Consider the following 57,671-nt stretch of genomic DNA (forward strand, 5'->3'; position numbering starts at 1 on the left):
AGCGAAACCATCGCGAGATCGTGGGTTTCGTTCCACCGCAACGGATTCCATGTGCGTGAAGGGTGGGATGCCAGCTCACCCGGCCATCCCTACCAATCGGTGGGCGATCTTGGCGACCGTGTCCAGCTCCCCGGTGGCTACGGCGACCACCAGATCGAACCTTGCGTCCTCGGACGCAGAGATGGTGTAGCCGTTGTATGCGTAGAACAGCCGCATAGCGACCCAGCCGAGCGGCTTGTTGCCGTCAATAAGCGCGTGGTATTTGACTAGCGACTCCAATAGTGCGGCGGCCTTCTCGTGGATCGTCGGATAGGCATCCTGTCCAAATACCGAGGTCCGCGGGCGAGCGACCGCGGATTCGAGCAGCCCGTAGTCGCGGACCTGCGGTGAGTGCCCGGCATAGGCGGCGGCCGCGGCCAGCAGATCGTCGAGATCGAGGTATTCGACGCTCATGCATCGGCCAGCCGCCGCAGCAGCCCGGCATCCTCCTCAACGATCTGGGCCAGCAACGCGGCACGCCGTGCCTCGCGGTTATCGAGATACTGATCGACGGCTTTAAGGGCAACGGCCTGCATCGACAAGCCCTCGCGAGCAGCTGCCTCGCGAAGCCGTGCAGTCTGGTCGGCGGTCAGCCGCAATGTCATTGCCATACGAAGATGGTATCAAGTGATACCAAACGATACCATCGCTCTATCGGTGGATGTTGAATCCCTGAAGGATCCGGCAGCGCGGCCGAAATCGTCTGGCGCCCAAGCGAATGCACCAGAAATATCGCATCATCTATGAGGTATTGATGGGATGTTGACGCGGCCAATACCTGACCCGTGGTTTTTTGGTGGGCGAAGGGGGACTTGAACCCCCACGTCCCGAAGGACACTGGCACCTGAAGCCAGCGCGTCTGCCATTCCGCCACTCGCCCGGGGAACAACCGATGGACCATACCACTCTAATAGCCTTCTGCCCCAGCCCTGCCCGGCAGGGTGCGCGCACCGGCTGACCTGCCTCGTCGCGATTCTCAGGATTCTCATGGTGCCGCCGCATGAGGGTATCTCGATACCATGCACAAGTGATGCGACACGCGGGCGAGTCGTTTGCCTTGCGCGGCCGATACACCAACACAGCTGCGGGCGAGCGCTGATTCATGGGTAGCCACAAAGGGCTGGTTCAGCGGATCGAGCGCAAACTCGAGGCGACCGTCGGTGATGCGTTTGCCCGCATGTTCGGGGGACAGATAGTCCCGCAAGAGGTCGAGGCCCTATTGCGCCGCGAAGCCGAAGACGCCGTCCGGCCGCTTCAGGGAAATCGTTTTTTGGCCCCCAACGAATACATCATTACCCTCGGTATGCACGACTTCGAGAAGGTGAGCGGGGATCCCAATCTCACGCCGAGCGTTTTCGCTAGGTACTTGGCTGACTATATCTATGAACAGGGGTGGCAAACGTATGGTGAGGTGGTGGTTCGGTTCGAGCAGTCGCCGAACCTGCACACCGGCCAGTTCCGCGCCCGCGGTGCTGTCAACCCCGATATCGAGCCCCGCCCTACGCACAACGATGCCGCCCGGCCACAATCAAACCAGGCGTTCAGCGCAGAACCAGGAGTACCACCAATGACTGACAATTCGAGCTACCGCGGCGGTCAGGGGCAGGGGCGGCCCGGCGACGAGTATTACGACGAGCGTTACGCGCGTCCCCAAGACGACCCGCAGGGCGGCCAGGACCCGCAGGGCGGAGCCGACGCGCGAGGCGGATATCCGCCGGAGCAGGGTGGCGGCTACCCACCGCAGGGCGGCTACCTACCGCAAGGCGGCTACCCACCGCCTCGCCCGCCCGAGCAGGGCGGCTACCCCGAGCAGGGCGGCTACCAGGACCAGCGCGGCGGGTACCCCGAGCAGGGCGGTTACCAGGACCAGCGCGGTGGATACCCCGAACACGGCGGTTATCAGGACCAGCGCGGCTACCAGGACCAGGGTCGGGGCTACCCCGAGCAGGGCCAGCCCGGCTATCCGGACCAGGGGCAGCCCGGCTATCCACCGCCGTATGAGCAGCGCCCCCCGGCGCCCGGCGGTTACGGCGGCCCCGGCTACGACCAGGGCTACCGCCAGGGCGGTGGCTACGCCCCGCCGGGCGGGGGTCAGCCCGGCGGAGGTCAGCCCGGCGGCGCCCAACCCGGCTACGGCGGGTACGGCGACTACGGCCGCGGGCCGGCTCGCCCGGAAGAGGGCGGTTACGCGCCGCCCGCCGCCCCGGAACCACCGCGGGCGCCTTACCCCGACCAGGGCGGCGGCTACGACCAGGGCTACCAGCAAGGTGGCCCGGGATACGGCCAACAGGATTACGGCCAACAGGATTACGGTCAAGGCGACTACACGCAGTACGCCGAAAACATCCCGGCCGGGGGCTACGCCCCACCAGCCGGCGGATACGCCGAACCCGCCCCCCGCGACTATGACTACGGCCAGTCGGCGGACTACGGCCAGCCCGCCGACTACGGCCAGCCGTCCGCCGGCGGCTACGGGGGTTACGCCCCGGGCGGTTACGGGGCCGGCGGCACGTCGGTCACCCTGCAGCTCGACGACGGCAGCGGCCGGACCTACCAGCTTCGCGAGGGCTCCAACATCATCGGCCGCGGACAAGACGCCCAGTTCCGGTTGCCCGACACCGGTGTGTCGCGCCGTCACCTCGAAATCCGCTGGGACGGACAGGTCGCGCTGCTGATCGACCTCAACTCCACCAACGGCACTACCGTCAACAACTCGCCGGTGCAGGAGTGGCAATTGGCTGACGGCGACGTGATCCGTTTGGGCCACTCGGAGATCATCGTTCGCATCCACTGAACGCAGCGGGCTCAAAGCTGCCGTGCTTCGCCCCGCGCCGACCACCGCCCAAGTATCGTGACGTTGCCGATGTGCTAGGCGTCACCGATGCGAGGGGTGCGACGCCAGGACGGAAAGGACGCCAGATGCAGGGACTAGTACTGCAACTGACGCGTGCCGGATTTTTAATGTTGTTGTGGGTATTCATCTGGTCCGTGCTGCGGATCTTGCGGACTGACATTTACGCGCCGACCGGTGCTGTCATGGTGCGTCGCGGCCTGGCCTTGCGGGGCTCGCTGTTGCCCTCGCGGCAGCGCCGCCACGCCGCCCGCTATCTGGTGGTGACCGAAGGTTCACTGGCGGGCGCGCGCATCACGCTGAGCGGGCAGCCGGTGCTGATCGGACGCGCTGACGACTCGACCCTGGTGCTGACCGACGACTACGCTTCGACACGGCACGCCCGGCTCTCGCAGCGCGGCTCGGAATGGTACGTCGAGGATCTAGGATCGACCAACGGCACTTACCTTGACAGGGCGAAGGTGACGACTGCGGTACGAGTCCCAATAGGAACGCCGGTTCGGATCGGCAAAACGGCAATCGAGTTGCGCCCGTGACCCTGGTCCTGCGATATGCGGCCCGCAGCGATCGCGGCCTGGTACGCGCCAACAACGAAGACTCGGTCTACGCGGGCGCGCGACTGTTGGCCCTGGCCGACGGCATGGGCGGCCACGCCGCCGGCGAGGTGGCATCCCAACTGGTGATCGCCGCGCTGGCCCATCTCGACGACGACGAGCCGGGCGGCGACCTGCTGGCCAAGCTCGACGCGGCGGTGCGCGCCGGCAACTCGGCCATCGCGGCGCAGGTCGAGATGGAACCCGAGCTCGAGGGGATGGGCACCACGCTTACCGCAATCCTGTTCGACGGCAACAGGATTGGGCTGGTGCACATCGGGGACTCACGCGGCTACCTGCTGCGCGACGGCGAGCTGACGCAGATCACCAAGGACGACACGTTTGTCCAAACCCTGGTCGACGAGGGGCGGATCACGCGGGAAGAGGCGCACAGCCACCCGCAGCGATCGCTGATCATGCGGGCCCTGACCGGTCACGAGGTCGAGCCGACGTTGACCATGCGAGAGGCAAGAGCCGGGGACCGCTACCTGCTCTGCTCCGACGGGCTGTCCGATCCGGTCAGCGACGAAACCATCTTGGAGGCCCTGCAGATCCCCGACGTCGCCGAAAGTGCCTACCGCCTAATCGAATTGGCGTTGCGCGGCGGCGGGCCCGACAATGTGACCGTGGTGGTCGCCGACGTCGTCGACTACGACTACGGCCAGACCCAACCGATTCTCGCCGGTGCGGTGTCCGGCGAGGAAGATCAACTGACCCTGCCCAACACTTCGGCCGGGCGCGCTTCGGCGATCAGCCCTCGCAAAGAGGCGGCGAAACGCGTTGCGCCGCAAGAAGAGACGGCAAAACGACCGCGATGGCCGCGGCGCCGGATGTTCATCTTCGTGACGCTGATCGTGTTGCTGATACTCGCGGGCCTGGCCATCGTGCGGACCGTCATCCGGAGCAACTACTACGTCGCCGGTAACAACGGCATGGTGTCGATCGTGCGGGGAGTGCAAGGGTCGATCCTGGGCATGTCGCTGCACGAGCCCTATCTGGTGGGCTGTCTCAACGCGCGCAACGAGCTGTCGCTGATCGGCTACAGCCAGACCGGGGGGCACCTGGACTGCCGGTTGATGCGACTGCAGGACCTGCGTCCGGCCGAACGCGCACAGGTTCAGGCGGGGCTGCCGGGCGGCACCCTGGACGACGCCATCGGGCAGTTGCGGGAACTGTCGGCCAACTCCCTGCTGCCGCCCTGCCCGCCGCCCCGCGCCACCTCTCCGCCGGGCGCCCCGGCCACCAGCGGGACCACAGCCCCAAGCGCCACACCCACCACGACCATCGGCCCCTCAGCCAGCAGCCCGACCCCCACCAGCGCCCCCGCGAACACCCCGCCGGCAGCGCCCGCGACCACGTCGCCCCCGACCACTTCGCAGACGGTCACCGTACTGCCGCCACCCCCACCGCAGCCGGGCATCGACTGCCGGGCGGTCGCATGACCACTCAGGTCCAGCCGCCGGTCGCCGTCACCCCGCCGCTGCCCACCCGGCGCAACGCCGAACTGCTGCTGTTGTGCTTCGCCGCGGTGATCACCGTCGCCGCGCTGCTCATCGTCGAGGCCAACCAGCAACGCGGCCTGCGCTGGGACCTGACCGGTTACGGCCTGGTCTTCCTGGGCGTGTTCGGCGGCGCGCACCTGGCCGTCCGTCGCTTCGCGCCCTACACCGACCCGCTGCTGTTGCCAATAGTGGCGCTGCTCAACGGACTTGGCCTGGTGATGATCCACCGCCTCGACATCGTCAACAACGAGTTGAGCGGTCGCCGTCACCCCAGCGCGACCCAGCAGATGCTGTGGACCCTGGTGGGGGTGGCCGCGTTCGCGCTCGTCGTCACCTTCCTCAAGGACCACCGCCAGCTTGCGCGCTACGGCTACATCTGCGGATTCACCGGTCTGGTTTTCCTGGCGATTCCCGCGCTGCTGCCGTCGTGGCTGTCCGAGGAGAACGGCGCCAAGATCTGGATTCGCTTCCCGGGCTTCTCAATTCAGCCCGCTGAGTTTTCCAAGATCCTGCTGCTGATCTTCTTCTCCGCGGTGCTGATCGCCAAGCGCGGGCTGTTCACCAGCGTCGGCACGCATTTCATGGGCATGAACCTGCCGCGCGCACGGGATCTCGCGCCGCTGCTGGCGGCCTGGGTGATCTCCATCGGCGTGATGGTGTTCGAAAAGGACCTCGGCACTTCGCTGCTGCTCTACGCGTCGTTCCTGGTGGTGGTCTACCTTGCCACGCAGCGTTTCAGCTGGGTCGTCATCGGCCTGGTGCTGTTCGCGGTGGGAAGCGTTGTGGCGTATTTCATTTTCGAACACGTCCGGGTTCGTGTGCAGACGTGGTGGGATCCCTTCGCCGACCCCGACGGCCACGGCTATCAGATCGTGCAGTCGTTGTTCAGCTTTGCCACCGGCGGCATCTTCGGCACCGGCCTGGGCAACGGCCAACCCGACACCGTCCCGGCGGCGTCGACCGACTTCATCATCGCCGCCTTCGGCGAGGAACTTGGATTAGTGGGTCTGGCGGCCCTTTTGATGCTCTACACGATCGTCATCGTCCGCGGCCTGCGGACGGCGATCGCGACGCGTGAGAGCTTCGGCAAACTGTTGGCCGCGGGCCTGGCGTCGACGCTGGCGATCCAGCTGTTCATCGTCGTCGGCGGGGTGACCCAGCTCATCCCGCTGACCGGCTTGACCACCCCGTGGATGTCCTACGGCGGCTCGTCACTGCTGGCGAACTACGTGCTGCTGGCCATCCTGGCGCGCATCTCGCACAGCGCCCGCCGCCCGCTGCGCACCCGCGCACGCAACAAGGCGTCCATCGCGGCGGCCGGCACCGAGGTGATCGAGCGGGTATGAACGCCTCCCTACGCCGGATCTCGGTGACCGTGATGGCGTTGATCGTGCTGCTGCTGCTCAACGCCACGATGACGCAGGTCTTCGCGGCCGACGGGCTGCGCACCGATCCGCGCAACCAGCGAGTCCTGCTCGACGAGTACTCACGTCAGCGCGGCCAGATCATCGCGGGCGGCCAGCTGCTGGCCTATTCGGTGGCCACCGACAGCCACTACCGCTTCCTGCGGGTGTATCCCAACCCGGCCTCGTATGCACCCATCACCGGCTTCTACTCGCTGCGCTATTCCAGCTCCGGCCTGGAGCGCGCCGAGGACGCCCTGCTCAACGGGTCCGACGAGCGGCTGTTCGGGCGGCGGCTGGCCGACTTCTTCACCGGCCGCGATCCGCGCGGCGGCAACGTCGACACCACCATCAACGCCCGCGTCCAGCAGGCCGGCTGGGACGCGATGCAGCAAGGCTGCGGCGGGCCGCCGTGCAAGGGCGCCGTCGTCGCCCTGGAGCCCTCCACCGGCAAGATTTTGGCGATGGTGTCGGCGCCGTCGTATGACCCCAACCTGCTGGCGTCCCATGACCCCGACGTGCAGGCGAAGGCCTGGCAGCGGCTTCGCGACGACCCCGACAACCCGCTGACCAACCGGGCGATCTCCGAGACCTACCCGCCCGGTTCCACGTTCAAGGTGATCACCACCGCCGCGGCCCTGCAGGCCGGGGCCAGCGACACCCAGCAGCTGACGGCGGCGCCCACGATCCCGCTGCCCGACAGCACCGCCATGCTGGAAAACTACGGCGGCGCGCGGTGCGGCAACGGCAACGGGTCGACCGTGCCACTCAGCGAGGCGTTCGCCCTGTCGTGCAACACCGCGTTCGTCCAGTTGGGCCTGCTGACCGGCGGCGATGCATTGCGCAGCATGGCGCGCTCGTTCGGCCTGGACAGCACGCCCAGCGTCATTCCGCTTCAGGTCGCGGAGTCGACGATCGGGATCATGGCGGACGCCGCCGCGCTGGGAATGTCGAGCATCGGGCAGAAGGACGTCGCGCTGACGCCGCTGCAGAACGCGCAGATCGCGGCGACCATCGCGAACAACGGGGTGATGATGCAGCCCTACCTGGTCGACAGCCTCAAGGGCCCGGACCTGTCCAACATCAGCACCACCGCGCCCTATCAGCAGCGCCGCGCCGTGTCGCCGCAGGTCGCCGCTAAGCTAACAGAGCTGATGGTCGGCGCCGAGAAGGTCGCACAACAGAAAGGGGCCATTCCCGGCGTGCAGATCGCATCCAAGACTGGTACCGCAGAGCATGGCACCGACCCGCGGAATACTCCGCCGCACGCGTGGTACATCGCCTTTGCGCCCGCGCAGTCACCCAAGGTGGCCGTGGCGGTGCTAGTGGAGAACGGCGCCGACCGCATGTCCGCGACCGGCGGTGCACTCGCGGCACCGATCGGGCGGGCCGTCATCGAGGCCGCGCTGCAGGGAGGACCATGAGCCCGCGAGTTGGGGTGACGCTGTCTGGCAGGTACCGCCTGCAGCGCCTGATCGCCACCGGCGGCATGGGCCAGGTTTGGGAGGCGGTCGATAGCCGGCTGGGCCGGCGCGTCGCGGTCAAGGTGCTCAAGGCCGAGTTCTCCCAGGACCCCGAGTTCATCGAGCGGTTCCGCGCCGAGGCGCGCACCACCGCGATGCTCAACCATCCCGGGATCGCCAGCGTGCACGACTACGGCGAAAGCCAGATGGACGGCGAGGGCCGCACCGCCTACCTGGTGATGGAGCTGGTCAATGGCGAACCGCTGAACTCGGTGCTCAAGCGCACCGGCCGGCTGTCGCTGCGGCACGCGCTGGACATGCTCGAGCAGACGGGCCGCGCGCTTCAGGTCGCCCACGCCGCCGGCCTGGTCCACCGCGACGTCAAACCGGGCAACATCCTGATCACCCCGACCGGGCAGGTGAAGATCACCGACTTCGGCATCGCCAAGGCCGTCGACGCGGCCCCGGTGACGCAGACCGGCATGGTGATGGGCACCGCGCAATACATCGCGCCCGAGCAGGCCCTGGGCCACGACGCGACCCCGGCCAGCGACGTCTACTCGCTGGGAGTTGTTGGCTACGAAGTGGTTTCGGGCAAGCGGCCGTTCACCGGGGACGGCGCCCTGACGGTCGCGATGAAACACATCAAGGAGCCCCCGCCGCCGCTTCCGGCCGAGCTTCCGCCCAACGTGCGCGAGCTCATCGAGATCACCCTCGTCAAGAACCCCCAGATGCGCTACCGCAGCGGGGGACCGTTCGCCGACGCCGTCGCCGCGGTGCGGGCCGGCCGCCGGCCGCCGCGGCCGAGTCAGACACCGCCCCCCGGTCGGGCCGCACCCGTCGCCATCTCGTCCGGCGCGACGACCCGGGCCGCGACCGTCAGCCGGGCCGCCGCGCCCCGCCGATCCCGGCCGTCGACGGGCGGCCACCGGCCGCCCCCGGCCCGGCGCACCTTCTCGTCGGGCCAGCGCGCGCTGCTGTGGGCCGCCGGGGTGCTCGGCGCGCTGGCGATCATCATCGCGGTGCTCATCGTCATCAATTCGCGAGCCGAGAACGAGCAGCAGCAGACACCCGCCCCGACCGTCACCGACACCGGGACCCCGCCGGCGACCAGGACCCCCAGCGGTTCGGCGCCCGGCCTGCGGCTCAATTGGACGGATCCCGCGGCGGTAGGTAATTCTGGACTTCGGAGCAGGCCGCCCGAACTCGGCTGGGCAATCCCCGTAGCGCCCAGCACGTCGCCGGCCCAACACGAGACACCGCAATGACCACCCCGCAGCACCTGTCCGACCGCTACGAACTGGGTGACATCCTCGGTTTCGGGGGAATGTCCGAGGTTCACCTGGCCCGCGACGTTCGTTTGCACCGCGACGTCGCGGTGAAGGTGCTGCGCGCCGACCTGGCCCGCGACCCCAGCTTTTACCTGCGCTTCCGGCGCGAGGCCCAAAACGCCGCCGCGCTGAACCACCCGTCCATCGTCGCGGTCTACGACACCGGCGAGGCCGAGACGGCGGCGGGCCCGCTGCCCTACATCGTCATGGAGTACGTCGACGGGGTCACCCTGCGCGACATCGTGCACACCGACGGCCCGCTCCCGCCGCGGCGCGCCATCGAGATCATCGCCGACGCCTGCCAGGCGCTGAACTTCAGTCACCAGAACGGGATCATCCACCGCGACGTCAAGCCGGCGAACATCATGATCAGCACGACCAACGCGGTCAAGGTGATGGACTTCGGCATCGCCCGCGCGATCGCCGACAGCAACAGCGTCACCCAGACCGCCGCGGTGATCGGCACCGCCCAATACCTGTCCCCGGAGCAGGCCCGCGGCGATTCCGTCGACGCGCGGTCCGACGTGTACTCGCTGGGCTGTGTTCTCTACGAAATCCTCACCGGCGAACCGCCTTTCACCGGTGATTCACCCGTCTCGGTCGCCTACCAGCACGTGCGCGAGGACCCGGTCCCGCCGTCGAAGCGACACGAGGGCATCTCCGCCGATCTGGACGCGGTCGTGCTCAAGGCGCTGGCCAAGAACCCCGACAACCGCTATCAGACCGCCGCTGAGATGCGCGCGGACCTGGTGCGGGTGCACAACGGCGAGCCGCCGGAGGCGCCCAAGGTGCTGACCGACGCCGAGCGGAGCTCGCTGCTGGCGTCCACCGGCCCGAGCCTCGCGGGTCCGCGCACCGATCCGCTGCCGCGCCAGCCCCTCGACGACGGCGACGACGATCGCATGGGTGGTTCGATCGGCCGCTGGGTTGTCGCGGTCGCCGTGCTGGCGGTGCTGACGATCGTCGTCGTCATCGCGTTCAACACCTTCGGCGGCGGCACCCGCGACGTCCAGGTGCCCGACATGCGGGGGCAGGTCTCCGCCGACGCGATCGCCGCGCTGCAGAATCGCGGCTTCAAGACGCGCACCCTGCAGAAGCCCGACTCGGCGATCCCGCCCGACCATGTCATCAGCACCGACCCCGGGGCCAACGCCTCGGTGAGCGCCGGCGACGAGATCACCATCAACGTGTCCACCGGTCCCGAACAACGCGAGGTGCCCGACGTCTCCTCGCTGAACTACGGCGACGCGGTCAAGAAGTTGACCGCCGCCGGATTCAGCAAGTTCAAGCAGGCGAACTCGCCGTCGACCCCGGAGCTCATGGGCAAGGTCATCGGGACCAACCCGCCGGCCAACCAGACCTCGGCGATCACCAACGTGATCACGATCATCGTCGGCTCGGGGCCGGAGACCAAGCAGCTGCCCGACGTCGCCGGGCAGACCGTGGACGCCGCGCAGAAGAACCTCAACGTCTACGGCTTCACCAAGTTCAGCCAGGCCTCCGTCGACAGCACCCGGCCGGCCGGGGAGGTGGTCGGCACCAATCCGGCCAAGGGCCAGACGGTTCCGGTCGATTCGGTCATCGAACTGCAGGTGTCCAAGGGCAACCAGTTCGTGATGCCCGACGTGTCCGGCATGTTCTGGACCGACGCCGAGCCGCGGCTACGCGCGCTCGGCTGGACCGGGGTGCTGGACAAGGGACCCGACGTGGATGCCGGCGGCTCCCAGTCCCACCGGGTGGTCTATCAGAACCCGCCGCCCGGCGCCGGCTGCAACCGGGACGGGATCATCACGCTGAAGTTCGGTCAGTAGCAGCGGGATCGGCCGGCAATTGCGGCCGCACCGCGGCGCGCACGTCGTTTTCCAGCCGGCGGATCAGGGTGTCGTCGCGCGCCCATCCGCAGTAGGCCAGCCAGTTGGCCAGCATCCGGTGGCCGCCCTCGGTCAGGATGGACTCGGGGTGGAACTGGACGCCGTGGATGGGCAACTCGGTGTGCCGCACGGCCATGATGACACCGCTGCGGGTGCGCGCGGTGACCTCCAGCACCGCCGGCAGCGACCCCGGCAGGATCGTCAGCGAGTGGTACCGGGTCGCGGTGAACGGGTCCGGAAGTCCTTGCAGCACACCGACATTGGTGTGAAACACGTTGCTGGTCTTGCCGTGCAACAGCTCCGGCGCGCGGTCCACGGTGGCGCCGAATGCGACGCCGATGGCCTGGTGGCCCAGGCAGACCCCGAGCAGCGGGGTGCGCGCCGCCGCGCACGCGCGCACCAGGCCGACCGAGGCTCCCGCGCGTTCCGGGGTGCCGGGCCCCGGGCTGAGCAGCACCCCGTCGAACTGGGTCGCCACTGTGGCCTTGTCCGACAATCGCGCGTCGTCGTTGCGCCACACCTGCGCCTCGACGCCGAGCTGCCCGAGGTACTGCACCAGGTTGAAAACGAAGCTGTCGTAGTTGTCGACAACCAGGATCCGCATCGTGTCAGGGTACCGTTTGGCGCGTGCGCCGGCGCTGCTCAGTGCTGTTCAGTAGCCGACCGGGCCGGCGGGACGGGCGAAATGCGTCCGGACCGGTTCGCTGTGGCCGACGATCTGCACGTCGGGCCTGACCTCCTCGCGGTAGCCCAGCCCGAATCGGACCACGTACTGCTTGTAGAGGGTCACCAGGGGGGCGGCGGCCAGCGCGGCCTGCATCGCCGCGGCGTTACCGATCGCGGTGATCGTGTACGGCGGGCTGTAGGTGCGGCCGTTGAGCAGCAGCGTGTTCCCGACGCAGCGCGGCACCGAGGTTCCGATGATCCGCTGGTCCTGCATCTGGATCGCCTCGGCGCCGGCGCTCCACAACGCGTTGAGGACGGCCTCGATGTCCTGCTGGTGCACCACCAGGTCGTCGGGGGACGCGTCGCGCGGGAACCGGCCGTTGGCATCGCGCTGGGCGTCCTGCAGTGTCACCGTCAGGCCCGGCCCGTGCACCGGATCCAGCCCCGCCTCGCCGGCCAGCTCGGCGGCCCGTCGCAGCATCGCGGCCAACGCCGCGTTCGAAGACCTGCCGTGCATCGAATCGAGCTTGCCGGCCAGCGCCTCGCGTTCGGCGTTGAGATGACTCACCGACGACTGCGCCTCCCGGACCAGGTCGACCAGGCGTGGGGCATCGCTGCGGCGGATCTCGGCGCCGCCGGACACCCCGTGCGTGGCGGCCAGCAGCAACCCGGCGAGCAGGCACACCAACGGCACGCCGAAGCGCCACGGCGAGCGGCGCGTGTCGTCCATCGGGCTCTCCGTTTCCTGGTCAGGTGCCCAGGTGGGTTAGTCTCGTAGCGTAATTGCCGCGACACCCCCGAGGTAACCGTGCCCAAATCCAAGGTCCGCAAGAAGAACGACTTCACCGTCAGCGCCGTCAGCCGCACCCCGGTGAAGGTGAAGGTCGGGCCGTCGAGTGTGTGGTTCGTGGCGCTGTTCGTCGGCCTCATGCTGATCGGCCTGGTGTGGTTGATGGTGTTTCAATTGGCCGCTGTCGGCAGCCAGGCCCCGGCGGCGCTGAACTGGATGGCGCAACTGGGTCCGTGGAACTACGCGATCGCGTTCGCCTTCATGATCACCGGTTTGTTGCTCACCATGCGCTGGCACTGACCAAGATCAAATCCGCAATGAATTCATCTTGGGGTCAATCCGTTACTGCGCCAGCAACGTTGTGACCGCCCAATCACACGCGTGTGATTTATCCCCACTGTTGATAGCGCTTGTGGATAACTCCATCGGCAGTGGTGGGAGGGGGTAGAAAGCAGGTGCAGCAAACTCATTGGGAGCCCCGCGCGGCGGGAATCGCTGGTTGTGGCCTCGCCGGGTTATTGATGGCTACCGCGAGTGTGACCATCGTCACAGACCCGCCGGGCCGCGTCATGACGGGGATTGCCGCGGCGGGCCTGATCTTGTTTGCGGGCGCGACGTGGCGGGCGCGGCCGAAACTGGCAATCACGACCGACGGCCTGGTCGTCCGCGGCTGGTTCCGGACGCAGCAATTCCGCCGCCCCGACATCAAGATCATCCGGATCACCGAGTTCCGCCGCCTGGCCCGCAACATGCGCCTGCTCGAGGTCGAAACGGTCGACGGCGGGCTCGTGGTGTTCTCCCGGTGGGACCTCGGAACCGAACCCCTCGACGTGCTCGACGCGCTCACCGAGGCCGGCTACACCGGGTCGCGCGAAAGCTAGCCGGTGGCCGCCGGGGCGGCCACGATTCGGGTCAGGAGATGGTGATCGACTCGATGACCACCGGATCGGTGGGACGGTCGTTGCCGTCGGTGGGCGTCGTCGCGATCGCGTCGACGACCTTCCGCGATTCGGGGTCGGCCACCTCGCCGAAGATCGTGTGGCGCCGGTTCAGGTGCGGGGTCTTCTCGACGGTGATGAAGAACTGCGAGCCGTTGGTGCCCGGGCCCGCGTTGGCCATCGCCAGCAAGTAGGGCTTGTCGAATTGCAGCTCGGGGTGGAACTCGTCGGCGAACTTGTAGCCGGGGCCGCCGCGGCCGGTGCCGGTCGGGTCGCCGCCCTGGATCATGAATCCCTTGATCACCCGGTGGAAGACCGCGCCATCGTAGAACGGGCCGGACGGGCTACCCGAGGCGTTCTGCGTCGAGTACTCCTTGGTGCCCTGCGCCAGGCCAACGAAATTGGCGACGGTCTTGGGCGCGTGATTCCCGAACAATGCGATCTTGATGTCCCCGCGGTTGGTGTGCAGGGTGGCGGTAGCGGTCTGAAAGGGGCTGTTGGTCACGGGGTCACAGTCTGCCATCACCGACGCGCATGCCCGCACCGGGTGTGGGTCTGCCCGCGGACGTCGTTTTGGTGGCAGTCTGTAGGCTCCACGAGCGGCACAGAAAGGCGACAGATGAGCGCGCAGGCGGACAACCGGTTGACCCCCCGTGAGCGATTGGCCCGAGGCCTGACCTACTCGACGCTGGGACCGGTGGACGTCACGCGGGGCGTCGTCGGGCTGGGGTTGCACTCCGCGCAGTCGACCGCGTCGGGGCTGCGCCGGCGGTACCGGGAGGGCCGGCTGGCCCGCGAAATCGGTGCGGCGCAGGAGACTCTCGCCCAAGAGCTGGCCGCCGCGCAGGAGGTGGTCGCGAACCTTCCGCAGGCGCTGCAGGACGCGCGCCGGTCCCAACGCCGCCGCGGCAGGCGCCCCGTGCTGATCGCCGGAGCCGTCGTCGTGGTCCTGGCCGGCGGCGCCGTCGCCTTCAGCATCGCCCGGCGCTCGGCGCGCCGTGAGCGCTCGGAGCCGTCGCCGCGTCCGCCCAGCGTCGACGTGCAACCGCGACCCTGAGGGGTACGGTCCCGCCGAAGTGGGACACTGGTTGCGGTAGGAAATGAAAGCGCTCGGGATTGCGGCCGCAGCCGCCATAGCTTTCGCACCGCTCTCGGTGGCAGTGGCCACACCCGGTGCGGTGCACGCAGCTCCGTGCGCGGGCGCCGGGGCGACCCCCCAGCGCTGCCAGTACTGCCAGTTTTTGGTCAACGCGTACCACACCTCGAACACCGGCGTGTGTAACGAGGACCCGCCGCCCCGCCCGGCGCAGGCGCCGCCGAGCAGGGTGCCGGAACCGACCCCGGGACCGCTGCCGGAGCCCGCGCTGCCGAGCATGCCGCCGGTGCAGGTCCCGCAGGTGATTCCGCCGAGTCCCCCGGCCCCGAGCACCGTCCCGGTGCAGGCCCCGAAGATCGCCCCGCGCGCCCCCGGCGCGCCGAGCAACGCCCCGCTGGTGGCCCCGCCGAAGCCGCTGGATGCCCCGCCGCCGGCGGTCAGCGCCGCCAAGGCCGCGCCCCCGACGAGGGTCAATCCCGGCACCGCGCACCAGATGCTGCAGGTGGTGGACTTCGACCGCCAGGTCCAAAATGTGGTCAGCGCCCACGGCGGCAACGTCGACGTCGTCAAGGCCGACAACCAGTCGCTGGTGCGTCCGCGGCATTGGGACTACATCGACTACGACGCCTACCACCGCCCCACGCTGTACAACCCGCTCAATCAGGCGATGACCTTCCGCTTCTCCTACAACGGCGGGCGCCAGGAGGCGTACGTGCCGGCCGGCGGCCGGATCGTGCTCGACGTCGCCACCGCCGGGCTGTTCCCGTTCACCGCGGTCGGCGACAGCTATGTGGCGTCGGGCAGCTTCACCGGAGGCGCCTGGATACCGCCGGACAGCGGCGCCGGCTCACCGCCGCCGGACTACCACCCGCCGGCGCCCCCGGAGGTCGACCAGGACGTGTTGGCCGACGTGCCGTCCGGCAACCAGGTCGTGGAGGTCGGCCAGGTGGCCCTGGTGGGCCACGACGACAGCCAGCCCGCGGGCAGTCAGGACACTTTCCTGCTCGACGACTCCACCCTCGCCTGGGGTCACATCAATGATCCCGGCGGCCGCTCCCAGATCACGGTGACCAAGACCCAGTCGCTGCCGGGCGCCGGGCCGACCGACAACGGCGGCTTCCTAGTGGCGCTGGCCGCGCAGCACGACGAGCCCAGGCAATCCGGCCCGCCGTGGTGGCCCTCGGCGCTGGGCTTCGGGGGACTGGCGGCGGTGGTGTGGCTTGTCGCCGGGGCGATCAACCGGCAGAAGCGGCGCGAGGACCTGACCGCTGAGCGCTGACGGTCGGGGCTACGTGGAGCCTAGGGGAATCGAACCCCTGACACCTGCCTTGCAAAGGCAGTGCTCTACCAACTGAGCTAAGGCCCCTCTGGACGACTCGACCGGTGATCGGGCGCATCGGCTGCGGCCACGTGCCAGACCTCGACCCCACGCCGTGACCGCACCACCACCGCCGCGGCGATCAACGCCAGCGGCAATGCGAGTCGTAGGTAACGCCGGGACGAGCACATGGTTGTGGGCCTAGGAGGACTCGAACCTCCGACCTCTTCGTTATCAGCGAAGCGCTCTAACCGCCTGAGCTATAGGCCCGCACGCTGTACGGCCGAGCGACGAGATTACCGCAATCGCCGCCCCTTCCCCAAAACCCGGGAACCGCGCTAGTCGCGGTCAGCCAGGGTCACCTCGATGCCGCCGATCAGATCTGTCGTCAGGTTGTAGACGAATGCACCGATGGTGGCCATCGCGGTCAGCAGCACGATGTTGACCAAGCCGATCAACACGGCGCCGCCGAAGATGGTGCCGCTGGAGACCAGCTCGCCGCTGCTGCCGCTGGTGTTGTTCAGCAGGTCACCGACGTTGCTGTTCAGCTTCGACCACACACCCATGCCGCCGAGCACCAGGTACAGGAACGCCACCGCGATCATCCACACGAAGAACAACGCCACCGAAAGCAACAGGGACACCTTCAACGTGCTCCACGGGTCGATCCGGCGGATCTGCATGCTCGCCCGGACCGGGCCGCGGGTCCGCCGCGACACCTGGAACCGGCTTTCGCGGCCTTCCCGGTCCTCAGTCGCCGAGCGGCCCGACGCCGGCGCGGTCGACGCCTCAGTTGTGCGGTCGGGTGCGGGCTTGCGCTGCGCGGTGCGCGGCATCGGGCCGGACAGGTCGGGCAACTCGCTGGCGTAGGCCTCGGCGGGCGGGCCGTCACCGCGGGGCGGCGGGGCGTCGAAGTCCTGCGGCGCGCCCTTCGGATGCCCCGACGCGCCGGCCCCCGGCGCCGCGGTGCCGGAGATGAAACGGTTCAGCCGGGCGTCTATCCCCGAGGGTGGGCCCGCGGGCCGCGGCTCGGCGGGCGGCTCGGCCGGGCGATGCGGTGGCTGGGGTGCCTGGGCGGGCCGGCTCGCTCGCTGCCGCGGCGGCGGGTCACCGGCGTCCGCGGCGCGGCCGGCCTGCGCGGGCGTCGCGCGGTGGACGCCCGCCCGGTCGGCCGAACCGTCCCCGTTCAGGCTGTCGCCCTTTTTGGGGGCGCCCGGCTCCTTTGGTGAAGTCACCCCGACTCCTTACGTGTGTACCAAGGCCCCCCGGGCGGTGGCTGTCTTGTCTGCGGTCGGGCTGAGTCTAGTTGCCCTTCCGTCGGCGGGTCGCCGCTTGCCCGCATCGCTACCGCGCTAGCCGTCCGACTCCTCACCGTCGATCTCCCCGACGGCCTCGTCGGCGCTCGCTTCGGCGTTGCGGGCAATGGCTAACAGGGTGTCACCCTCGCCCAGGTTCATCAACCGAACGCCCTTGGTCTGCCGTCCCGCCTTGCGCACCTGGCGCGCGGCGGTGCGGATCACGCCCCCGCCCGAGGTGATGGCATAGAGCTCGCTGTCCTCGTCGACGATCAGCGCCCCGACCAGCCTGCCGCGCCGGCGGTCGTACTGGACGGTCAGCACGCCCTTGCCGCCGCGCCCCTGCACCGGGTACTCCTCGATCGCGGTGCGCTTGGCATACCCCCCGGAGGTCGCGACCAGCAGGTAGGTGCCCTCGCGGACCACGTTCAGCGACAGCAGGTAATCGTCGGTGTTGAACCGCATGCCCTGCACGCCGGAGGTCGCCCGGCCCATCGGGCGCAGCGCCTCGTCGGTGGCCGAGAACCGGATGGACTGCCCGTTGGCCGACACCAGCAGCAGGTCCTCGTCGGACGAGCACAGCACCGCGCCGACCAGCTCGTCGCCGTCGCGCAGGTTGATCGCCACGATCCCGCCCGAGCGGTTGGAGTCGAAATCGGTCAGCTTGGTCTTCTTCACCAGCCCGTTGCGGGTCGCCAGCACCAGGTACGGGGCGTCCTCGTAGCCGCGGATCTGGATCACCTGCGCGATGCGCTCCTCCGGCTGGAAAGCCAGCAGGTTGGCCACGTGCTGGCCCCGCGCCGTGCGCGAAGCCTCGGGCAGCTCGTAGGCCTTGGCCCGATAGACCCGGCCCTGGGTGGTGAAGAACAGGATCCAGTCGTGCGTCGAGCAGACGAAGAAGTGCCGCACGATGTCGTCCTGCTTGAGCCCGGCGCCCTGCACGCCCTTCCCGCCGCGCTTCTGGCTACGGTACAGGTCGGTCTTGGTGCGCTTGGCGTAGCCGGTTTCGGTGATGGTGACGACGACGTCCTCGCGAGCGATCAGGTCCTCGTCGCTGACCTCGCCGTCGGCGGCCACGATCCGGGTGCGACGGTCGTCCCCGTGCTTTTCGACGATCTCGCCGAGCTCGTCGTGCACGATCGTGCGCTGCCGCTCCGGCTTGGCCAGGATGTCTTCCAGGTCCGCGATCTCGGCCTCGATCTTGGCCAGGTCGTCGATGATGCGCTGGCGTTCCAGGGCGGCCAGGCGCCGCAGCTGCATGTCGAGGATGGCCTGGGCCTGGATCTCGTCGATGTCCAGCAGCTCGATCAGGCCGGCCCGGGCGATGTCGACGGTTTCCGACGCGCGGATCAGCGCGATGACCTCGTCCAGCGCGTCGAGCGCCTTGACCAGACCGCGCAGGATGTGGGCGCGCTCGTTGGCCTTGCGCAGCCGGTAGGTGGTGCGCCGCACGATGACGTCGAGCTGATGAGCGACGTAGTGGCGGATCAGCTGATCGAGCCGCAGCGTCCGGGGCACCCCGTCGACGATGGCCAGCATGTTGGCGCCGAAGCTGGTCTGCAGCTGGGTGTGCTTGTAGAGGTTGTTGAGCACCACCTTGGCGACGGCGTCGCGCTTGAGCTCGATGACGATGCGCAGGCCGACCCGGTCGCTGGACTGGTCCTCGATGTTGGAGATGCCGGCCAGTTTCCCGTCGCGCACCTGCTCGGCGATCGAGGTGATGAAGTTGTCGTGGTTGACCTGATACGGCAACTCGGTGATGACCAAAGACGTTTTGCCCCTGGCTTCTTCGACTTCCACCACGCCGCGCATCCGGATGGAGCCGCGGCCGGTCTTGTACGCGTCGGCGATGCCCTGCGAGCCGACGATCAAACCTGAGGTGGGGAAGTCGGGGCCCTTGATCCGCTGCATGACGGCGGCCAGGGTCGCCTCCTCGTCGGCCTCATGGTTGTCCAGGCACCAGAACACCGCGTCGGCGAGCTCGCGCAGGTTATGCGGCGGGATGTTGGTCGCCATGCCGACCGCGATGCCGCCGGAGCCGTTGGCCAGCAGGTTGGGGAACCGGCTGGGCAGCACCGTCGGCTCCTGCACCCGGCCGTCATAGTTTGGAATGAAATCGACTGTCTCCTCGTCGATTTCGCGCAGCATCTCCATCGCCAACGGAGTCAATCGCGCTTCGGTGTAGCGCATCGCGGCCGGCGGATCGTTGCCCGGGGAACCGAAGTTGCCCTGCCCGTCGACGAGCGGATAGCGCAGCGACCACGGCTGCGCCATGCGCACCAGCGTGTCGTAGATCGACGCATCGCCGTGCGGATGGTAGTTGCCCATGGTCTCGGCGACCGAGCGCGCCGACTTCGCGTGGCTGCGGTCCGGGCGGAACCCGGAGTCGTACATCGCGTAGAGCACCCGGCGGTGAACCGGTTTGAGGCCGTCGCGCACCTCGGGCAGCGCACGGCCCACGATCACGCTCATCGCGTAGTCGATGTAGCTGCGCTGCATCTCCTGCTGGATGTCGACAGGTTCGATGCGGTCGCCGGCTTCGTCGCCCGGCGGCAACGTGGTGTCAGTCATTTGTTCCTCGGGTTATCAAACGTCCAGGAAGCGAACATCTTTGGCGTTGCGGGTGATAAAGCTCCGGCGCGCGTCCACGTCCTCGCCCATCAGGATGGAGAACAACTCGTCGGCGGCCGCCGCGTCGTCCAGGGTGACCTGGCGCAGCACCCGCACGGTGGGGTCCATCGTGGTCTCCCACAATTCTTTGGCGTCCATCTCGCCCAGACCCTTGTAGCGCTGGATGCCGTCTTCCTTGTTGATCTTCTTGCCGGCCTTCAGCCCCGCCTTCAGCAGACCGTCGCGCTCGCGATCGGAGTAGGCGAATTCGGGGTCGGACCGCTGCCACTTCAGCTTGTACAGCGGTGGCTGCGCCAGGAACACGTGCCCGTTTTCGATGAGCGGCCGCATGAACCGGAACAACAACGTCAACAGCAGCGTCGAGATGTGCTGCCCGTCGACGTCGGCGTCGGCCATCAGCACGATCTTGTGGTAGCGCAACTTGGTGATGTCGAACTCGTCGTGAATCCCGGTTCCCAGCGCGGTGATGATCGCCTGGACTTCGGTGTTCTTCAGCACCCGGTCGATGCGGGCCTTCTCGACGTTGATGATCTTGCCGCGCAACGGCAGGATCGCCTGGAACATCGAGTCGCGGCCGCTCTTGGCCGAGCCGCCGGCCGAATCACCCTCGACCACATACAGTTCCGACTTCCGCGGGTCGGTGGAGCGGCAGTCGGCAAGCTTGCCGGGCAGTCCCCCGAGATCGGTGGCGCTCTTGCGGCGCACCAGCTCGCGCGCCTTGCGCGCCGCGATCCGCGCCTGTGCCGACGAGACCGCCTTGTTCACAACGGTTTTGGCTTCCGAGGGGTTGGCCTCGAACCAGTGCGTGAGTTGCTCGTTGCACACCTTCTGCACAAACGACTTGACCTCGGTGTTGCCCAGCTTCGTCTTGGTCTGGCCCTCGAACTGCGGCTCGCTGACCTTGACCGAGATCACCGCCGCCAGGCCCTCGCGGATGTCGTCGCCGGTGAGGTTGGGGTCCTTGTCCTTCAGCAGCTTCTTGTCCTTGGCGTACTTGTTGACCACCGACGTCAGCGCGCTGCGGAAGCCCTCCTCGTGGGTGCCGCCCTCATGGGTGTTGATGGTGTTGGCGAAGGTGTGCACCGACTCCGAGTATCCGCCGTTCCACTGCATCGCGATCTCGACCTCGTGGCCGGTCCCCTTGCCCTCGAAGTCGATGATGCTCTGCTGGATCGGGTTCTTGGTGCGGTTGATGTGCTTGACGAAATCCACCAAGCCGCCCGGGTAATGAAAAGTGCGGTGCTTGACCTTGTGCGGGGCGGTCGACTCCGCCGCCTTCTCCTCGGCGGATTTGGGCGCATCGGCGGTGTCGCTGACCACGTCGTCGACGACTTCCTCGTTGGTCACCCGCTCGTCGGTGAGATTGATCGTCAATCCCTTGTTGAGGAAGGCCATTTCCTGCAGCCGGCGCGCCACCGTCTCGAAGTCGTATTCGAGGGTTTCGAAGATGTCGGGGTCGGCCCAGAACCTGATGGTGGTTCCCGTCTTCTTGGTGGCCTCGCCCTGTTTGAGGGTGCCCGGCACCGCGTGGTCGTAGTACTGGGACCACTCGTGCCCGTCGCGGGCGATCTCCACCTCGAGCCGGGTCGACAGCGCGTTGACCACCGACACACCGACCCCGTGCAGACCGCCGCTGACGTTGTAGCCGCTGTTCTCCCCGCCGAACTTGCCGCCGGCGTGCAGTTGCGTCATCACGACGTCGACGGTCGGCGCGCCCGTGGCGTGCATGGCCACCGGGATGCCGCGCCCGTTGTCGGTGACCTCGACGCTGCCGTCGTCGAGCAGGCGCACGTCGACCTGGGTGGCGTAACCGGCCATCGCCTCGTCCACCGAGTTGTCGACGACCTCCCAGATCAGGTGGTGCAGTCCCCGCTCACCGGTGGACCCGATGTACATGCCCGGGCGTTTGCGGACCGCCTCCAGCCCCTCGAGCACGGTGATCGCTGAAGCGCCGTATTCGTCTTGTGCCTTCTTCTTCTGGGCAGCCACGGTCGGAATGCTCTCCTTGGGGTTTCATGCGGGCGGTCCGTCACCGCAACAGTCGCACCTCTTCACTCTACCGTGAGAGGTGGTCCGCACCGATTTTCTGGGCGCGTTTCTACCTATCTGGCCGCGCCGTGCGCTCGATTTCTTCATTCCCGGTGCGTCCGGACGTTTGAGATGCGGGTGCGTTCCGTCCTGGCGGCTCTGAGACGTCGCTGTTATGACGTTGCACCGGCCCGTCGGGTTCCGTTATCCGTAGGTGTCGCGGGGTCCCCTGCCGGCGATGTGCCGTGGGCCCTTGCGCCAGGACGGGGCGGCGGGTCCGGTGATTTTCAGCGACGTCACCGCGCCGTTGCCGACCGCCGCGGCGATCTTGGCCAGGATCTGTGCCTGGATCATCCGCAGCTGGGTCGCCCACGCGGTCGATTCGGCCGCCACGCTGAGCACCCCGTCGTTCAGCGCGGTCGGGCTCGCGTGGTCGGCGATCTGGTGCCCGACCACCGACGGCCAGTGGCCGAGCACCGTGCCCTCGGCGACATGGGCGGACCAGCCTCGCTTTTTCGCCAGATCGCGCGCGAGCCTGCCCAGTGGCTGGGGATCCCGGCTGTCGGGCCCGGGCCCCGACCAGCTGCGCCGTTGTCCCGCGACACGACGCGGGGCGGGAGGCGCGCCGCGCCCGCGGCCGGCGTCCTTGCCCTGCGCGCGAGCGGCGGCGCGGGCTTCCTCCAGGGTCCGCCGCACCAGGTCGATGCCCGACGGACCACCGGGTGGCGCACCGCGGTTAGGGTCCGATCCGTCGCCGGTCATGCCCGCACCACCGATACTCGTCCCGAGTCCTCGTCGCGCAAGTCGATGTGCACCCGCCTAGCGTCCCACTCGGCCGGGATATCTTCGAGCACCGCCGCGGTCACCAATACCTGCTCCGCCGCTTCGGCCACCGAAGCCAACGCCCGGCGGCGGGCCGCGTCGAGTTCGGCGAACACGTCGTCGAGCAACAACACCGGCTCGCTTCCGTCGGCCCGCAACAACTCGTACGCCGCCAGCCGCAACGCCACCGCGAACGACCATGACTCCCCGTGGCTCGCAAAGCCTTTGGCCGGTTGATCGCCGAGCCGCAACTCCAGGTCGTCGCGGTGTGGGCCCACCAGACACATCCCGCGCTCCAGTTCGGCGTCGCGGCGCTCCGACAACGCCGCCAGCAACGCGGCTTCGAGAAACTCGGGATCGGGGCCCCCCACGCCATCCACGCTCGCCCGGTAACCAATCGCGGCCACCCGGGATCCCGGCGCCAGCAACTGATAGGCCTTTTCCACCTCGGGCGCCAGCTGGTTCACCAGGTCGATGCGGGCGGCCATCAATTCGGCGCCGTGCCCGGCCAGCCGGCTGTCCCACACGTCGAGGGTGTCCAGGGCGCCCCGGGCGCCCCGATGCCTCGCCCCCGACAACGACTTGAGCAGCGCGGTGCGCTGGCGCAGCACCTTGTCGTAGTCCGCCCGCACGCCGGCGACCGTCGGCCGGCGCACCGTCGCCAGATCGTCGAGATAGCGCCGCCGGTCCGCCGGATCGCCGCGGACCAAAGCCAGGTCTTCCGGGGCAAACAGCACCGCCCGCAGCACCCCGAGCACCTCGCGTGTGCTGCGCACCGGTGAACGGTTCAGCCGCGCCTTGTTCGCCCGCCCCGCAGCGATCTCCAGATCAACGGCACACTCCCTGCCCTCGTTGACGACGATCGTCGAAATCACCGCGCGGGGCTGGCCCGCCCGGATCAACGGTGCGTCCGTTCCCACCCGGTGCGAGCCCAAGGTGCTCGAATACCACAGTGCCTCAATAAGATTCGTCTTGCCGAACCCATTCGGGCCGACGAACACCGTCCGGCCGGACTCCAATTCGAGATCGGCCTGCGCCCAGGACCGGAAATCGCGCAGCCCCACCTGCCGGACGTACACCTAGCCGGGCAACCGCACGGGCATCAACAGGTACACATAGTCCGTCGGCAGGGCGGAAAACGGGCCGTTGCCCGTCGGGTGGCTGTCGTCGTCGAGCGCGGGCCGCAGCAGGGCCGGCTTGCCCGGGGTGGTGAACCCGAACGACACCCGCTCCGCGTGCACCGACCCGAGCCCGTCGGTCAGGTAGGTCGGGTTGAACGCGATCGTCAACGGCTCCCCGGCGAAATCGACGGCCAGGTCCTCCTCGGCCCGGCCGACGTCGTCGGCGCCGGCGGAAAGCCGCAGCATGCCGTCGGCGAATTCCATGCGCACCTGCGCGCCCCGGTCCGCGACCAGCGCGACCAGCTTGATGGCCTCGGTCAGCTCGGCGACGTTGATCGTGGCCACCGCTGTGTGTTCGGCCGGTAACAGCTGCCGGAACTTCGGGAACTCCGCGTCCAGCAGGCGGGTGGTGCTGCGTTTGCCGTTACCGCTGATGCCCAGCAGCCCGTCCTTCCCGACCCCCATCCCGGCGCCCAGCGACAGACGAACCTCGGAACCGTCGATGCCGGCCTTGGCGGCCTCGGACAATGTCCGCGCCGGCACCAGCACCGCCGCCTCCACATCCGGTGACAACGCCGTCCAGGTCAGCTCGCGAACCGCCAGACGGAACCGGTCGGTGGCGGCCAAAACCACCTTGTCGCCCGAGATCTCGACCCGGATCCCGGTCAACATCGGCAGCGTGTCGTCCCGGCCGGCCGCGATGGCGACCTGACCGATCGCCTCGGCGAACAGGTCCGCCGGCAACGTGCCGGTGTCCTCCGGCAACACCGGCAGCGTCGGGTAATCCTCCACCGCCATCGTCGGCAACGAAAACCGTGCACTTCCGCAGGTCAACGCGACCCGGTTGCCGTCCACACAGAAGTCCACCGGCTTGTCCGGCAACGCCCGCGTGATGTCCGACAACAACCGTCCGGACACCAAAACGCTTCCGGGAGAGGCTATTTCGGCTGCAACCTGTGCCTCGGCGGACACCTCGTAGTCGAATCCGGAGATCGTCAGGCCCTCGTCGGAGCCGGTCAACAGCACGCCGGACAGCACCGGCACCGCCGGCCTGGTCGGCAGGTTCTTCGCCACCCACGACACCGCGTCAGCGAAAGACTCCCGCACCATACGGAACTTCAAGTCGGTGAGGCCAGCTCTCGTCGTCGCTGTGTCCATAGCGTCCCCTCACCTACCGAATTCCAGTGGCCGGCCGCCCCGCTCGTCGGGGCAGTCGAAGAACAACCGTAGATCCTCTGCGGTCATCTTGAAAGCTAATCGCGAAGGCCGACAAGCACGGTCACGCGGGCCTTCCGACGCCAGCGTAACGAAGCTTCCCCAGCGCCGTTCTTCAAAGAAGAAACAACGGAGATGACTCAGTAGCAGTAGTAAGGGGTGTGGACGTTGGGGACAGCGTGATCTTGACCCAGGTAGGGGTGCGGGCCGGGTGTGGATGACGACGTTGACAACTGTGTGGGGTGTGTTGAGCCGTTGGGGATGCCGCCGGCGCGTGTGGAGCGCGGCCGATCGATGCACGATTGTTCGACGGGTTGTGCACAGGGCTGCCCACACGACCGATGTGTGGCCGGTGTGACAGGGGAGCGAGAAGTTTTTTCAAAGAAAATGCCGCGGAGTGCCGGAGTCAGCGCTTGGAGCGCTGCCGGATGCGGGTGGTGAGCTCCTTGACGTGATCGAACACCTCGCGCCGCTCGGCCATCTCGGACAGGATCTTTTTCTGGGCGTACATGACGGTGGTGTGGTCGCGACCGAACGCCTGGCCGATCTTGGGCAGGGACAGGTCGGTGAGCTCGCGGCACAGGTACATGGCGATCTGTCGTGACTGCGCCAACGCGCGGGTCTTGCCGGGGCCGCGGAGCTCCTCGACGGTGGTGTCGAAGTATTCGGCGGTGGCGGCCATGATAGTCGCCGCGCTGATTTGAATGGTGCTGGCGTCGGCGATCAGGTCGCGCAGGACGATCTCGGCCAGCGACTTGTCGATCGGCGTCTTGTTCAACGACGCGAACGCGGTGACCCGGATGAGGGCCCCCTCCAGCTCGCGGATGTTGCGTTCGATGCTGCTGGCGATCAGCTCGAGCACGTCGTCGGGCACCGCGAGCCGTTCCATCTGTGCCTTCTTGCGCAAGATGGCGATGCGGGTTTCCAGCTCGGGTGGCTGCACGTCGGTGATCAGGCCCCACTCGAACCGCGTCCTCAGCCGGTCCTCGAGGGTGGCGAGCTGTTTGGGTGGGCGGTCGGAGGAGATGACGATCTGTTTGTTGGCGTTGTGCAGCGTGTTGAAGGTGTGGAAGAACTCCTCCTGGATACCTTCCTTGCCCTCGATGAACTGGATGTCGTCGACGAGCAGCACGTCGACGTCGCGGTAGCTGCGCTTGAACGCGACCTTGCGGTCGTCGCGCAGCGAGTTGATGAAGTCGTTGGTGAATTCCTCGGTGGAAACGTACTTGACCCGCATGCCGGGGAACAATCGCTGCGCGTAGTTGCCGGCCGCGTGTAGCAGGTGCGTCTTGCCGAGGCCGGACTCGCCCCAGATGAACAGCGGGTTGTAGGCGCGGGCCGGGGCTTCGGCGATGGCGAGGGCCGCCGCGTGCGCGAATCGGTTCGAGGCGCCGATGACGAAGGTGTCGAAGGTGTAGCGGCGGTTGAGGCTGGTTCCGCCGGCGATGGCGGGGTCGATGGTGTGCGGGCGTTCGGTGAAGTAGTTCGGCCAGCCCTGCTCGGCGGTGATGACGGGTTCACCGTTTTCGTAACCCTCGTCGCCGTCGTTCAAGGTGTCGAGATCGGCGTCGTCGGCAAAGGCATCGGTTTGCGACAGCAGGGTGTCCTCGGCGTCGTCCGACGGCGGCGCGATGCGCACCCCGAGCTGGACCTGCTGCCCGAGCCGGCGGCTGAGCGCGTCGGTGATGGGTGCGCGCAGGTGACGCTCGATCTCGTTCTGGACGAAACTGCTCGGGACCGACAGCAGGGCAAACCCCTCGACGATGGTGAGCGGCTGGACCAGGTTCAGCCACGCCTTTTGCTGAGGGGTCAGGGGAGTGATGAGGGCGGTGCGATTGGCGGCTACGCCGTCCGCGGTGGGCTCGCCGTTGAGTTCGGAGACGACCGCGTTCCACACGGTGGTGAAACTGGAACCGGGGTCATCGGTCAACGACGTATCTCCCTGGTCCGACGTCGAGAAACAATCACGCTTGGCGACAAAGCAACTGTCCACATACTTATACACAGGTGTGGACAGGATGAGCGTAAACGAGCCGCAGCCTTGCGGCGACGGCCCGCGATCTCCGCGCTGCCGACAACCCGGGCAGGGGCGCCTGGGCAGCTAGTCGGTCCGCCCTCCTCGCTTCGTCGTCGAGCGCCGCCTCACCCTGAAACGGCATTGCCCGAAGCTAACAGTTTTCCGTGCGGCTGCCAACCGTTCTGCTGCATTCCAATTGGCTAATTTAGAGTTCTTCGGGGCGTGCTTCGCCCGGGCACGGGTGCGGGCCGGAGCGGGGCGTCGAGAACGAATGTTTTCACCCACCGTTGCAGGGCGGGTCCGTTGGGGGAGGCCAGGTTTGAGCCAGGTTTGACCCGGCGAACACGCGTCAGTACCCTCAAACAGTCGCCCGAAAGTCGGCGATACGGCTGCGACCCAGGTTGAAGCGCCTGGGGACCGCGCCGGCCAGTAGCGAGACCGCCTCCGACCGACCCACGAACCACAGTCGTGAATCGTGAACGGCCGGACGGGTGGGAAAGCTTGAGCTAGACACAACGAGGAGAACGCCGTGGCCAAGGGCAAGCGGACTTTCCAGCCGAATAACCGGCGCCGGGCCCGCGTGCACGGCTTCCGGCTGCGAATGCGGACCCGAGCGGGGCGTTCCATCGTGTCCAACCGGCGCCGCAAGGGCCGCCGCGCGCTGTCTGCCTGATCGCAACGTCAGGTCTTTTGGCGGTGCTACCCGCACGTAACCGTATGAGGCGGTCGACGGAGTTCGACGCGACCGTGAGGTACGGGGCGCGCACGGGCCGGGCGGATGTCGTCGTGCACGTTCGCCGGGGGAACGACGGCGGGGGCGATGGCCCGAGGGTCGGCCTGATCATTGGCAAGGCAGTGGGGTCGGCGGTCGAACGGCACCGGGTCGCGCGCCGGCTGCGACACGTCGTCCGAACCATGCTCGGCGACCTCGACCCATCCGACCGGGTGGTGATCCGGGCGTTGCCGGGCAGCCGGCAGGCATCGTCGGCCGGGCTGGAGCAACAGCTGCGAAGCGCCCTGCACCGGGGTTGCGAGTTGGCGGGTGCCGGCCGGTGAGCGGGTGGGCGCGAGGGCGCGCCGCCGCCGGGGGCGCGGGCAGGACCGCCGCGCGGGGGCTGATCTTTCTCATCCAGCTGTACCGGCACATGGTGTCGCCGCTGCGACCGGCGACGTGTCGCTTCATTCCGACGTGCAGCCAGTACGCGGTCGATGCGCTCACCGAGTACGGGCTGATCCGGGGTGGCTGGCTGGCGGCGGCAAGGCTGGCCAAGTGCGGACCATGGCATCGGGGAGGATGGGACCCAATACCGGAGCGCCACGAATGCCGGGCGGACTTCGACCACGCGAGCGACGCCTGGGACTCCCCAGCGACGCGAGGGGAGAGTGAAACTTTTGTTTGATTTCTTCAGCCTCGACATCATCTACTACCCGGTGTCGTGGATCATGTGGGTCTGGTACAAGTTGTTCGCGGCCGTGCTGGGCCCGTCGAACTTCTTCGCCTGGGCGCTGTCGGTGATGTTCTTGGTCTTCACCCTGCGCGCGCTGCTCTACCACCCGTTCGTGCGGCAGATCCGCACCACCCGACAGATGCAGGAGCTGCAACCACAGATCAAGGCGCTGCAGAAGAAGTACGCCAAGGATCGTCAGCGCATGGCGCTCGAGATGCAGAAGCTGCAGCGCGAGCACGGCTTCAACCCGATCCTGGGCTGCCTGCCGATGCTGGCCCAGATCCCCGTGTTCCTCGGGCTGTATCACGTGTTGCGGTCGTTCAACCGAACCACCGGGGGCTTCGGCCAGCCGCACCTATCGGTCACCCAGAACCGGATGACCGGCAACTACGTCTTCACCCCGGCCGACGTCGGTCACTTCCTGGACGCGAACCTGTTCGGCGCCCCGATCGGCGCCTTCATGACCCAGCGCACGGGGTTGGACGCCTTCACCCACTTCAGCCGGCCCGCGGTGATCGCCGTCGGCGCGCCGATCATGATCCTCGCCGGCATCGCAACGTACTTCAACAGCCGCGCGTCCGTCGCGCGGCAGAGCCCCGAGGCGGCGGCGAACCCGCAGACCGCGATGATGAACAAGCTTGCGCTGTATGTGTTTCCGCTCGGCGTGGTCGTCGGTGGCCCTTTCCTTCCGCTCGCGATCATCCTGTACTGGTTCGCGAACAACATCTGGACCTTCGGCCAGCAGCACTACGTGTTCGGCAAGATCGAAAAAGAGGAAGAGGCCAAGAAGCAGGAAGCCATCAAGCGCCGGGCGGCGAACGCGCCGGCACCGGGGGCCAAACCCAAGCGCAATCCGAGAGCGACCGCGGCGAGCGGCGATGGCTCGGAGGTGGGCGACGGCGCGGAACCGGGATCGGCGAAGGCGGGCTCCGGTGGCTCGGAAGTCCGGGAGACCAGGGCGGCCGGATCGGACAAGCCGAAGCCGGCCGGACCCAACGGCAACCGCACCCCGAGGCCCGGGGCGCGACCGAAAAAACGCAAACGCTGACCAGGGTGCGCAATGCTGTGGGGCCGCATCGCAGAGGTGTGAGCCCAACAGATCGGGACCCGTGGATTGAGGGAGAGAAGGGCATGACGGACGCACACACCACCGAATCCGACGTCGACGTCGAGCCGCCGGTCGAGGACGCGCCGGAGGGCGAAGCCGCGGCGGATGGCGTCGCGGGCGAGGGCGACGACCTGGAGGAGCGATTGGTCGCCGAAGGGGAGATCGCCGGCGACTACCTCGAGGAGTTGCTGGACCTGTTGGACTTCGACGGCGACATCGACCTGGACGTCGAGGGCAACCGCGCGGTGGTGAGCATCGACGGCAGCGACGACCTGAACAAGCTGGTGGGCCGCGGCGGCGAGGTGCTCGACGCCCTGCAGGAGCTCACCCGGCTCGCGGTGCACCAGAAGACCGGCGTGCGCAGCCGGCTCATGCTCGACATCGCAAGCTGGCGACGCCGGCGGCGGGAGGAGCTCGCCGCGCTGGGCGACAAGGTCGCCCGCCGGGTGCTGGACAGCGGGGAGCGCGAGGAGCTCGCGCCGATGACGCCGTTCGAGCGCAAGATCGTCCACGACGCCGTGGCGGCCGTTCCCGGGGTGCACAGCGAGAGCGAGGGCGTGGAGCCGTCGCGCCGCGTCGTCGTGCTGCTCGACTAGGAGTTACAACTGTGTAGTTCGTGTCGGCGTCGCTAGCGGCGTCGAGAAGATCAGGGGATGTTTCACGTGAAACATGTCGGCCGTTTGGAGCGGATGCCGGGCTCCGCCGCGCCGACCGCCGCGTCCGAACCGGGTCCTCCGCCCGAGGCGGCATCCGCGATCTTCGGGACACGCATATATATCGCGCAGCGGTATGCCGAACTGCTGGCGTCTGACGGAGTCGAGCGCGGGCTGCTCGGGCCGCGGGAGGTGGGCCGGGTGTGGGAGCGCCACCTGCTCAACAGCGCGGTGGTTGGCGAGCTGCTGGATGCGGGCGACCGGGTGGTGGACATCGGCAGCGGCGCGGGGCTCCCAGGGATACCGTTGGCGATCGCGCGGCCCGACCTCCAGGTCGTCCTTCTCGAGCCGCTGCTGCGGCGGAGCCAGTTTCTGAACGAGGTGGTCGCCGAACTAGGGTTGGCCGTCGAGGTGGTGCGCGGCCGGGCCGAGGAACCATGGGTGCGGGAACGGTACGGCGGAAGGGACGGGGCGGTGTCGCGGGCGGTTGCAGCGTTGGACAAGTTGACGAAGTGGAGCATGCCCTTGCTACGGCCGGGCGGCCGGATGGTGGCCATCAAGGGGGAGCGCGCCGCGGACGAACTCCAGGCGCACCGGCGTGTGATGGCGGCTTCGGGCGCCGTTGATGCCAGGGTGGTCACATGTGGCGCGAACTATTTGCGTCCGCCCGCGACCGTGGTGTTGGCGCGGCGCGGAGAGCGGTCGCGGCACGGGTCGCAGCGGATGGGGAACAGGGGGCACCGATGAGTTCTCCGCGTGACTGGCCCGCCGCCCCGCCGCCACCCGTCGCCCCGCCACCCGCGGCGGCACCGGCGGCGGATGCCGTGCCGCATGTTTCACGTGAAACACCCGCCGAATACGACACCCCGATCGGTGCTGCCGCGGAGCGCGCCATGCGGGTTCTCCACACGACCTATCCGCCGTTGCGCCGGCCCGACCACCGCCGGGTGTTCACGGTCGCGAACCAAAAGGGCGGCGTCGGCAAGACCACCACGGCGGTCAACCTCGCCGCGGCGCTCGCCGTGCAGGGACTCAAGACGCTCGTCATCGACCTCGACCCGCAGGGCAACGCGAGCACGGCGCTGGGCATCACCGACCGGCAGTCCGGCACGCCCTCCTCGTACGAGGTGCTCCTCGGCGAGGTCTCGCTACAGGACGCGCTGCGCCGCAGCCCGCACAGCGACCGCCTGTTCTGCGTCCCGTCGACGATCGATCTGGCGGGCGCCGAGATCGAATTGGTGAGCATGGTTGCCCGCGAGAACCGGCTGCGCACCGCCCTGGCCGCGCTGGACCAGTTCGACTTCGACTACGTCTTCATCGACTGCCCGCCGTCGCTCGGCCTGCTGACCATCAATGCGCTCGTCGCGGCGCCCGAGGTGATGATCCCGATCCAGTGCGAGTACTACGCGCTGGAGGGCGTGTCACAGCTGATGCGCAACATCGAGATGGTGAAGGCCCACCTGAATCCCCGCCTCGACGTGACCACGGTCATCCTCACGATGTACGACGGGCGGACCAAGCTGGCCGACCAGGTGGCCGACGAGGTGCGCCGGTACTTCGGCAGCAAGGTGTTGCGCACGGTGATCCCGCGCAGCGTCAAGGTCTCGGAGGCGCCCGGCTACAGCATGACGATCATCGACTACGACCCCGGTTCGCGCGGGGCGATGAGCTACCTCGACGCGAGTCGCGAACTCGCGCTACGCGACTGACGACCGGAAGGGACGACCATGACGCAGCCGTTACGCAAGAGGGGCGGCCTCGGCCGGGGCCTGGCTTCGCTGATTCCCACGGGCCCCGCCGAGGGCGACTCCGGGCCCGCGACCCTCGGCCCGCGGATGGGGGACGCGGCGGCGGACGTGCTGATCGGGGGCCCGGCACCGGACGCCGCCTCGGTGGGCGCGGTGTACCGGGAGATCCCTCTGGCCGACATCGAACGCAACCCCCGCCAGCCACGCCAGGTGTTCGACGAGGAGGCGCTGTCCGAGCTGGTGCACTCCATCCGCGAGTTCGGCCTGTTGCAGCCCATCGTGGTGCGGGCGGTGTCCGGGACGCAGAGCGGTGCGCGTTACCAGATCGTGATGGGGGAGCGGCGCTGGCGCGCCGCCCAGGAGGCGGGCCTGGCCACCATCCCGGCGATCGTGCGCGAGACCGCGGACGACACCCTGCTGCGCGACGCCCTGCTGGAGAACATCCACCGGGTACAGCTGAACCCGCTCGAAGAGGCGGCGGCCTACCAACAGCTGCTCGACGAGTTCGGTGTCACCCACGACGAACTGGCGGCCCGCATCGGCCGGTCGCGGCCGCTGATCACCAACATGATCCGGCTGCTCAAACTGCCGATCGCGGTCCAGCGCCGGGTGGCGGCGGGCGTGCTGTCGGCCGGCCATGCCCGGGCGCTGCTGTCGCTGGAGGCCGGCCCCGAGGCGCAGGAGGAACTGGCCGGCCGGATCGTCGCGGAGGGCCTGTCCGTGCGCGCCACCGAGGAAGCGGTCACCCTGGCCAATCGCGGCGAGGTGTCCAAGCCCCCGGCCCCGCGGCGCAAGCCGATCCAGATGCCGGGCCTGCAGGACGTTGCTGACCGGCTGTCGAACACCTTCGACACGCGGGTGACGGTCAGCCTCGGCAAACGCAAGGGGCGGATCGTGGTGGAGTTCGCCTCGGTGGAGGACCTGCAGCGGATCATCGACGTGATGACCCCGCCCAGCCCGTGACCGGCCACACGGTGTAATTACGTCACTGTGACACCGGGCGGGATTCGGGGCCCATCGGCCCGCCTCCAGCGCCGCGTTGTGGCGGAGAACCGCTGGGCGCCAACCGATTTCGGATTCCGGCGGATCGAGCGTTGCCGGGCGGGAGGCGGACCGGCAGCCCCGCGCCCGCGGCTGCGCCGATACTGGCCGCCCGACGGCAAACTCTCCTATCCTGGAGGGGTTGCTGGTGCATGTCAGGAGGCTAGTGTCTGCTCGAATCATGCCGCTGCGGCTCGAAGCCTTCGAGCATCTTCCGAAGCATGCGCGCCGCTGCGTCTTCTGGGAGGTCGACCCCGCCACCCTCGGTAACCAGGACCACCTCGCCGATCCCGAATTCGAAAAGGAAGCCTGGTTGTCGATGGTGATGCTGGAGTGGGGCTCGTGCGGTCAGGTCGCGACGGCCGTTCCCGACGAGCACAGCCACGCCGAGCCGGCGTGCCTGGGCTACGTCCTCTACGCGCCCCCGCGGGCGGTTCCGCGGGCGCACCGCTTTCCCACCGCACCGGTGTCCGCGGACGCCGTGCTGCTGACGTCGATGGGCATCGAGCCCGGCCCGCACGCCGACGACCTGCCACACAGCCTCCTGGCCCGCGTCATCGACGAGCTGGTTCGGCGCGGGGTGCGGGCGCTGGAGGCCTTCGGCCGCACGCCGGCGGCCTCGGAGTTACAGGATCCCGGGGCGGCGGATCCCGACGTGCGGCCGGTGCTGGAGGCCCTCGGCGACTGCACCGTCGACCACTGCGTCATCGACGCGGAGTTCCTGAAGGACGTGGGGTTCGTTGTGGTGGCACCGCATACGTACTTCCCGCGGCTGCGACTCGAGCTGGACAAGGGCCTGGGCTGGAAGGCCGAGGTCGAGGCGGCGCTGGAGCGCCTGCTCACCAGCGCCGAGTTGCAGCAGCCGGTGGGGGCCGGTTCCACGGCCCAGAACGCTTAGGAGCCGCCGAGCCGGGTGGCCCGCTCCACCGCCAACTCGTGGGCCAGCAACTCGGCGAAAGTGAATGTACCGGTGGGCCGGTCATTCTTGCCCAGCAGGTAAAGCCGTTTGACCGCGGCGAGAATGCCCTCGGCGATGGCATCGCGGGTCTGGGTCGACACCAGCATGTCACGGTCGCGCGGGTTGGTGATGTAGCCGACGTCGACCTGAACGGTGGGCATGCGGGTCAGCCGCAGCAGGTCCCAGGTCCGGCCGTGCGTGCGGCAATCCCGTAAACCGGTGCGGGCCACCACTTCTCGCTGAATGAAGTCGGCGAGGTTGCGGCCGATGGTGGAGACCGAGCCATGCGAGTTGCCGAAATGGAAGGAGGCGACGCCGTTGGCCGACGGGCTGCGCTGCGCCTCGCAGCGCAGGCTGATCATCAGGTCGGCGCCCACGTTGTTGGCGGTCGCGGCGCGTTCGGCGTCCGACGGGCTGCGATTGGTCGGCCGCGACAGGAACGTCTCCATGCCGATGGCGGTCATCCGCCCCTCGAGCCGACTTGCCAAGTCCCACAACACATCTGCTTCGCTGATGGGCCCGTTCGGGCCGTGGCAGATCATCCCGTGGTCCGCGCCGCCGCGGCCGGGATCGATGATGATCCGCTTGCCGGACAGCTTCGGCCCGGATCGGCGCACCAGCTCTTCCTCGCGAATCGCGTGCGGCGAGCCGCCGGTGACGCGTGAACTCAGGAAGTACAAGGAGCGCAGCGTTTCCGGGCCGCAGATACCGTCGGCGGCCAGCCCGTACTCCCGCTGGTACGACATCAACGCGTTGTGGGTTTGCAACCCGAAGTGACCGTCGACCAGTCCGGTGTAGAAGCCGAGGTCCTGCAGCCGCGCCTGCAGCGTCGCGACGTCGTCGCCGTACAGCGGCGCACCGAATTGGTGATACAGCGTGCGCGCGCCGAGCCGGTAGGACGCCTCTTTCAGCGCCCGGTAGGTGGCCTCGCCGACGACGCCGTCGACCAGCAGGCCCCGGTGCTGCTGAAAAGCGCGTACCGCCTGGTCAAGCTCGGCATCGAACAGGTCGAGGGCCACGTGCCGGCCGGTGGTCAGGTCTTCCTCGGAATTGTCCAGCAGGTTCAGCGCGGCCAGCGCGGCCCGGATCTCGGTCACAGCTGCGCTGCGATCACCACAGCGCAGCGCGTCGCCGTTTTCGCGGCGCGGACTCGACATACCAAGGGCCCTCCGGGACTCCGCTGACAGGCTCGACATCTGGGTTGGAACTAACCGATATTGTCGCAGATCCTGCTCGATTTCCGGAAAACCGCAGGCTGAGCGGCGGCGTTGCGCCGCGGCCCGGATGGGGGTTCAGGCGAGGTTGGGAACCGCGTCGGAAAGCTCACGCAGCAAGGCGGCCTTGCCCTTAGCGCCGACGATGCGTTTCACCGGCTGACCGTCCTTGAACAGGATCATCGTGGGGATCGAGACCACCTGGAAGTCGCGCGCCGTTTCCGGGTTGGCGTCGACGTCGAGCTTGGCGACGGTGAGTTGCTCGGCTCGCTCGCTGGCGATCTCCTCGAGGACGGGTGCGACCATCTTGCACGGCCCGCACCAGGTCGCCCAAAAGTCAACCAGCACAGGCTTATTGCTGGACAACACTTCCGTGGAGAAGGACGCGTCGGAGACTTCTATTGTGGCCCCGGCATTTTCGGCGTCGGTCATCGTGGTGCTCCCATCACATCGGTACCGTCAGCTGCTGCGGCTCCGGGGCCGCGTCGGACTCTTCGTGCTCAGCCAGCCACCGTTCGGCGTCGATGGCCGCGGCGCAACCGCTCCCGGCCGCGGTGACCGCCTGCCGATAGGTGCGGTCCACCAGGTCCCCGGCGGCGAACACACCGTCCAGCGAGGTGCTGGTCGTGCGGCCCTTCACGAGTACGTATCCGTCGGGGTCGACGTCGACGGCGTCGCGCACCAGTTCCGAGCGCGGCTCATGGCCGATCGCGACGAAAACACCGGTCACCGGCAGCGCGGTTTCCGCGCCGGTCACGGTGTCGCGCAACCGCAATCCGGTCACCGTCGTCTCGCCGTCCACCGCGACCACGGTGTGGTTGGTGACGAACTTGATCTTGTCGTTGTTGCGGGCGCGGTTCAGCATGATCTTCGACGCCCGGAACTCGTCGCGGCGGTGCACGAGCGTCACGCTGGTGGCGAACCGGGTCAGAAACAGCGCTTCCTCCATCGCGGAGTCACCGCCGCCGATGACGGCGATGTGCTGGTCGCGGAAGAAGAACCCGTCGCAGGTGGCACAGGAGCTCACGCCGCGGCCCAGCAGCTCCTGCTCGCCGGGCACGTTGAGATAACGCGCCGCGGCGCCCATCGCCAGGATGACGGCCCGGGCGCGGTGGGTTTCGCCGTCGGCGGTGACGACGGACTTGACCGGCCCTTCCAGCGACACCGACTCGACGTCTTCCATCCGCAGGTCCGCGCCGAAGCGCAGCGCCTGCTCGCGCATCTCGTCCATCAATTCGGGGCCGGTGATGCCCTCGCGGAAGCCGGGGTAGTTCTCCACCTCGGTGGTGGTCATCAACGCGCCGCCGAACGAGGTGCCCTCGAAGACCAGCGGGGCCAGCTGCGCGCGGGCGGCATACAGCGCCGCGGTGTACCCGGCGGGACCGGAACCGATGACGATTACGTCGTGGACTGTGTCGTGAGCGGACGGGGCGACGGTCATGCGGGCCTTTCGGGTACTCGAGCGTCTTCAAGTGTGTACGAACGTCAGCGTAGGCGTGGGTGTTCCCGCGCGCGGCGCGCAACACGTGGCATCACACTAGGGGCGGGGGACTTGCGTGTTGGCCAGCAGCCCGGTGTCGGCGGCGCTGCAATTCAGGGCCACCGCGAAGACCGCCAGGTCGTTGGGCGTATCGCCGGGCAGCACCAGCAGCACGCCGGGGCGGGCGTTGATGTCAACCGGCCGTGCGCCCAGCACCCGCGTGGAAGCCGGATAGCCGAGGCCGCTGAGGCAGGACGCGCGCCGGGACGGGTCGGTGAGCGGGCCGTAGTCGGGGCTGCGGTCGAGCAGACCGAGGATCTCGTCCCGCGACAGCGGCACCGCCATGGGCGGCGTCGACACCGTGATGTGCTCGGCGGTGACGGAGGTGCTCGGCACCGGGGTGGGCGCGTCGATCAGCGCCGCCGTGCCGATGCCGATCGCGGCGAGCGCCGCGCACCCGCCGGCCACCCCCGCCACCACCCTGCCGGGGCGCACCGGCGGCCGGGCGGAATGCGCCGCGGGGGCGGGCCCGCTACCCTCGGCCGCCGTCAGCGCCGCTGTGATACGGGCGATCGCGTCGGCGGGAGCGTCGGGGGCCGCCGTCGGATCCGCACCGGCGGCGGCGACGTCGCGGCGCACCCGGTTCAGCGCGCCAAGGGTCGCCTGGGCCTGTGGGTCGGCGCGGACCTGTTCGCGCACCCGGGCGGCGGCGGTGTCGTCCAGCAGACCGGCCTGCAGGTCGGCGAGGCGCTCGACCGTCAGGGGCGGATCGTTCTCGGCGTCAGACATCCGCCCCAGTGTCCGTCATGGGTGCACCGATGGCCAGATGTGGCCTGCGCGAAGGCCTGTCGGCGGTCAGGCCCGGCCCGCGCGCCCGTCGGGAGCGGCGGTGTCGAGGTAGCCGAGCAGCTCGGCGAGGCGAACCCGGGCGCGGGCGCAGCGGCTCTTGACGGTGCCCTCGGGGATGCCGAGCAGACGCGCGGTGTCGGCGACCGAGTAGCCCTGCATGTCGACCGCGACGACCGCGGCCCGCTGCTCGACCGGAAGCCGGGCCAGGGCCCGCTGCACTACGATCGCCGTCTCGACCTGAGCGCTGCGGTCGGCCACCGGGTACACATCCTCGAGCGGCACGGTGCGCTGCCCTTTGCCGCGCCGCAGCCGGTCCAGGCAGGCGTTGACGACGATGCGGTGCAGCCAGCTGCCGACCGCGGCGTCGTGGCGAAACGAGCCCGCGCCGCGGTGGGCCGAGAGCATGGCGTCCTGCAGCGCGTCCTCGGCGTCCTCCGGGGTGCGGGTGGTCAGCCGGGCGAGGCGGTGCAGCTGCCGCTGGTGGCGGTGGAACAGCTCGGAGAAGGCGTAGCGGTCGCCGGCGACGTGGGCGGCCAGCAGCTCGGCGTCGCTGCGTTCCCGCCGGACCCGTCCCCCCACACCCACGGCCGGACAGTAACCAATCGGCGATCGCGCGGCACTTCACCGCGGCGCGCGTCTGTGAGCGCCCGTCAGGACGCGGCCTGGACGGTGATCTCGAAGAATCCGGCCTGGCTCTTGCCGTTGGTGGTGCCCAGCGTGGAAATCCACACCAGCAGGTTCGACGTCGGCGCGCCGGCCCTGACCGGGATGACGTTATGCCCGGGTTTGAGCGTGAAGGCCGGCGCCAGCACGGTGGTGTCCTGCAGCTTGGCCGGCGACTGGGTGGACGCCGCGCGGATCTCGACCTTGGTCCCGGTGCTCGGGGTGTCGATGGTGACCTGGCCGACGACGGTCGGGTTGGGCAGCTGCAGCATCAACCCTTCGCCCTGCTTGTAACTGGGGAACGGGACGGCGTCGGTGTAGACCTCGGTGGCCCAGGCGGTGGTGGGGTCGCCGTCGATGGCCTGCCCGGCGGTGCCCGCGTTGTCCGGATCGCCGTCGGGGGCGAAGACGGACGCCCGGGTGGGTTTGACGACGCTGCCCGCGGCGACGGAGCTGGGGGCCGACGACGCGGTCGACGACGACGGCCCGTTCAGCCCGAGCTCGTCCTTGTTGAGGCCGCCGCCGACGTTGCCGAAGATCTTGCTCACCACCGACGCCAGCACCAAAAGCGCCACCACGATGACCGCAAGCCCGGCGCCGACCCCGATCAGCACGTTGCGGCGGCGCCGCGCGAACGTCGCGTAATCGCCCCGGCCGGAGGCCTCGCGGACGCTGGGCACCAGGGGCGTGTCGTCGACGGGCCCGAGCACCTCGGTGCGGTCCGCGACCGCGGTCGCCTGCTGCAGCAGGTTCAAAAGCGTTGAGGCACTGCGTATCCCGCCGTCCTCCTGAACCGCGCGGACCGCGACGGCGGAGATCTGGAACGGGATGTCGCGGTCGATGACGGTGGGTTCGACCGGCAGGCCCGAGGCATCCCGTTCGGCGGGCGCCAGCCCGCTGCGCACCCCGTGCTCCGGCAGTGGCCAGCGGTTGACCAGCAGGGCGTACAGGGCGGCCCCGATTCCGCGGATGTCGTCCTGCGGGTTGGCGTCGGGCATGGTCGCCGGGTAGGCCAGCACCACGTCGCCCTCGATGCTGACGCGCACCCGGCTGGGGTGGTCGATCGACAGGGCAACCCCGGCGCGGTGCGCGGCGTCGGCCGCGGCGGCCAGCGACTGCATCGCGCGGATCGCCCCGACCGGCGACGGCGAGGTGTCGGCGACCTCCTGCAGCGAGCCGCCGCGGATCCACTCCGCGACGACCAGGCCGCCGGATCCGGTGTGCACCACGTCGAGCACCCGGGCGACGCCGGGCTTGTCAATCCGGCTCAGCCGCAGCGTGCGGGCGAGGATCTCCTGCAGCACGTCGTGGGGCAGGGCCCCGTCGGGATCGACGAAGGTGAGCGCGACCTGCCGGTCCAGCGCGGTGTCCAGCGCCTGCCAGAACTGCAGCGGCGGGGCGCCGCCGTGGAAGACCAGCAGCCGGTACCGGCCGCCGGCGATGCGCGCGCCGGGCACCAGGTGGACGTCGTCGCCGGACGCCGATGGGCCCGGCAGGTCGCCGTTGCGCTGGTCGGACGGCCGCGGCGGGGCCGAATCGGGCTTGGCCGGAATATCGGGGGCCGGGATGTCGGGCTCGAAGTCGTCGGCGACGGGACGCCGCGCCTTGCCGCCGGGCGCGGGCCCGGATGCGGCGCTGTCTACTGGGCGGTCGGTCACCTCCGGTCCTTTCGCTACCCCGACGCTGTGGGCCCCCTCCGGAGGCCTGCGCCGGATCGGCTCCTGGACCGCATTTGCCCCCGGCGGGGACGAATTCCTCTGCTCAGGGTACGTGACGGGGCGCCGAAGCGACGATCGATCCGGCGCAGCCGTCGCCGGGCTCGCCGGCGGCCCGCCCCGGCGCCCGAACCGGCGTCGGACGGCGCCCAGCGCGGCTTGCGCCTCCGGGACGCGGGCGCGGACCATGACCGCGGCCATGATCGGCAACATGATGGCGGCCAGCACCAGCAGGCGCAGCAGCGAACCCGCTCCGCCGCCGTGCGCCGTCAACCGGCCCAGGCCCAGCAGCCGGTCGGCCACATGGCCGACCAACGCGGCCAGCAACGACGCGGCGACCGTGACCAGGACCGTCCGCACCTCCCGGACCCCGACGGGGTGGCCCCCGGCCGGCAGCAGGGTGCGCCGCAGCAACTGGTAGCCGACGACCGCGCCGGCCAGGAAGCCGACACCGTTGGCCAGCCCGAGGAATCCGGCCACCAGCTTGGGGTCGCCGGTGAGGTGCGGGGCCAGCACCGAGCCGACGATCTTGACGGCCGTGATGACGAGGATGATCACGATCGGCGTCCACGGCTGCTCCCGCGCGTAGAACACGCGCAGCTGCAAAAGCACCAGCCCGTAAGGGATCAACGTGAACGCCGACAACGCGATCGCGGCGCCCAGGTATCCGGCGTCGACCCCGCCGAAGTGGCCGTAGGCGAACAGCGCGCTGCCGATCGCCGGCCCGCCGACGGTCATGAACGCCACGATCGGGATCAGCGTGATCAGGGTCAGCCGGGTGGCCAGCGACAGGTCGGCCAGCACCGCCTTGGTGTCGTTGGCGGCGGCGTTGCGGCTCAGCCGCGGCGTCACCACGGTCAGCACCGTCACGCCGATCATGCCGAACGGCAGCATCAGCACCAGCCAGGTGTAGTTGTAGATCGCCGGCCCGGAAGCCGCTGCGGTGCTTGCGATTTGGTTGCCGACCACCAGGCCGAGCTGGCTGATCAGCACGTAGAGCACCATCGCGGCGGCCATCGCGCCGAATCGCTTGAGCCGCTGATCGATTCCCCACATCGGGCGCAGGCCGACGCGCTCGCGGCGCAGCGCGATCAGCAGCACCGCGGTCTGGGCGAACACGCCGGCGGTGGTGCCGATGCCGAGCACCAGCAGCTTGGTGTTCCCCATCCGGACGGGATCGACCGAGAGCTCACCGGGGGCCGCCAGGTACCCGCCCAGGGTCGCGAGCGCGACGACGTTGTTGACCACCGGCGCCCACGCCGTCGGCCCAAACACGTTGCGGGTGTTCAGGATTGCCATGAACACCGAAGTGAGCCCGTAGGCGAGCACCTGCGGCAGCAGCAGGTAGGCGAAGGCGACGGTCAGGGGCTCGTTGACCTGTGGGGTGCGGCCCAGCATCAGGCGGACCAGCAGCGGCGCGGCCAGCACCGACACCGCCGTCGCGAACAGCAGCAGCGCGGTCGTCAGCGTGACCAGGCGGCGCACGAACGCGGCGCCGCCGTCGGGGTCGTCCTGCTCGGCGCGGGCCAGCACGGGAACGAAGATGGCGGTGAACGTCGCCTCCAGCACCAGCGCCGCGACCAGGTTCGGCAGCTGGTTGGCCACCGAGAAGGCGCTGGACAGCGCGGCGCCCAGGATGGCGGCCAGCAGCACGATCCGGGCGAACCCGGTGATCCGGCTGACCAACGTGGCGAACGCCATCGCCCACGACCGCGACACCAGCGCGGCGTCGGACAGTTCGGGGCGCCGGCGGGCCAGCTCCGGCACCGGGGGCAGCGGGCCGGTCGGCGGCGAGGCGGGTCCCCGGGCGGGTGGCCGCGGATGTGGCCGCCCGTAGGCGGGCTTCATACTCTGTGCTCTTCGTCGACGTGCTGGTCGCCGGACCGGTCGTGGACCTCGCCGCGCGGGCGGGCGGGCCGGCGCTCCGGTGGGTCGGGGCGGTCCAGGTCGGCGCGGTCGGGCTGGCCGCGGAAGCGGTGCCAAAGCCGGCGCCCGGCGAGCAGCACCAGGATCGCCGCCGCGGTCAGCGTGATCGCGAACAGCACCTTCCCGTAGGCATTGGAGTGCACCGACAGGCGCACCGGCTCACCCAGCCGCATGCCGTCCGGCGTCCGCAACGACACGTCGATGGCCACCCGCTGGGTGAAGTTCACCTCGATGGGCACCCGCAGCGGCAGGTAGCCGGGCGGCAACTCCACCTGGCCGACGTCGGTGACGGTCATCCCGGGCGGGGCGTCGACCTGCAGCCGCACCCGGATGGGGACGGCCAGCCCGTTGTGCAGCGCCAGCGGCAGCGGGCTGTGCTCGGTGGCCAGGGTGTAGGAGCCGCCCGGGTTGACGATCGTGACGGCGCCGAACAGGTCGTTGATCGTTTTGCCCACCACCGCCACGCGCTGCTGGGCCAGCCCGTTGCGGGTGTCCGGCGGTTCCGATTCGCTCAGCGCGCGCAGCATGTCCTCGCGCAGCGGCGCGGTGTAGCCGATGCCGCTCAGCCCGGTGCGCTCGTCGGTGGTCAGCGCCGACGTCAGCCCCCACAGCCGTCCGACCTGGTGGCCGATGTCGGCGGTGACGTCGTCGGCGAACCGGCCGCGCGCCGCCAGGTAGGCGTCCGTCGGCTCCGGCGCCTCGTTGTGGGCCGCGGCCTCGGCGATCAGCGCGGGCAGCGGCCGCGGGATCGCCAGACCCGAGCGGATCGCGGTGGCCAGCGCGGTCAGGATCGTCTGCGCGTCGTCGGTCTGCAGGTTCCACACCGCCGGCGGCATCAGGATCTGGGTGCGCGGCGCGGCGTCGCGCTGCAGGGCGCGCCAGAACATCGAGCCCAGCGCGTCCTGGCGTCGCGCCGTTTCCGAGTCGTGCGCGAGCCGAACCGTCAGCGAGGCGTCCAGATAGGTGGGGACGGCGGGGCTGGTTCCCGCCCCGGCGAGCGCGGCGCCGACGGCCGGGTCGAACGGTGCGAGCACCACCTGGGGGGTCAGCCGCCGCGGTTTGGTGTCGACGGTGGTGGGAGAGTCGCTCGCGGAGTCCTGGGCGGTCAGGTCGCCGGCCGCGACCGCGACGGTGTTGTCGTTGGCGCTGAGCAGGTTGACCGCGTTGCTGGTCAGCGGGCCGTCGGGCAGCAGGGTGGCGCCGCGGGCGGAGGCGACGTCGAGGATGCGGTCGACGATGTCCCCGGCGCCGTTGGTGGCGGCCGCGCTCAGGCCCGGGTCGTTGACGCGTTGCAGGGCGTCGAGGTCGGCCTGCGCGTAGGGCAGCGGTGTGACGCAGGTGCGGTGGGCCAGCGCGCGCAGCCGGTTCAGCCACCCGGTCGCGGCCGCCTGACCGGCACCCGGGTGGGTCGGGCCGGCGGGTTGCTGGGCGGCGAGGTCGGGCGAGTTGGACACCGCGTAGCCGTTCGTCATCGCGTTGACGGTGACCAGCAGGTCCGGGTCGACGGCCAGGCACAACGCGTGCCCGACCGCGCCGTCGGGGTCGACGTCGTGGCTGGTGGCCACCTCGGCCGCGGACAGCAGGATGTCCAGCCGGCCGCCGGTGGCCAGGGAGGTGGCCAGGTCGTCGTCGACCAGCCGGACCGGGAGGGTGCCTCCGGGGGCGCCCGGGGCCAGCCGGGGCCGGTCGGCCAGCGGCCACAGCATGGTGATCCACACAGGTTTCGAGGTGTCGGGCGCGACGGCCGCGCCCAGGTCGTCCGTCCGGTCGGGCGGCACGCCGATGACGGGCAGCAGGAACCGCGCGTTGTCGAGCCGGGCGGGGGCGCCGTAGTCCGGTGTCCCGTTGGCATTGACCAGGATCGGGTAGATCCCGGGCTGGTCGATGCCCAGCGACGGCTTGGTCATCGAGCGCAGCGGGGCGGACAGGGTGAAGCCGGCCTGCTGGCCGCGCTGCAGTTCCGGCGCGACCGTCAGGAAGTCCGCCGCCGGCTGGTACTGGTCGGTGGCGCCGTCCAGGGTGGTGCGCAGGCCGGACGACGCGGCCACGGGCGCGGCGTGCTCGAGCCGGACCATGACGTCGCGCACCGGGCGGTCGCCGATGTTGATCACCATGCCGCTGACCGTGATGACCGGTTGGCTCGTCGTCGTCACCACATCCGGGGCCACCTGGTCGATGCGGACGCGGACGAACGGCGTCGCCCCGGGCTCGCCGGCGGCCGCGCGCGGCGCGGTGGCGGGCCCGGTGAGCACTACCGCGAAACCGGCCGCGATGCCGACGACGGCGGCAAGGCGCAACAAGCCGGCCCAGCAGAGTCGCGGCGCAATCACGGTCCCGGACCGTGACCGTTCTTCCGGCCGGCGGGTTTGTCGGCGTGCTTGTCGGAATGCCTTGTGCGCGAATGTGTTTGCGGGTGCCGCCGGGGTGAGCTGGGCGGCAGCGGGGGAAGCGCGGCGGGACCGTCGCTCTGCAGCTTGTCGATCAGTTCGTCGGCGACCTCGGCCAGGCGCCGCTCGTCCGCGTAGGACAGCCTCGACGGCAGTTCCCGCATCGGCACCCAGGCCACCTCGGCGACCTCGAGGTCCTCGTCGCAGAGCTCGCCGCCGGAGAAGCGCATCAAATAATGGTGCACGGTCTTGTGCACCCGGCGGCCGTCGGTGACGAACCAGTAGTCGATGCGCCCCAGCGCGGCCAGCACGCTGCCGCGAATCCCGGTCTCCTCGGCGACCTCACGGATGGCCGTCTGCTCGGCGGTCTCGCCGAGCTCGATGTGGCCCTTGGGCAGCGACCACAGCATCCGGCCGCGCCGGTCGATGCGGCCGATGAGCGCGGCAACCTGGTTGTCGCGCGGCCCGTCGAGGCCGTCGATGACGAGCCCGCCGGCCGACGTTTCGTGCACGGTTCGCAGCCGGTCCGGCCCGCCGCGCGGCGAGCGGGATCGGCGCGGCTTGGTCGCGGCGTCGCCGTTGCCCTGGCCGTTGGTCAGGTTCTCGGCCGAGCCGGCAGCGCCGCGGCGCCGGCGCCGTCCCCGGCGCCGACGCGGTTTGGCTTGTTCGCCATCCGACACCCAAGCGATAGTAGCTGGCACGAGCTGGGCCTCTGGACATACTCGCCGCTGGCGAGGCCCCGTCGCTTGACTACGCTGATCGAACGTGTCCCAAGCCGATGCCGATCTGCTGACCGCCGCGGCGGTCGCCCTGAACCGGCATGCCCCGGTGCTGAGCGAGCTGGGCTCGATCTTCGCCGACGCGGGTCACGAGCTGTACCTGGTCGGCGGTTCGGTGCGCGACGCCCTGCTGGGCCGGTTGCGCTCGCCCGACCTGGACTTCGCCACCGACGCCCACCCCGAACGGGTGCAACAGATCGTGCGGCCGTGGGCGGACAGCGTGTGGGACACCGGCATCGCGTTCGGCACCGTCGGGGTCGGGAAGGGCGAGTACCGCCTCGAGATCACCACCTTCCGCACCGACCGCTACGACCAGGTGTCCCGCAACCCGGAGGTGCGCTACGGCGAGCGGCTCGACGACGACCTGGTGCGCCGCGATTTCACGGTGAACGCGATGGCGGTGCGCATCACCCTGACCGGCCCGGGCGAATTCCTCGATCCCCTGGGCGGTTTGGCCGCGCTGGGCGCCCGCACGCTGGACACCCCGGCGGCGCCGTCGGTGTCCTTCGGTGACGACCCGCTGCGGATGCTGCGCGCCGCGCGGTTCGTGTCGCAACTGGGCTTCACCGTCGCCCCGCGGGTGCGGGCGGCGATCGAGGAGATGGCCCCGCAGCTGGCCCGGATCAGCGCCGAGCGGGTGGCCGCCGAGCTGGACAAGCTGCTCCTCGGCGACGACCCGGTGGCCGGCATCGACCTGCTGGTGCAGAGCGGGATGGGCGACGTCGTGCTGCCCGAGGTCGGGGGCATGCAGATGGCCATCGACGAGCATCATCAGCACAAGGACGTCTACCAGCATTCGCTGACCGTGCTGCGGCAGGCGATCGCGCTGGAGGACCCGCGCCCGCAGGGCGGCCCGGACCTGGTGCTGCGCTGGGCCGCGCTGCTGCACGACATCGGCAAGCCGGCGACCCGGCGGCACGAGCCGAACGGCGGCGTCAGCTTCCACCACCACGAGGTGGTGGGCGCGAAGATGGCCCGAAAGCGGTTGCGGGCGTTGAAGTATTCCAAGCAGATGGTCGACGACGTGTCGCAGCTGGTGTATCTGCACCTGCGCTTCCACGGCTACGGCGACGGCAAGTGGACCGATTCCGCGGTGCGCCGCTACGTCACCGACGCCGGCCCGTTGCTGCCCCGGCTGCACAAGCTGGTGCGCGCCGACTGCACGACCCGCAACAAGCGACGCGCCGCGCGCCTGCAGGCCAGCTACGACCGGCTGGAGGCGCGGATCGCCGAGCTTGCCGCCCGGGAGGATCTCGCGCGGGTGCGCCCCGACCTGGACGGCAACCAGATCATGGAGCTGCTCGGCATCCCGGCGGGCCCGCAGGTCGGCGAGGCGTGGCGCTATCTCAAGGAGCTGCGGTTGGAGCGCGGCCCGCTGAGCACCGAGGAGGCGTCGGCCGAGCTGCTGGCCTGGTGGCGGTCGCGCGGGAACCGGTAGCCACCGCCGGGCGTCCGATAGGGCATGGATTACTGCCTCGCCGCGGATCAGGGCGCAGCGGCCATCTGGCACGGCCAGCCCGACCTGGACCTCGACGGGGACGGCCGGCTCGACGCGGTCGGCCTGGATTTCGACGGTGACGGGATGCGCGACGACGCGCTGGCCGACCTCGACGCCGACGGGGTGGCCGACCACGCCGTGCTGGACCTCGACAACGACGGCGCCCCGGAAAGTTACTTCACCGACGACGGGTCGGGGACGTGGGCGGTGGCGGTGGACCGGGGCGGCCAGCTGCGCTGGCATTCACTCGACGGCGCCGAACACACCGGCGGCCCGCTGGTCGACTTCGACGGGCAGGGGCGCCCCGACGATCGGTTGCTCGACACCGACGGCGACGGCGTCGCCGATCGCGTGCTGTGTTCCGGCGAGAACGGGACGACGGCCTATGTGGACACCGACGGCGACGGCCGCTGGAATGTGCGGCTCACCGACGCCGACGGTGACGGCCTGGCCGACGGGGCCAGCGCCCTGTGACGGACGGCCGCGCCGCTAAGCCATCCGCTGGCCGCTTCTGACATGGCGTTACCGTCGTTTGGGCGAACGCCCAGCTCAGCCCCTGTGGAGTAAATAAACGAACTGAAGTGACAGCCATCGATTGCTGTCTAGACTGCTACATATCCCGGCCCGGGGAGAGCCTAGAAATCGAGGGAGAAACGCATGCCAAGCAGCACCGTCGTTACGCCGGAGCTCCTGCGTAGCACACAGCAACGGATCGAGACGCGACTGCAAGAGGCGGCCGCGATCGTCAATCAGTACTTGAGCGGCCACGAGAACATCGTCAGCGCGACGGGGTGGTCCGGCCAGGCGGGGTCGACGTCGCTGAACACCGCCGGCCAGATCAGCCACGACCTGCAGCAGGCGATGAACGGCGGTAACCGGTTGGCGCACGGCCTCGGTCAGGCCGCGACGCTGATGGAAAACCACGAAGCCGACTCGTCCCACAACCTCGCGGGCCTGTTCGGCGCCGGCACCCAGTCGACCTAAATCAACCCACCCCACGCGCTTTTTCGAGTAAGGAAACACCGACATGACCGATCACATCGTCTACAACCACGCCGCCGTCAGCGGCCTGTCCGGCGACATCGGGACGCAGGCGGCCCAGCTGATGGAGATCCACGGCGACGTCCTGCACCTCACCCAGGCGCTGGCCGACTTCTTCCAGGGTCAGGGGGCGACGGCGTTCTTCGACGCGCAACAGCAGATGCTGCACGGGCTGGAGGGCCTGATCCAGACCGTCAGCCTGCACGGCCACACGGTGGACAGCGTGCATCAGGACGCTATCGGCACCGACATGGCGATGCAGAACTTCTTTCTCTAGCCTCTGGCCGCGCGCTAACGGCTTGATGGGGGCGTACGCGGACGCGTGCGCCCCCAGGGTCTGCGTCAAGGGAAAAGCGTGTTAACCACCACATTGGACGGGCTGTGGGCCCTGCAGGTCCTCAGCGGTATCGAGGTGCTGGCCCCCGAGCTGGGGTTGCGGCCGCACCTGCCCAGCGTCGAGCCCAAGACGATGGCGTTGCAGCACCCGGTGGCCGCCGAGCTGCTGGCCGCCGGGGTGATCGACGAGTCGGGCGCCGTGGACAGCACGGTGCTGGAGTGGCTGACCGTCCTGGGCCGCCGCGACATCGGCCTGATCATGTACTTCCGCATACCCGACGATGACGACCCGCCGCGGGTGGTGCTCGCCAGGTTCGCGCAATGGTGGGTGGCGCTGGAACGGTCGGCCGACATCGTCCGGATCAGCGGAGCCGGGATCGCGAGCAACGAAGGCTCGGCCAGCTCGGCGCTGAACGCGCAGATCGAGCGGCTGTGTGGCGGCAACACGCCCGCGACCCTGCGGCCCGTGACCCTGGACGCCGAGGCGATGCGCGCCGCCGCGGCCAGCCTGGAGGACGTGCGCGGATTCTTCCGGCGGCAAGGCCTCGAGCCCGATCAACTCCACATGCTCGAGCTGGCCGCCGACCCCGCCCGCTCCGCGCAGGCCTCGATCGTCGCGATCCAGGCCGGGGTGGACACCGGCCGGCCGACGCGGACGTTCATCGAGCAGAGCGGGGTGACTATCATCGACACGCCGGAGGGGCGGCTGGTCGTCGAACAGGTCAGCACCGCGGGCAAGCAGTGGATGATCGTCGCCCCGGGGACCAAGGGCCGCGTCGCCTCGGCGATCAACCACATGGTGCGGCGTTTGCCGGCCGAGCGGGAATGGTATTCGTACCGAAAAGTTGTGTAATTCGAGAGGTATCGCGTAAATGATTGCATCGGCGCCGTGACAAATCCGTGGACGGCCTCATCCAATTCACCGGAGCAGGGCGGACCGACTCGGCGAGACGCGACCTCGGCTCGCTACCAAAACCCGGATTCGGTATCGGGCACCTTACGCATCTCCGACATGGTCGCGCCGCGGAAAATTCCGCCGGGCGGGGGGTGGCGCAAATTCGTCTACCGGGCGTCTTTCCGTGCCATCAACTTTGGCGAATCGCCCGCCGAAAGGCATTATCGGGAATTGCAGGAGCGGATTCGCCGGCACATCCGTAAGCAGTACGTGATCGGGGTGGTCTCGGGCAAGGGCGGAGTCGGAAAGACCACCATGACCGCCTGCATCGGCGCGGTGTTCCGCGAATGCCGGCCCGAAAACGTGGTGGCCATCGACGCGGCCCCGGGCTTCGGGACGCTGGCCGGGCGGATCGACGAGAACCCGCCGGGCGATTACACGGCCGTACTCAACGACACCGATGTGCAGGGCTACGCGGATATTCGAGAACACTTGGGACAGAACAGCATCGGCCTCGACGTGCTGGCCGGCAACCGGGCGTCGGATCAGCCGCGGCCGCTGGTGGCTTCGATGTTCACCGGGGTGCTGGCCCGGCTGCGCCGCACCCACACCGTCATCGTGGTGGACACCTCCGACGACCTGGAGCATCCGGTGATGAAGGCGGTGCTCGACGCGTGCGACACGCTGGTTTTCGTCTCCGGCCTGACGGCCGACACCTCGCTGCCCGTGACCCGCGCGATCGACCTGTTGCGGTCGATGGGTTATCACGAGTTGGTGTCCCGCAGCATGGTCATCCTCAACGACAGCCGCGACAAATACGACGCGGAGGCGCGCGCCTACCTCACCGAGCGATTCGCGCAATCGGGCGCCACCGTCGAATTCATGCCGTACGACTCGTATCTCGCGAAGGGCGGGATCATCGACACGCAGCACGAGTTGAAGAAGAAGACCCGATTGCGGCTGTTCGAGATCACCGCGGCGTTGGCCGACAAATACATTCCAGACGCCGACAGGCCACACTAATGGCGAAGGTGTCGTTCCCGGCGCGCTGTGCGGTTGCGGTCGTCTGTGGAGAGCACCTCGTTTCGCAGGTGTACCCGGCGTCGGTGCCCATCGAGGTGTTCATCGACAACGTCGTCGAGCTGCTCAACGACGAGCTCAAGCGCCGCGGCCTGAACGGGCTCGAGCCCGGCGTCGGGTACGAGCTGCACAAGGCCAACGGCGTGCGGCTGGACGTCACCAAGACCCTCGACGAGCTCGGCGTCGAGGACGGCGCCACGCTGGCGCTGGTTCCCGCGGTGGACGGTGAGTCGTTCGAACCGCAATACGAATCGCTGTCCACCGGGCTGGCCCGCATGGGCAAGAGACTCTTCGAGCCGGTCACCGTCCGAACGGCGGCCCGCGTGGCGCTGGTCATCCTCGCGATGGTCTGCGCGACGGTGGTGGGACTGGCCCTGCGCCAACGCCTTTCGACCGACTCGTTGCTGCCCTGCATCGTGACCGGGGCGGCCGGTCTGCTCGCCGCCGGTGGCGCCGCCGCGGTGTGGCGCTGGTGGCCGGATCGCACCGACATGGTCGACGGGCTCGGCTGGCTCGCGCTGCCGCTGCTGTCGACGGGCGTCGCGTGCGGAGCGCCCGGGCGGCTGGGCTCCGCGCACGTGTTCATCGCGGCGCTGGCGGCCGCGGTGCTGACCTGCGGGATCGCGGCGGTGACGGGGCGCCACGCCAACGTGGCGGCGACGGCGGTGACGGTGTTCGTCCTCGGCGGGACGGCGGCCGCGGCGCGCATGTGGTGGCCGATTCCCGCCCAGTGGCTCGGGATGTGCACCCAGGTCGCGTTGCTGCTGCTGCTGACCATGGCGCCGACGATCGCGCTGTGGGTGGCGCGGATCCGGCCCCCGTACTTCGGGTCGATCACCGGGCGCGACCTGTTCCGGCGCAGCGCCGGACTGCCCGTCGACGCGGTGGCGCCGGTGGAAGAGGGGGCCGACGAGGAGGCGAACCCGGACACCACGCCGCGCGGTGAGCTGATCGCCGCGGCGGCGACCCGAGCGAACAACGTGCTGACCGGAATCTGCGTGGGCGCCGGGCTGACGCTGCCGGCCGCGGTGTGGGCCACGCTGATGCCGGGCCGCGGCAAGAGCGTGGCCGCCGCGGTGCTGGCGGGACTGTTCGTGGTGATCTTCATCAGCCGCGGCCGCGCGTTCGCCGACAAGCGGCAGGCCATCGCCCTGGTGTGCGGCGCCGCCGCCGCGATGTGCGTCGGCGTCGTCAAATACGTTGTGCACGAGCCCGCCTCGTCGCAGTACGCCGTGTTGTGGGGCGCCCTGGTGTTGGCCGCGTTCGGCGGCGCCGGCCTGCTGGCGGCGCTGCTGGTGCCGATCACCAGGTTCACCCCGCTGGTGCGGATGATCGCCGAGTGGGTGGAGATCGCCGCGATCATCGCGGCCCTGCCGCTGGCGGCGTGGATCGGCGGATTGTTCACCTGGGTGCGGATGCGATGACCGGTCTCGGGGCCGGCGGTGCTCGACGGGCCGGGGCGCGGCGCGCCGGTGCGGCCACGCTGGCGAGCCTGCTCGTCGCCGCGTTGGCGAGCCTTCCCGCGGCGCAGGCGATTCCGCCGCCCATCGTCGATCCCGGCAGGGTGCCGGCCGACGGGAAGCCGGGCCCGGATCAGCCGATGCGGCAGAGCTTCGCGTGCGCCCGCACGATCACCGTCGCCGACCCGAACGTCGCCCTGCCCGCGCCCGGGTTCACGATGCTCAACATCAGCAAGGCGTGGCAGTACTCGACCGGTAACGGGGTGCCGGTCGCCGTCATCGACACCGGCATCAACCCGAACCGTCGGCTGCCGGTCGTCGCCGGCGGCGACTACATCATGGGCGGCGACGGGCTGACGGACTGCGACGCGCACGGGAGCATCGTGGGTTCGGTGATCGGGGCTGCGCCGCAAGGCATTCCGATGCCCGCGCCGATGCCCAGCGCCCCGGCCTTCCCGCCACCGGCCGGGCCGCCGCCGACCGACGCGGGACCGCCACCCCCCGGCGGACCGCCGCCGCCGCCCGCGCCGCCGCCACCGCCCCCGCCGGTGACGATCACCCAGGTGGTCCCGGCGCCGCCCCCGCCGCCCCCGCCGCCCCCGGATGTGCCGTCGAACGGGCCGGGTGACCCGGCGCCGAACCAGCCCGACGATCCCGAGGTGCCGCCCCCGCCTCCGGGGGCGCCCGACGGAATCGTCGGCGTCGCGCCCCATGCGGTGATCATCTCCATCCGGCAGTCCTCGCGGGCCTACGAACCGGTCAACCCCGGTCCCGGCGGCCTGGAGGGACGCAAGAAGGCCGGCACCATCGCGTCGCTTGCCAGCGCCATCGTGCACGCCGCCAACATGGGCGCGAAGGTGATCAATGTCAGTGTGACGGCGTGTGTTTCGGCCGCCGATCCGTTGGATCAGGGCGCCATCGGCGCGGCGGTGTGGTACGCCGCGACCGTCAAGGACGCGGTGGTTGTCGCGGCGGCGGGGAATGACAGCGAGGACGACTGTGCGCAAAACCCGTCCTTCGATCCGCTGAGCGCGTCCGATCCCCGCGACTGGCACCAGGTCAAGACGGTGTCGTCGCCGTCGTGGTTCTCCGATTACGTGCTGTCGGTGGGTGCGGTGGACAACACGGGCGCACCGATCAGCAAGAGCCTGGCCGGGCCGTGGGTCGCCGCCGCGGCGCCCGGCGTGGGGATCATGGGGTTGTCCCCGGAGACGGGGGGACCGGCGAACGCCTACCCGCCGATCCGCCCGGGCGAGAAGAACATGCCGTTCTGGGGGACCAGCTTCTCGGCGGCCTACGTCAGCGGTGTGGCCGCACTGGTGCGCGCGAAATACCCCGCGCTGTCCGCACACCAGATCATCAACCGGATCCTGCAGACGGCGCACAATCCGCCGCGCGGGGTCGACAACCAGGTCGGCTACGGCGTGGTGGACCCGGTGGCCGCGCTGACCTTCGATGTGCCTGCGGGAGAACGACTTCCACCGGCCGCGCAGAGCCGGCTGGTCCATCCGGCGCCGCCGCCACCGCCGCCGGACCACCGCGCCCGCGACATGGCGTTGATATTCGCCGGTGTCGTAGCGGCCGCCATCGCGGTGGCGTCGCTGATCTTCCGGGCGCGGCGGGAGCGATGAGCGCCGCGACGAGGCTGACGATCATCGCCGGCATCTTCCTCACCGTCCTCGCCGGGTGGGCGGTCGGTGGATACGGCGGCGCCGCAGCCGGTTTGGTGCTCGGGACGGCGATCGGCGTCGTTCGCTGGCGGGGGCAGCCGGTGTGGTCGTGGCTGGCGCTGTGGTTGCGGCGCCGTCGGCCCATCGAGTGGACCGAGCCGCTCACGGTGGCCAACGACCGCGCCGGCGGCGGGGTTCGATACCAGGACGGCATCGCGGTGGCCGCGGTGCAACTGCTCGGGAAGCCGCACACCCCCACCCTGTTCACCGGGTCGACCTCGACCTACACCGAGAACGCCTTCGACATCACCGATCTCAAGCCGCTGCTGCAGCAGAGCCTCGGCCTGAGGATCGGTTCGCTCAGCGTGGTCAGTGCCGGGGCCCGGCGGCGCAGCACGGGCGACTACCCGCGCGTGTACGACACGCTGATCGGGACGCCGCCGTACGCTGGTCAGCGCGAGACCTGGCTGATCGTGCGGACGTCGGTCCTCGACAATGTGGAGGCGCTGCGGGCGCGGGCCTCGGTGGGCACCGCGACGCTCGCGGCCGCGCAGCGGATCTGTGCGGCCATGCGGCAGAAGGGAATCCGGGCGCGGGTCGCCACGGCCACCGACATCGTCGAGATGGAGCGGCGGCTGGGCCGGTCGGCGCTGGAGGTGTCCAATCGGCGCTGGCGATCGGTGCGCGGCGACAGCGGCTGGCTCACCACCTACTGGTACGCGCCGCGCGACATCACCGCGGAGAAGCTGGCCCACGTCTGGTCGGCGCGCGCCGACGGGATCATCCAGAACGTAACGCTTTTCGGCTCGGGAACAGTCACCGCCACCGTGACGGTGCGCACCGCGCAACAGCCGACCGCCCCGCTGAGCACGATGCTGCACACGTTGCCCGGGCAGCAGGCGCTGGCCATCGCCGCCAACCTGTGTGGTCCGCTGCCGGCGCTGCGCGGCGTGCGCCGGGGATCGCTGGACCGCCCGCTGGTGGTCCCGATCGGGCCGTCGGGCGTGCTGCTCGGCAAGGTCGCCGGGGGAAACCGGCTGCTGCTGCCGTTGGACGACGCGGGGGAGTTCAGCCGGGTGCACATCGCCGCGGAGGACGCGCTGGCCAAGCGGTTCATCATCCGCATGGCGGGTGCCGGCGAGCGGATCACGGTGCACACGCGAAACATGCAGCGGTGGGCCACCGTTCGCATGCCGGACATCGCGGTGAGCGACCAGGCGAAACCGGTGTCGGGCACGACGGTCAGCGTCGTCGACGGCACGCTCACGCCCGCCCCGCGGCCGAACACGCTGATCTCGGTCGGTGAGCCGGGCGAGCCGTACCGCGGGACCGCCAACGTGCTCATCACCCAGGTGGGCCCGGCGACGGTGGAGGTCCGGACCGACGGGCAGGTGCACACGGTGGAGGTGGAGTTGTTCCGCGCCGAGAACCGTTACGTATCGTCGGAACCGACGGTTTTGCGAAGCTCTGAGCTCGAAGCGGTGGATACTCAATGACCAGCAGCACCACGCCCGCCGCCGCGCGCAAGGTGTTCGATCAGGCGATGACGTTGCTCGACACCGACCCCGCGGGCGCCGAGGCGCGGTTCCGGGAGGCGACGGAGATCGACCCGTCGATGGCCGACGCCTGGCTGGGCCGCATCGCCGCGGGTGACGAATCGCTGTCGACCGTCCAGCAGCTCTACACCTACGGCGCCCGGCTGCACCGGGAGACCAACCGGCTCGGCGCGCGCCTGTCGGCGCCCATCAAAGCCGGCCCGTACCTGTCGATTTCGGTGACCGAGGCCTCGCACGCCGGCCTGGCGCTGGCCAGCGCGCTCATCGATGACCGGCAGTACGAGAAAGCCGAAGCGCTGCTGAAGGATTCGGCCCTGCTGGACAGCTGGGAGAACCACCAGTGGCAGCAGTACATCGAGGCCTACCTGATGTTCGCCACGCAACGCTGGCCGGACGTGATCGCGGTCGCGGCGGGGGTCCTGCCTCCGCAGGCCATCATCATGTCGGCGGTCACCGCGGCGACCTGCACCCTGGCCGCCCACGCCGCCGCTCATCTGGGGCAGGGGCGCGTCGCGCTGGAGTGGACCGACCGCGTCGAGCTGCGCAGCGGCTACGGCGGCCCGACGGAGGCCCGCCGCCAGCATCTCGAAACCGCCGTCACCGCAATTGATCCCAACGACTTCCCGTTGATCGCCGCCGACCTGGCGTATGTGCGGGGGATGGCGCATCGCCAACTCGGCGAGGAGAACAAGGCGCAGGTGTGGCTCTCGAAGGCGACCATCAACGGCGCGCTGATCGAGTCGGCCAAACAGGCGTTGGCCGACCCCGCGCTGCAGCTGGTGGTCACCGACGAGGAGGCCATCAGGAGCCGGACGAACAAGTGGGACGTGAGCACCGAGCTGTCCGAGCAGCAGCGCCAGGAGTCGGAGCACCAGGAGCGGCGCAGCGAACTGCTGCAGGAGGGACGCGCGCTGCTCGACAACCAGGTGGGGCTGGCCGAGGTCAAACGGGCGGTCGCCGAGCTGGAGGACCAGATCGAGGTTCGCGCGCTGCGCCTGGCCGCCGGGCTGCCGGTGGCCAACCAGACCAACCACATGCTGCTGGTCGGGCCGCCCGGCACCGGCAAGACCACCACCGCCGAGGCGCTTGGAAAGATCTACGCCGGGCTGGGCATCGTGCGGCATCCCGAGATCATCGAGGTCAAGCGGGCCGACTTCTGCGGGGAACACATCGGCGCGTCGGGTCCGAAGACCAACGAGCTGATCAGCCGGTCGCTGGGCCGCATCCTGTTCATGGACGAGTTCTACTCGCTGGTGGAGCGCCACCAGGACGGCCGGCCGGACATGATCGGCATGGAGGCCGTCAACCAGCTGCTGGTGGCGCTCGAGGTGCACCGCTTCGACTTCTGTTTCATCGGCGCGGGATACGAGCGCGAGGTCGACGAGTTCCTCACGGTGAACCCGGGTCTGGCGGGGCGGTTCAATCGCAAGCTGCGCTTCGAGTCCTACACGCCCGACGAGCTCGTCGAGATCGCGGTCCGCTACGGCAAGCCGCGCGCCACGGTGCTCGAGCCCGCCGCGGGCGAGGCGCTGAAGGCGGCGTGCGCGACCCTGCGCGCCTACCACGCGCCCAACGGCGAGCACGGCATCGACGTCATGCACAACGGACGGTTCGCCCGCAACGTCGTCGAACGCGCCGAGCGGTTGCGCGACTCGCGGGTGGCCGCCCAGCACCGCACCGACAAGGGCTCGGTGACCGTCGAGGACCTGCAGGCGTTACGCACCCAGGACGTGATCGCCGCGGTCAAGGACGCGTGCGCGGAAAAGCATGTGCCCATAGCGCTTTGAGCAACCTCGAGCCAGCTCAGGTCGGCTCGAACCGGAAGACGGCGAGCCGGCCCGCCAGCGCCTCGAATTCGTCGGGCGTGCCGTCGCGCACCATTCCCGAGCGCTTCGCGAACGCCACGCCGACGGGCACCTCGGTGGGGAAGGCGCGCAGCACCGGACGCGCCTCGTCGGCGTCGAGCTCGACGATTCTGACCCGCCGCGATCGCCGGCCCCGGGCGAGCGTGCCGGCGCCCGCGGCGCGGGCGTTGGCCGCCCAGTCGGCGCCGGGATAGCCGGCCACCACGTAGAGGCCGCCCCGAAACTCGAACGGCGTCATCGGGGTGCTGCGCGGCTGGCCCGATTTGCGGCCGGGCACGGTCAGCACCATCGCGGGACCCGTCGGTATCCCGAGGCGCTGCACCGCCATCATGAACTTGTTCATCGGCTTGAGGTAGCGCGGCGGGCGCGGTTGCGACATTTCAGAGCTCCTTTGTGTGCGGGGATCTACTTTTCGAACAGGTGGCGTTGCGCCGACACCCAGCGCGCGAACGGCGTCGCCGCCCGGCCCAGGACCTTCTCGACGTCATGGGTGACCAGGGCGGGCTTGTCGAGGGTCTCGGCGAGCATGGCCATGTAGGCGTCGGCGAACCCGGCGCCGAAACCCAGGCCGACGAACCGCTGCCGCACCGCCTCGGCCGGCATCTCCCGGTATTGCAGCCGGCGACCCAGGACCGCGCCGATGACGTTCACCAGCTCGGTGTTGGTGAAGGCCTGCGGGCCGGTCAGCGGCACCCGCTGGCCGACGAGGTCGTCGGTGAGCAGCGCCCGCGCTGCGACGGCCGCGATGTCGCTCTCGACGATCGGCGCCGTCGACGCCGCGGCGTACGGCCCGGCCACCACGTCGCCGGCGCGGATCTGCGCCGCCCACATGCCGGCGAAGTTCGTCGCAAAGACCGTGGGGCGCAGGCTCACCCACGCCAGTCCGGAGTCGACCGCGAGCTGCTCGACCTCCAAGTTGCGGTCGCCGCGGAAGCGCGACGGCTGCCGGGAGAAGTCGTCGTCGGCGTTGATGGCCGACAGCGCCACCAGCTTGCTGACCCCGGCGGCCACGCACTCGGCGACGACGGAGGCCAGCTCGGCGCCGAGCGCGCGGGAGTTGAGGAATACCGCCGACGCCCCCGCCAGCGCTTCGGCCGCCGATCGGACCGCCTCGACGGAAGGCGGGAAGGCGGCCGTCCCGGGTGAGCGGGTGACCGCCCGGACGCGTGCGCCCGCGGCGGCGAGTTCGGCGACCAGCGGCCGCCCGACGTTGCCGGTTGCCCCGGTTACGAGGATCGTCATGATGTGCTTCCCTTCCCGTGTCCTTCGACGTACACCAAGGACGGCGCGAAAGGTGGGAAAGTTACAACC

General features: G+C 69.5%; 52 protein-coding genes and 3 tRNA genes. 30 read left to right on the forward strand and 25 right to left on the reverse strand.

The window, feature by feature from the left end; translation table 11 throughout:
- Positions 1-75 precede the first annotated feature (75 nt).
- The 3 genes from OQ968_RS06200 to OQ968_RS06210 form a co-directional block, all read right to left on the reverse strand.
- The gene (locus OQ968_RS06200; protein ID WP_324675746.1) at positions 76-453 is read right to left on the reverse strand and encodes a type II toxin-antitoxin system death-on-curing family toxin; all 378 of its coding nucleotides are present in this window, start codon (positions 451-453) and stop codon (positions 76-78) included.
- Positions 450-650: a CopG family transcriptional regulator gene (locus OQ968_RS06205; protein WP_324675748.1), complete on the reverse strand. Its 201-nt coding sequence runs from the start codon at positions 648-650 to the stop codon at positions 450-452. Before OQ968_RS06205 ends, OQ968_RS06200 begins: the two co-directional genes overlap by 4 nt.
- 183 nt (positions 651-833) lie before the next feature.
- A tRNA-Leu gene (locus OQ968_RS06210) sits at positions 834-919 on the reverse strand.
- 222 nt (positions 920-1,141) lie between these two features.
- Here OQ968_RS06210 and OQ968_RS06215 point away from each other — a divergent pair.
- The 7 genes from OQ968_RS06215 (at position 1,142) to pknB (ending at position 10,993) form a co-directional block, all read left to right on the forward strand.
- Positions 1,142-2,833 carry an FhaA domain-containing protein gene (locus OQ968_RS06215; protein ID WP_324675750.1) on the forward strand — a complete coding sequence of 564 codons (1,692 nt, stop codon included), beginning with the start codon at positions 1,142-1,144 and terminating at the stop codon, positions 2,831-2,833.
- A 125-nt stretch (positions 2,834-2,958) separates the two neighbouring features.
- On the forward strand, positions 2,959-3,426 hold the full coding sequence (locus tag OQ968_RS06220; protein ID WP_324675752.1) for an FHA domain-containing protein FhaB/FipA: 468 nt from the start codon (positions 2,959-2,961) through the stop codon (positions 3,424-3,426).
- Positions 3,423-4,925: a PP2C family protein-serine/threonine phosphatase gene (locus tag OQ968_RS06225; RefSeq protein WP_324675754.1), complete on the forward strand. Its 1,503-nt coding sequence runs from the start codon at positions 3,423-3,425 to the stop codon at positions 4,923-4,925. Before OQ968_RS06220 ends, OQ968_RS06225 begins: the two co-directional genes overlap by 4 nt.
- Entirely contained in the window at positions 4,922-6,331 is a 1,410-nt protein-coding gene (locus tag OQ968_RS06230) for an FtsW/RodA/SpoVE family cell cycle protein (RefSeq protein ID WP_324675756.1), read from the forward strand. The genes OQ968_RS06225 and OQ968_RS06230 overlap by 4 nt, the downstream gene beginning before the upstream one ends.
- A complete protein-coding gene (gene pbpA, locus OQ968_RS06235; RefSeq protein ID WP_324675758.1) occupies positions 6,328-7,812 on the forward strand; it encodes a D,D-transpeptidase PbpA in 1,485 nt (494 codons plus the stop codon). Before OQ968_RS06230 ends, pbpA begins: the two co-directional genes overlap by 4 nt.
- Positions 7,809-9,119 (forward strand): serine/threonine-protein kinase, encoded by a 1,311-nt coding sequence (locus tag OQ968_RS06240; RefSeq protein ID WP_324675760.1) that lies wholly within the window; start codon positions 7,809-7,811, stop codon positions 9,117-9,119. The genes pbpA and OQ968_RS06240 overlap by 4 nt, the downstream gene beginning before the upstream one ends.
- Complete coding sequence (gene pknB / locus OQ968_RS06245) at positions 9,116-10,993, forward strand: Stk1 family PASTA domain-containing Ser/Thr kinase (RefSeq protein WP_324675762.1); 1,878 nt, start codon at positions 9,116-9,118, stop codon at positions 10,991-10,993. Before OQ968_RS06240 ends, pknB begins: the two co-directional genes overlap by 4 nt.
- On the opposite strand, the gene OQ968_RS06250 is transcribed toward pknB, so the two are convergent.
- Positions 10,971-11,657, reverse strand: a complete 687-nt coding sequence (locus OQ968_RS06250) for an aminodeoxychorismate/anthranilate synthase component II (protein ID WP_324675764.1) — start codon at positions 11,655-11,657, stop codon at positions 10,971-10,973. The genes pknB and OQ968_RS06250 overlap by 23 nt on opposite strands.
- Positions 11,658-11,705: 48 nt before the next feature.
- Positions 11,706-12,449: a DUF881 domain-containing protein gene (locus tag OQ968_RS06255; protein WP_324675766.1), complete on the reverse strand. Its 744-nt coding sequence runs from the start codon at positions 12,447-12,449 to the stop codon at positions 11,706-11,708.
- Between the two features lie 78 nt (positions 12,450-12,527).
- On the opposite strand from OQ968_RS06255, the gene crgA reads away from it, so the two are divergent.
- Entirely contained in the window at positions 12,528-12,809 is a 282-nt protein-coding gene (gene crgA, locus OQ968_RS06260; protein ID WP_067756253.1) for a cell division protein CrgA, read from the forward strand.
- Between the two features lie 155 nt (positions 12,810-12,964).
- Positions 12,965-13,390 carry a PH domain-containing protein gene (locus OQ968_RS06265; protein ID WP_324675769.1) on the forward strand — a complete coding sequence of 142 codons (426 nt, stop codon included), beginning with the start codon at positions 12,965-12,967 and terminating at the stop codon, positions 13,388-13,390.
- A gap of 31 nt (positions 13,391-13,421) precedes the next feature.
- Here the strand turns inward: OQ968_RS06265 and OQ968_RS06270 are convergent, their stop codons facing one another.
- Positions 13,422-13,970 (reverse strand): peptidylprolyl isomerase, encoded by a 549-nt coding sequence (locus OQ968_RS06270; protein ID WP_324675771.1) that lies wholly within the window; start codon positions 13,968-13,970, stop codon positions 13,422-13,424.
- Positions 13,971-14,066: 96 nt separating this feature from the next.
- On the opposite strand from OQ968_RS06270, the gene cwsA reads away from it, so the two are divergent.
- Both cwsA and OQ968_RS06280 read left to right on the forward strand, forming a co-directional pair.
- On the forward strand, positions 14,067-14,504 hold the full coding sequence (gene cwsA / locus OQ968_RS06275; protein ID WP_324675773.1) for a cell wall synthesis protein CwsA: 438 nt from the start codon (positions 14,067-14,069) through the stop codon (positions 14,502-14,504).
- A 43-nt stretch (positions 14,505-14,547) separates the two neighbouring features.
- Positions 14,548-15,822 (forward strand): hypothetical protein, encoded by a 1,275-nt coding sequence (locus OQ968_RS06280; RefSeq protein ID WP_420715840.1) that lies wholly within the window; start codon positions 14,548-14,550, stop codon positions 15,820-15,822.
- Between the two features lie 14 nt (positions 15,823-15,836).
- On the opposite strand, the gene OQ968_RS06285 is transcribed toward OQ968_RS06280, so the two are convergent.
- From OQ968_RS06285 to dnaA, 9 genes are all read right to left on the reverse strand, one after another.
- Positions 15,837-15,909: transfer RNA gene (locus tag OQ968_RS06285), tRNA-Ala, on the reverse strand.
- A 148-nt stretch (positions 15,910-16,057) separates the two neighbouring features.
- Positions 16,058-16,131: transfer RNA gene (locus OQ968_RS06290), tRNA-Ile, on the reverse strand.
- Positions 16,132-16,199: 68 nt separating this feature from the next.
- On the reverse strand, positions 16,200-17,096 hold the full coding sequence (locus OQ968_RS06295; RefSeq protein ID WP_324675777.1) for a DUF3566 domain-containing protein: 897 nt from the start codon (positions 17,094-17,096) through the stop codon (positions 16,200-16,202).
- Positions 17,097-17,213: 117 nt separating this feature from the next.
- Entirely contained in the window at positions 17,214-19,727 is a 2,514-nt protein-coding gene (gene gyrA / locus OQ968_RS06300; RefSeq protein WP_324675779.1) for a DNA gyrase subunit A, read from the reverse strand.
- 15 nt (positions 19,728-19,742) lie between these two features.
- Positions 19,743-21,776: a DNA topoisomerase (ATP-hydrolyzing) subunit B gene (gyrB, locus tag OQ968_RS06305; protein WP_324675780.1), complete on the reverse strand. Its 2,034-nt coding sequence runs from the start codon at positions 21,774-21,776 to the stop codon at positions 19,743-19,745.
- Between the two features lie 243 nt (positions 21,777-22,019).
- Entirely contained in the window at positions 22,020-22,577 is a 558-nt protein-coding gene (locus OQ968_RS06310; protein ID WP_324675782.1) for a DUF721 family protein, read from the reverse strand.
- The gene (recF, locus tag OQ968_RS06315; protein ID WP_324675784.1) at positions 22,574-23,716 is read right to left on the reverse strand and encodes a DNA replication/repair protein RecF; all 1,143 of its coding nucleotides are present in this window, start codon (positions 23,714-23,716) and stop codon (positions 22,574-22,576) included. Before recF ends, OQ968_RS06310 begins: the two co-directional genes overlap by 4 nt.
- A complete protein-coding gene (gene dnaN, locus OQ968_RS06320) occupies positions 23,717-24,916 on the reverse strand; it encodes a DNA polymerase III subunit beta (RefSeq protein ID WP_324675786.1) in 1,200 nt (399 codons plus the stop codon). It lies immediately after the preceding gene.
- A gap of 463 nt (positions 24,917-25,379) precedes the next feature.
- Entirely contained in the window at positions 25,380-26,903 is a 1,524-nt protein-coding gene (dnaA, locus tag OQ968_RS06325) for a chromosomal replication initiator protein DnaA (protein ID WP_324675788.1), read from the reverse strand.
- Positions 26,904-27,519: 616 nt separating this feature from the next.
- Here dnaA and rpmH point away from each other — a divergent pair.
- The 9 genes from rpmH to OQ968_RS06370 all read left to right on the forward strand — a co-directional run bounded on the left by rpmH (position 27,520) and on the right by OQ968_RS06370 (position 33,886).
- Positions 27,520-27,663: a 50S ribosomal protein L34 gene (gene rpmH, locus OQ968_RS06330; protein WP_076060026.1), complete on the forward strand. Its 144-nt coding sequence runs from the start codon at positions 27,520-27,522 to the stop codon at positions 27,661-27,663.
- A gap of 23 nt (positions 27,664-27,686) precedes the next feature.
- On the forward strand, positions 27,687-28,046 hold the full coding sequence (gene rnpA / locus OQ968_RS06335) for a ribonuclease P protein component (protein ID WP_324675791.1): 360 nt from the start codon (positions 27,687-27,689) through the stop codon (positions 28,044-28,046).
- Positions 28,043-28,390 carry a membrane protein insertion efficiency factor YidD gene (gene yidD, locus OQ968_RS06340; RefSeq protein ID WP_324675793.1) on the forward strand — a complete coding sequence of 116 codons (348 nt, stop codon included), beginning with the start codon at positions 28,043-28,045 and terminating at the stop codon, positions 28,388-28,390. The genes rnpA and yidD overlap by 4 nt, the downstream gene beginning before the upstream one ends.
- Positions 28,374-29,486, forward strand: coding sequence for a membrane protein insertase YidC (gene yidC, locus OQ968_RS06345; RefSeq protein WP_324675795.1), 1,113 nt, complete (start codon positions 28,374-28,376; stop codon positions 29,484-29,486). Before yidD ends, yidC begins: the two co-directional genes overlap by 17 nt.
- An 83-nt stretch (positions 29,487-29,569) precedes the next feature.
- A complete protein-coding gene (locus OQ968_RS06350; RefSeq protein ID WP_324675797.1) occupies positions 29,570-30,142 on the forward strand; it encodes a protein jag in 573 nt (190 codons plus the stop codon).
- A gap of 93 nt (positions 30,143-30,235) precedes the next feature.
- On the forward strand, positions 30,236-30,946 hold the full coding sequence (rsmG, locus tag OQ968_RS06355) for a 16S rRNA (guanine(527)-N(7))-methyltransferase RsmG (protein WP_324675966.1): 711 nt from the start codon (positions 30,236-30,238) through the stop codon (positions 30,944-30,946).
- On the forward strand, positions 30,943-31,908 hold the full coding sequence (locus OQ968_RS06360) for a ParA family protein (RefSeq protein WP_324675799.1): 966 nt from the start codon (positions 30,943-30,945) through the stop codon (positions 31,906-31,908). The genes rsmG and OQ968_RS06360 overlap by 4 nt, the downstream gene beginning before the upstream one ends.
- Positions 31,909-31,926: 18 nt before the next feature.
- The gene (locus OQ968_RS06365; RefSeq protein ID WP_324675801.1) at positions 31,927-32,910 is read left to right on the forward strand and encodes a ParB/RepB/Spo0J family partition protein; all 984 of its coding nucleotides are present in this window, start codon (positions 31,927-31,929) and stop codon (positions 32,908-32,910) included.
- 244 nt (positions 32,911-33,154) lie between these two features.
- Positions 33,155-33,886: an acetyltransferase gene (locus tag OQ968_RS06370; RefSeq protein ID WP_324675803.1), complete on the forward strand. Its 732-nt coding sequence runs from the start codon at positions 33,155-33,157 to the stop codon at positions 33,884-33,886.
- Here OQ968_RS06370 and OQ968_RS06375 read toward each other — a convergent pair.
- The 8 genes from OQ968_RS06375 to OQ968_RS06410 form a co-directional block, all read right to left on the reverse strand.
- Entirely contained in the window at positions 33,883-35,103 is a 1,221-nt protein-coding gene (locus OQ968_RS06375) for an N-acetylmuramoyl-L-alanine amidase (RefSeq protein ID WP_324675804.1), read from the reverse strand. The two genes, OQ968_RS06370 and OQ968_RS06375, sit on opposite strands and share 4 nt — an antisense overlap.
- 135 nt (positions 35,104-35,238) lie before the next feature.
- Positions 35,239-35,592: a thioredoxin gene (gene trxA / locus OQ968_RS06380; RefSeq protein ID WP_324675806.1), complete on the reverse strand. Its 354-nt coding sequence runs from the start codon at positions 35,590-35,592 to the stop codon at positions 35,239-35,241.
- 13 nt (positions 35,593-35,605) lie between these two features.
- Entirely contained in the window at positions 35,606-36,601 is a 996-nt protein-coding gene (gene trxB / locus OQ968_RS06385; protein WP_324675808.1) for a thioredoxin-disulfide reductase, read from the reverse strand.
- Between the two features lie 96 nt (positions 36,602-36,697).
- Positions 36,698-37,429 (reverse strand): hypothetical protein, encoded by a 732-nt coding sequence (locus tag OQ968_RS06390; protein ID WP_324675810.1) that lies wholly within the window; start codon positions 37,427-37,429, stop codon positions 36,698-36,700.
- 66 nt (positions 37,430-37,495) lie between these two features.
- Positions 37,496-38,074 (reverse strand): RNA polymerase sigma factor SigM, encoded by a 579-nt coding sequence (sigM, locus tag OQ968_RS06395; RefSeq protein ID WP_324675812.1) that lies wholly within the window; start codon positions 38,072-38,074, stop codon positions 37,496-37,498.
- Between the two features lie 65 nt (positions 38,075-38,139).
- Positions 38,140-41,715 carry a lipid II flippase MurJ gene (locus OQ968_RS06400; protein ID WP_324675814.1) on the reverse strand — a complete coding sequence of 1,192 codons (3,576 nt, stop codon included), beginning with the start codon at positions 41,713-41,715 and terminating at the stop codon, positions 38,140-38,142.
- On the reverse strand, positions 41,712-44,123 hold the full coding sequence (locus OQ968_RS06405) for a hypothetical protein (protein WP_324675816.1): 2,412 nt from the start codon (positions 44,121-44,123) through the stop codon (positions 41,712-41,714). The genes OQ968_RS06400 and OQ968_RS06405 overlap by 4 nt, the downstream gene beginning before the upstream one ends.
- On the reverse strand, positions 44,120-44,860 hold the full coding sequence (locus OQ968_RS06410; RefSeq protein WP_324675818.1) for an NUDIX hydrolase: 741 nt from the start codon (positions 44,858-44,860) through the stop codon (positions 44,120-44,122). The genes OQ968_RS06405 and OQ968_RS06410 overlap by 4 nt, the downstream gene beginning before the upstream one ends.
- An 85-nt stretch (positions 44,861-44,945) precedes the next feature.
- Between OQ968_RS06410 and OQ968_RS06415 the strand changes: the two genes are divergently transcribed.
- From OQ968_RS06415 to eccA, 10 genes are all read left to right on the forward strand, one after another.
- Complete coding sequence (locus OQ968_RS06415; RefSeq protein WP_324675819.1) at positions 44,946-46,397, forward strand: CCA tRNA nucleotidyltransferase; 1,452 nt, start codon at positions 44,946-44,948, stop codon at positions 46,395-46,397.
- 24 nt (positions 46,398-46,421) lie between these two features.
- On the forward strand, positions 46,422-46,931 hold the full coding sequence (locus OQ968_RS06420; protein ID WP_324675821.1) for a pullulanase: 510 nt from the start codon (positions 46,422-46,424) through the stop codon (positions 46,929-46,931).
- A gap of 183 nt (positions 46,932-47,114) precedes the next feature.
- Positions 47,115-47,441, forward strand: coding sequence for a WXG100 family type VII secretion target (locus OQ968_RS06425; protein WP_324675823.1), 327 nt, complete (start codon positions 47,115-47,117; stop codon positions 47,439-47,441).
- 43 nt (positions 47,442-47,484) lie between these two features.
- On the forward strand, positions 47,485-47,775 hold the full coding sequence (locus OQ968_RS06430) for a WXG100 family type VII secretion target (protein WP_324675825.1): 291 nt from the start codon (positions 47,485-47,487) through the stop codon (positions 47,773-47,775).
- Positions 47,776-47,853: 78 nt separating this feature from the next.
- A complete protein-coding gene (locus tag OQ968_RS06435; protein ID WP_324675827.1) occupies positions 47,854-48,687 on the forward strand; it encodes an ESX secretion-associated protein EspG in 834 nt (277 codons plus the stop codon).
- 36 nt (positions 48,688-48,723) lie between these two features.
- A complete protein-coding gene (locus OQ968_RS06440) occupies positions 48,724-49,752 on the forward strand; it encodes a MinD/ParA family ATP-binding protein (RefSeq protein WP_420715841.1) in 1,029 nt (342 codons plus the stop codon).
- A complete protein-coding gene (gene eccD, locus OQ968_RS06445; protein WP_324675829.1) occupies positions 49,752-51,233 on the forward strand; it encodes a type VII secretion integral membrane protein EccD in 1,482 nt (493 codons plus the stop codon). The genes OQ968_RS06440 and eccD overlap by 1 nt, the downstream gene beginning before the upstream one ends.
- Positions 51,230-52,900: a type VII secretion-associated serine protease mycosin gene (gene mycP, locus OQ968_RS06450; RefSeq protein WP_324675831.1), complete on the forward strand. Its 1,671-nt coding sequence runs from the start codon at positions 51,230-51,232 to the stop codon at positions 52,898-52,900. Before eccD ends, mycP begins: the two co-directional genes overlap by 4 nt.
- Positions 52,897-54,435 carry a type VII secretion protein EccE gene (eccE, locus tag OQ968_RS06455; RefSeq protein WP_324675833.1) on the forward strand — a complete coding sequence of 513 codons (1,539 nt, stop codon included), beginning with the start codon at positions 52,897-52,899 and terminating at the stop codon, positions 54,433-54,435. Before mycP ends, eccE begins: the two co-directional genes overlap by 4 nt.
- A complete protein-coding gene (eccA, locus tag OQ968_RS06460) occupies positions 54,432-56,282 on the forward strand; it encodes a type VII secretion AAA-ATPase EccA (RefSeq protein WP_324675835.1) in 1,851 nt (616 codons plus the stop codon). Before eccE ends, eccA begins: the two co-directional genes overlap by 4 nt.
- Positions 56,283-56,298: 16 nt before the next feature.
- Here the strand turns inward: eccA and OQ968_RS06465 are convergent, their stop codons facing one another.
- Together OQ968_RS06465 and OQ968_RS06470 are read right to left on the reverse strand one after the other, a co-directional pair.
- Positions 56,299-56,739, reverse strand: coding sequence for a nitroreductase family deazaflavin-dependent oxidoreductase (locus OQ968_RS06465; RefSeq protein ID WP_324675837.1), 441 nt, complete (start codon positions 56,737-56,739; stop codon positions 56,299-56,301).
- Between the two features lie 26 nt (positions 56,740-56,765).
- On the reverse strand, positions 56,766-57,602 hold the full coding sequence (locus OQ968_RS06470; RefSeq protein WP_324675839.1) for an NAD(P)H-binding protein: 837 nt from the start codon (positions 57,600-57,602) through the stop codon (positions 56,766-56,768).
- Positions 57,603-57,671: the final 69 nt, after the last annotated feature.

Source organism: Mycobacterium sp. 663a-19, from assembly GCF_035616495.1.
Lineage (GTDB): Bacteria > Actinomycetota > Actinomycetes > Mycobacteriales > Mycobacteriaceae > Mycobacterium.

Coding starts and splice junctions, on each gene's coding strand:
- OQ968_RS06200 (WP_324675746.1), bottom strand. CDS start 453: ATGAGCGTCGAATACCTCGATCTCGACGATCTGCTGGCCGCGGCCGCC.
- OQ968_RS06205 (WP_324675748.1), bottom strand. CDS start 650: ATGGCAATGACATTGCGGCTGACCGCCGACCAGACTGCACGGCTTCGC.
- OQ968_RS06215 (WP_324675750.1), top strand. CDS start 1,142: ATGGGTAGCCACAAAGGGCTGGTTCAGCGGATCGAGCGCAAACTCGAG.
- OQ968_RS06220 (WP_324675752.1), top strand. CDS start 2,959: ATGCAGGGACTAGTACTGCAACTGACGCGTGCCGGATTTTTAATGTTG.
- OQ968_RS06230 (WP_324675756.1), top strand. CDS start 4,922: ATGACCACTCAGGTCCAGCCGCCGGTCGCCGTCACCCCGCCGCTGCCC.
- pbpA (WP_324675758.1), top strand. CDS start 6,328: ATGAACGCCTCCCTACGCCGGATCTCGGTGACCGTGATGGCGTTGATC.
- OQ968_RS06240 (WP_324675760.1), top strand. CDS start 7,809: ATGAGCCCGCGAGTTGGGGTGACGCTGTCTGGCAGGTACCGCCTGCAG.
- pknB (WP_324675762.1), top strand. CDS start 9,116: ATGACCACCCCGCAGCACCTGTCCGACCGCTACGAACTGGGTGACATC.
- OQ968_RS06250 (WP_324675764.1), bottom strand. CDS start 11,657: ATGCGGATCCTGGTTGTCGACAACTACGACAGCTTCGTTTTCAACCTG.
- OQ968_RS06255 (WP_324675766.1), bottom strand. CDS start 12,449: ATGGACGACACGCGCCGCTCGCCGTGGCGCTTCGGCGTGCCGTTGGTG.
- OQ968_RS06270 (WP_324675771.1), bottom strand. CDS start 13,970: ATGGCAGACTGTGACCCCGTGACCAACAGCCCCTTTCAGACCGCTACC.
- cwsA (WP_324675773.1), top strand. CDS start 14,067: ATGAGCGCGCAGGCGGACAACCGGTTGACCCCCCGTGAGCGATTGGCC.
- OQ968_RS06280 (WP_420715840.1), top strand. CDS start 14,548: ATGAAAGCGCTCGGGATTGCGGCCGCAGCCGCCATAGCTTTCGCACCG.
- gyrA (WP_324675779.1), bottom strand. CDS start 19,727: ATGACTGACACCACGTTGCCGCCGGGCGACGAAGCCGGCGACCGCATC.
- OQ968_RS06310 (WP_324675782.1), bottom strand. CDS start 22,577: ATGACCGGCGACGGATCGGACCCTAACCGCGGTGCGCCACCCGGTGGT.
- dnaN (WP_324675786.1), bottom strand. CDS start 24,916: ATGGACACAGCGACGACGAGAGCTGGCCTCACCGACTTGAAGTTCCGT.
- OQ968_RS06350 (WP_324675797.1), top strand. CDS start 29,570: ATGACGGACGCACACACCACCGAATCCGACGTCGACGTCGAGCCGCCG.
- rsmG (WP_324675966.1), top strand. CDS start 30,236: ATGCCGGGCTCCGCCGCGCCGACCGCCGCGTCCGAACCGGGTCCTCCG.
- OQ968_RS06360 (WP_324675799.1), top strand. CDS start 30,943: ATGAGTTCTCCGCGTGACTGGCCCGCCGCCCCGCCGCCACCCGTCGCC.
- OQ968_RS06365 (WP_324675801.1), top strand. CDS start 31,927: ATGACGCAGCCGTTACGCAAGAGGGGCGGCCTCGGCCGGGGCCTGGCT.
- OQ968_RS06375 (WP_324675804.1), bottom strand. CDS start 35,103: ATGTCGAGTCCGCGCCGCGAAAACGGCGACGCGCTGCGCTGTGGTGAT.
- trxA (WP_324675806.1), bottom strand. CDS start 35,592: ATGACCGACGCCGAAAATGCCGGGGCCACAATAGAAGTCTCCGACGCG.
- trxB (WP_324675808.1), bottom strand. CDS start 36,601: ATGACCGTCGCCCCGTCCGCTCACGACACAGTCCACGACGTAATCGTC.
- OQ968_RS06390 (WP_324675810.1), bottom strand. CDS start 37,429: ATGTCTGACGCCGAGAACGATCCGCCCCTGACGGTCGAGCGCCTCGCC.
- OQ968_RS06400 (WP_324675814.1), bottom strand. CDS start 41,715: ATGAAGCCCGCCTACGGGCGGCCACATCCGCGGCCACCCGCCCGGGGA.
- OQ968_RS06420 (WP_324675821.1), top strand. CDS start 46,422: ATGGATTACTGCCTCGCCGCGGATCAGGGCGCAGCGGCCATCTGGCAC.
- OQ968_RS06425 (WP_324675823.1), top strand. CDS start 47,115: ATGCCAAGCAGCACCGTCGTTACGCCGGAGCTCCTGCGTAGCACACAG.
- OQ968_RS06430 (WP_324675825.1), top strand. CDS start 47,485: ATGACCGATCACATCGTCTACAACCACGCCGCCGTCAGCGGCCTGTCC.
- eccD (WP_324675829.1), top strand. CDS start 49,752: ATGGCGAAGGTGTCGTTCCCGGCGCGCTGTGCGGTTGCGGTCGTCTGT.
- mycP (WP_324675831.1), top strand. CDS start 51,230: ATGACCGGTCTCGGGGCCGGCGGTGCTCGACGGGCCGGGGCGCGGCGC.
- eccE (WP_324675833.1), top strand. CDS start 52,897: ATGAGCGCCGCGACGAGGCTGACGATCATCGCCGGCATCTTCCTCACC.
- eccA (WP_324675835.1), top strand. CDS start 54,432: ATGACCAGCAGCACCACGCCCGCCGCCGCGCGCAAGGTGTTCGATCAG.
- OQ968_RS06465 (WP_324675837.1), bottom strand. CDS start 56,739: ATGTCGCAACCGCGCCCGCCGCGCTACCTCAAGCCGATGAACAAGTTC.
- OQ968_RS06470 (WP_324675839.1), bottom strand. CDS start 57,602: ATGACGATCCTCGTAACCGGGGCAACCGGCAACGTCGGGCGGCCGCTG.